Source organism: Streptomyces sp. NPDC002870, assembly GCF_042888505.1.
Classification (GTDB): domain Bacteria; phylum Actinomycetota; class Actinomycetes; order Streptomycetales; family Streptomycetaceae; genus Streptomyces.
The window spans coordinates 57,672-113,785 of sequence record NZ_JBIAPW010000018.1 but is presented as its reverse complement, the minus strand read 5'-3'; the positions used below and the strand labels follow the sequence as shown (position 1 = coordinate 113,785).

Below are 56,114 nucleotides of genomic sequence, written 5' to 3'. Positions count from 1 at the left end.
TTCTGGCTCAGCTTGGCGCGGCGTGGGAAGTTGACCGACAACGAGCAGCGGGCTCGTTCGCGGCGCTGGGCGGCCAGACGTCGGAGTGTCGGGCGTTCTGGCTGCGCCAGCGCAGGTAGCGGTGCAACTCCCGTGTCTGGACGGCGTGGTTGGGGTGATTCGAGTTGGCGAGGGTGAACTGCCGCAGTAGCCTCGGTCGGGTTCGCCCACGAGGCGTTGGCCGGCGTGAAGCACAGCTCGACCTTGTTCATCGCCGCCCGGCGGCGGATCTGCCAGTTCTTATGCGCGGAGACGTCCAGGATCACGTTGACCGGGGTGCCGTCCGGGCGGGCCGCGCGGTAGCCATCCGCGCCTGCGGCGTCATCCGGATGCTGTCCTGCGATGGCCGCCCGAGAGGTGTTTCCTGATGTAGGTGTTTGTCTACGGGAGCTTCGCGCGGGGGATCAGTGGGGGCTCGGTTCCTGCCGCGCGGGCTCATGTTGTGCGCTGGCGCTGGCGGTTCTGGGTGCGATGAACAGTGTGGCCGCGAGCGCGAGGACCAGCATCCCGGCGCAGACGTAGCTGGAGACTTCGAGCGCCTTGGCCATGGCCTCGCGTGCGGCGTCCGCGGCCGCTGCCATCTGTGGGGCGTTGGAGAGTTGGCGATTGGTCCGCCTCGGTCCAGAACGGGTGACCGGCCAGTCGGCACGACAGCTGGATAGCTGATCGCGGCAAAGGCCAGCGGCGGCGAGCTGGCCGAGGCGCCAGCGGCGGCGTTGCCGGCGGTGGATCTGATGGCCGCCCTGGAGTCGAGCGTACGAGCGGCGCGCGCCGAGCGTGACCGGGGATGACCAGCGCAGACGGCGGCTCAGCCATTGGCGCAAGCACTTGATCTTGGTCGTCTAGCACAGGTGATCGGCCTCGCTCCCGCCCTCCATCGCTGTCGAGGTCGATTACCTCACCGTCGAACACGCGAAAATCTATATTGGCCGGAGTAGACATTGGGCGGTGGCGTGGTTATGGTTTCCGTCGTAGCCCAGAGAGACCGCAGGGCCTGGCAGATACGAACTGCCGGGCAGCAGTACCCGCAGTTGCAGTTCGCAGGACGGTGCGGTGGTGGAGTTCCGAAGCCAGGGTTGTTGCAGGACGGCGACGGAACTGACGACCGGACCGGGTGGCCCGCAGTGATCAGGGGCCGCCGTGAGCAGGACCGCAGTTAATGCAGTGGCAGTACCCGCAAGTGCAGTTCGCAGTACCCAGCAGTGAAGTCAGTGAGCAGCACCTCGGTGAAGGCGTCGGCTGCGGACGCGCGCACCGGGAGGTTCGGCAGTGGGGTTCTAAGCCAGAGCAGACGCAGGATGGGCGACGGGGCTGGCTGCCGAAGAGTGGCGCTGTCGCAGGCCACTGAGCAGTTCGCATCACCAGCAGTACGCAGTAGAGCAGTACCAGCAGTACGCAGTCCCCCGCTTGGTAAGCAGTTGATCACCGAGGGAAGAACGGAGGAGCCAAGCGCCATCCCAGGATCGCCCGGGCGGAAGTCATGAGCCCGGGTACCGCAGGACATCGATAGTGAGGTGGTCTCCGGTCAAGCAACCGCGATCCCCGCACCCCCGACAGCATCTCGGTCGGGTCTGCGGACACAGAAGGCCGGCGCAGTACCAGGGCCGGCAGGTGGTGTAGCAGTTCCTTCGGGGCCCTGGTGCCAGTACGGCACCAGGGCCCCTCCACGCGTTCCACAGAGAGGTGCAATGACAGCAGACGACTCGTACAGCCGTCTCGACGACGACGACTACCCCGCCTACACCATGGGCCGGGCCGCCGCGATGCTCGGCACCACCCAAGGCTTCCTCCGCGCCATCGGCGAAGCCCGCCTCATCACCCCGCTCCGCTCCGAGGGCGGACACCGCCGCTACTCCCGCTACCAGCTGCGCATCGCGGCCCGTGCCCGGGAACTCGTCGACCAGGGCACCCCCATCGAGGCCGCCTGCCGTATCGTCATCCTCGAAGACCAGCTCGAAGAAGCCCAGCGCATCAACGCCGAACACCGCCGCACCACCGAATCAGCGAACCCAACGGCCGCGGCCTGAGACGGCGGAGACCTGCAACTCCCCCAGGAGCTTCGCGGCTGCCGCCCACGTACTGCCCGGGACGCAAAGCGTTCCGGGCAACTTCGTCTTCTACGGTCCCGGGGCCGAGAGTGACCAACGCACGGAGAGTCACTCTCAAAATGGTCGCTTGTGAGAGCCGTCGGTCCTGGTCAGCGATATGGCGGCTTGCCCAGGTCAGTTCTCGCATAACCACACTCACAACCACCAAGTTCTAGCGCCATCCGCTGCCCCGTTGGTCCCCGAGGCCTTACACGGACGCGGATGGCAGGTACGCGAGCTTCTCGGCAGCGTCCAGAAACCGATGGCGGGCTCAAGAGGTCAGCGCATCACCGCTGTTCAGGAGGTCAGCGTAGACCTCTGCCGGGGTGCGGTAGCCGTGGGTTTTGCGCGGACGGTGGTTGAGCTCGTGGGCGATCGTGTCCAGGTCGGCCTGGCTGAACGTGCGGAGGTCTGCGCCCTTGGGGAGGTACTGCCTCAGCAGCCGGTTGGTGTTCTCGTTGGTGCCGCGCTGCCACGGGCTGCCTGGTTTGCAGAGATAGATCGGCATACCGGTCTCGGTGGTGATGGCCTGGTGTTCGGCCATCTCGCGGCCTCGGTCCCAGGTAAGTGTCCGCCGCAGCTGGGGCGGGATACTCAAGAGACTGCGGGTGAGGTGCGGGGCGACTTGCGCGGCCTTGATGCCGTCTGGCAACGCGACGATGGCGGTGTAGCGGCTGGTGCGCTCGACGAGGGTGGCGACCGCCGAAGGGCGTGTTCCCATCACGAGGTCGCCTTCCCAGTGGCCGGGGACCTTGCGGTCCTCGACCTCGGCGGGGCGGGCACTGATGGACACCATGCCGCGGATGACGCCGCGCCCGGTGGGCCGGCGGGCGACCTTCGGGTGGCGCATGGGCCTCGCGGTCCGTAGCTGCTGGGTGAGGCTGCGGTCGATCGCCTGGCGGCGGCGCGGATCGTAGAGCGAGAGATAGATCGCTTCATGAGAGATCTGCATGGAGTCGTCGCCGGGGAACTGGCGTCGCAGCCAGCCCGCGATCTGCTCGGGCGACCAGCAGAGGGCGAGCTTTGCCTCCACCAACGCGCGCAGAGCGGGCCGTTGGGCGAGCTTGGCCTGCTTCGGCCGACACCCCCGCTCGTAGGCGGCTGCATCGGCGGATGCTGCGCGGTAGCGGTGCCTGCCGCCATTGCGGGCAATTTCGCGGGTGACGGTCGACGCCGATCTGCCCAGCCGCCGGGCCAACTGCCGGGCAGACTCACCGGCGGCGATGCCGCGGGATATCTCCTCGCGCTCGCTGCCGGTCAGATGCCGCTCTGACCTTTGCTGCGGTGCCAGGCGGACACCGCCACCCTGGTACAGGAACCGGCGGACATGGTGCATCGGTGCCCCGAGTGCCCGCCCCATCAAGCTGAACGACTGTCCTTCGCGCCAGCGTCTCCAGATCTCATCCTGCTGAGCCAGCGAAAACCCGTAGTCACGCACCTGTGCCTCCACGACCACATGATCATCCGTGGGTGGTGCGTTGATCACTTGAGGGTGCCAAGCCACGACGCATGAGTCGGCGCGTCACTGCTCATCGAGGGATGCCTGCCGGGCAAGGAACTCCTCGAACGCCGCCTTCTGCTTCGGATCCATGAAGCCTTGGCGGACATTGCGGGCCTTCTCCTGGAGCCACTGCGCCTCGTCGGGGTCCAGTAGCTCGGCGACCACCACGCCTTTGCGAGCAACCGCCGTGCGCCCTCCTACGCGACGACGAAAGAGCGTGAACGCGCCGAATTCCGCTGGGTGAGCCAGTTCCGGCTCCTCCGCCACAGCCCGGTTCTCTTCCCCAGCGCCACTCGTCGGGTAGGCGGTGGGGGCCCAATGCTCCCAGAGCGCCAGCGTGGTCGCGGGCACTAGCACCGCGCGTTCCGCCTCTTCACGCCCCTCCCACATGAACGTGACAGTGACGGGCTCGCCGACCGCCTCGGCCAACCCGAGCACCCTCTCCACCTCATCGTTGATCGGGTAACCCACCACTACATTGATCTGAATGCCCATGGCGCCTGAGGCTACTGGCCGCTTCCGACATGCCAGCCCAAAGCTCCTGCGCCTCGTCGACCACGGCGCACCAGGTGGACCGTCCGAAGCCGGTAATCTCACCGACTGAGCCCCTGTCCGAGGCAATGCTGCGACGGAGAGCAACCGCTCCGCTGAGTAGGCCCGGAGCGCGGTGCCGGGATTGCTCCCGGTCCGTTTCTCCGGGCCTCTCGCCGAACCCGCCGTGCGTCTCTCAACGCAACGGGCTCTCCACGGTTTCTGCCGTCAGACGGGGTTCGCAGGCTGCCATGGGTTGGAGATCGTGCTGGCCCGGTATCGGTAACGGCTGACCGTGACCGATGCGATGCGGAACAGCTCGACCCCGTCAGCCGCGATCGGAAGCCACCGCCCGTTGGGGGTGGTCAATCGGCGGCGGACGTCGCCCCAACTCCAGCGGTGACGTGCCCGCAGCATGCGGATAAGACGCCACCACACGAAGGCGTCGAGCCTGTCCATACCCGAGCGATCAACCGTCACGTCTTCGGCATGCTCTCCATGGCTCTTGTCGCATACCTGGGGAGCGTGGGGCTGGCCATGGTGCAGGCCTCCCAGACTCTGTCCCCCGGAGCCTGGGGCCACGAGCGCGCATGGTTTTACATCTCAGTGACAGCTGTCAGCATCATCGTCAGCACGAGCGTCATCAGCTTCTGCCTGTGGATTCAACGGCATTCAGCAACCGCCGCCGAACAGCAAGTGGCCGACATGTTCAGGCCCCGCTCCCCCGGGCCGCACACTGCCTGACCAAGACGGCACACAGGACGACGGCCCCGTGAAGACGCTCCCCGTACGCCTCGCCGGCATCTCCATCGACTAACGACCACCGTTCCCAGCCCCACTGTGCCTCCCCTACAAGAGCTCAACAACGTTGTGACTCGGGCAGACGAGGATCCTCCTACCGGACGTTCACACGCGCGGAGCTGGCGGGAAGCCGTCCGAGACGTCGGCAGGCCGTCCGAATGCCCAGATGCGGTCGAATTCGGTCTGAAAGTGTTGGTACCAGTGGCCGTCGCGGTCTGGCAGCACAGTGAACACGGCGTCTCCAGAAGCGGAGCTGTGGGAGTAGAGGTCGACGTGGATGCATCCGCTGGGCCGCTGCGGGTCCAGCAGCACGAGACCAAAGGCGGGGACAAACGGCAGAAAGCGTACGGCGATCCTTCCGTCTGTCCCCGGGGTCTCCATCAGCTCTCGAAGGAGGTCGATGGACGGGCGCAGCCGATTCTCGAATACGGTCGGCCTGTCGGAGATGGTGCTGCGACGAGCTGCCTCTGCGGGGGCAGAGGTGGTCGCGTCGATCAGCGCTACCTTGATAGTCGCTCCGGCGGCAGCGCGGCGCTGCAACTCGTCAACCAGGTTCCGCAAGGTCCGCGACAGCGTGACCCCGACGACTCTGATGTCCTGCGCGCCACGTACCTGTTCGATGAGATCAGGCTTGTCATGGGCCAGGAAGGCTTCCGCCGAGACTTCTCCTGCGATACGGGAGCGCACCTGCGCTGCCAGCTCTGATACCTGCCTGCGGCTGCCGAGCAGCCCGCCTGCGAGCAGGGCCAGCGTTGCGAGCGTGGCGGCGGCCAGCACCTTGCCGCTGGCTATATCGAGAGATCCGAGTACTGCCAAGGTCACGGAGAGCAGTGCCGTCGAGTAGATCTCCAGGTTCTCGCCCTGGGTGAGATCCTGGCGCACGCGCCGCAGGAAACGCATGCAGGCCATCGTGTGCGCCTGACGGAGAGCAGTCAATGTCCAGCAGGGGCTCGGATGCCCAAGGCCACACGGTAGCCGCCCGCGCGCCGACGCCGCTCAGTTCTCCTTCCCACGATCGGGACTGAGCCAATTTCAACGAGCCCCGTCAGTCAGGCCGTTGCCTTCTCAGGTTCCACAGACTCCGCGTTCGAGGCCTCGGGTGTGATGGCCGTGTAGTACACGGTGGCTCCCTGCTTGGCGCGTTCGACCTTGCCGCGGGCCACCAGCCGCTCGGTGGAGGTGCGCACGGCGTTGTCGCTGATCTTGCGGTCCGGGTGGGCCTTGGTGAGAGCCTTCGCGACCTCTGCGGCTGTGCGCGGCTCGGTCTGCCGGCTGAGGTGACCGTGGACGAGGTCGGTCAGGGCAGGCCCTTCCTCCCCGATGGTCGCCGCGGTCTTCCCCGCAACCTTCTTGCCGGCTGTCTTCGGAGCAGACTTCTTCCTGGTCGGCGTCGCCTTCCCAGCGGTCGTGTTCCCCGCTTTTTGGGTTCGCCGCGGTGAAGGGATCACAGGGGCCGGGGCCGCTCCGGTACCCAGGGTCGAGCGCATCCCCTGCAGCAGTTCATGGTCCTGCTGAAGTGTGGCCAGGGTCCTGCTGAAGTGTGGCCAGCTGTGTCTGCAGTGCTTCGATCTCTGCCGCGATGCGCTGCTGCTCTCCCTCGTTCTTCTCCAGGTCAGCGGCGACCTGTTCGGCGTATTGAATCCTGAGGCTGGTGTTCTCCGACTCGGGCACGACGGCTCCGCCTGATACGAGTGTTGGTGCCGGAGCCTACTCACCTGCGACGACGCGCGTATGCGTGTGGGCGGCCACGATCACCTGTGCTGCGCGCGGCCGCGCCGTCCTCGCTTGTGGGCAGAACTAGGGTGCCCCCGCTGCCTACGGCGGCCTGTCTCCGCCCTGCACAACGGCGCTCTAGGGGACGGGGTTGGCTTCAGCGCGGCAAGCGCCTCGTTGGTGACCTGTTCCAGCAGCCAGTGCACCGGCTTCAGCTGGAGTGAACCGGTGAAACTGCGCAGCGTTCAACCGACCTGCGCACCCCACCCGTTTGACAGCAGCATCACAGCAGATCAGAGCTGCATCACGGAGCAGGGACAACGCTCACAACTCACTCCCACTGGGCGATGCCGCGCTGGAAGAGGGCAAGTTCGTCGAGTACCACCAGGTCCTGTACGCGAATCAGCCTGAAGAGGCCGTCGACGGCTTCACGGACGAAGTCCTTCTCAAACTGGCGTCCCGTGTCGAAGTCTCTGCGCGGCGCTGACTTCGACACTGCGGTCAGGACGGCCGCTAGGGACGATGAAATATCAGGCGTCATCGACGACTCCGAGCGCGTCTTCCAGAACTCCATTGCCGGCGGTACGCCGAACGGTTCGACGGCGCCAGGTTCCTCGCGGATGCCGTCAGCATCCCGTGACAGCCCGCCGTCGCCGATTCCAACTGGCGTTTGCCGACGAACGCGGAAGGCGCTCATCGAACTCGGCTTGAACAGGGCAGTTCAAGGGCCGGGGGCGCAGAGGTGGGGCGGTCCGCTGGCGGACCGCCCGTTCGTCGTGCCGAGCGGGCCGGGCGGGACTGTCAGCCGGCGAGTGGCACCGGCCTGCGTGGCACGCGGTCGAACCGCTCCCACGCGTCCGTTGTTCCGCCAACGTGCGGCCTTATGAGCCCGCAGTTGCTCCGGTGGGCTTCAGCTGTTGTGCCTGCCGAAGATGCGGGTGCTGCATCCCAAGGACACCACGGCAAAGGCGATGACTACTGCCACTCCCAGCAGGACCGGCTGCGATGTGTAGTGGCCGTCGAACATGTCCCGCATCGCGTCGACCGCGTACCGCAGTGGGTTGGCGTTGGTGATGGCGTGCAGCCAGCCCGGTGCGAAGGTCAGCGGAAGGAGGATGCCGGACAGCAGCATCAGCGGCAGCGCCACCCCGTTGAGTACGGGTGCGAAGAGGTACTCGGTGGGGAGCTTGATCGCGAGCGTGTAGGACAGGGAGGCCAGGCTGATGCCGAGGATCAGCATCAGCGCGATGGCGGCCAGCACGCCGGGCAGTGGAGCACGCAGTCCGAACAGCAGGCCGAGCAGCACGATGGCGACGAGCTGGATGAGCAGGATGAGGAGGTCGCGCATGACGCGGCCGAGCAGGAGGGCGAGCCGGCTGGCCGGGGTGACTCGCAGGCGTTCCAGGTAGCCGGAGCGCATGTCGGGGATGAGGTTGAAGCCGGCGTAGCCGGTGGCGAAGAGTCCCAGCTGGACGAGCAGGCCAGGGATGTAGAACTGCCAGGCGTTGGACTGTCCGTCGGGCAGGGCCTTGACGAGTAGGGGGCCGAACAGGAGGAGGTAGACGCAGGGTTGGATCAGCCCGATGGCGATGCCGATCCTGTTGTGCAGTGCGGCGGATGCCTCGTCACGGAAGACGATCAACGCGTCCCGGAGGGTGTGCAAGGGTTCTCCTTCAGACGTGGGCGCGATCGGCGTCGCGGGGCCGGCTTCGGTCGGTGATGGTCATGAAGACGTCGTCGAGGGTCGGCTTGAGGACGCGCACGGTCTCGACGGGTATCTGCGCGGTGTCCAGTTCGCGCAGGAGTGTGGTGAGCATCTGGTCGGCCTGGCGGCACTTGACCGAGAGGGTGAGGGCGTCGGCTGTCACCTCGTGTACGCCCGGGCAGTGGGACAGGACTTGAGCGGCGCCGTCCGGTGTGCCGGTCACGTCGATCTGGATCGTGTCGTGCGCGATGGATGCCTTGAGCCGTTCGGGGCTGTCCTCGGCGATGATGCGGCCGCGGTCGATGATGAGCACGCGATCGCACAGGCTGTCGGCTTCATCCAGGTAATGGGTGCTGATGAACACCGTGGTGCCGTGCTCGTCGCGCAGCCGGCGGATGTGGTTCCAGACGACGCCCCGGCTGTGGGGGTCGAGGTTGGCGGTGGGTTCGTCCAGGAACAGCACCTGCGGCCGGTGCACCAGGCCCAGCGCCATGTCGACCCTGCGGCGTTGCCCTCCGGAGAGGGTGATGGCCTTACGGTCGGCCAGATCGGCTATTTCCAGTTGTTCCAGCACGGCGTTTGTGCGGGCACGGGCTTCGGATTTACCCATGCCGTACAGGCGGCCCTGCAGCGTGATGTCGTCGCGTACCGCAGAGGTGGGCTTGGCGCCGCCGGCCTGGGAGACGTACCCGATGTTGGTGCGCACTTTCCGGGCTTCCCGCAACAGGTCGCATCCGGCGATGTGGGCGGTGCCGTCGCTAGGCTTCAGCAGCGTCGTCAGCATCCGCATCGTGGTTGTCTTCCCCGCTCCGTTGGGTCCCAGGAAGCCGACGATCTCCCCGGCGGCTACGTCGAAGTCGACGCCCGCCACCGCGTGTACGGGTCCTTGCTTGGTGGTGAATGTCTTGGCCAGTCCCCTGGCCTGAATCATGGTCATAAACCGTCCTTGGTGGATGTCGGATGGGAGTAGGCGCGGGGCGCGGCAGCGACATGGGGCGGCGTCATGATGCGGGAGGCGTCGGGGCGCCAACCTCGCGCGCGGTGTCGTCGTCGCCGGCTTGGGGCGCGTCCTGGGGCGGTGAGGGCCAGGACAGAGTGCCGTCGTGCATCTCGTCCACGATGCGGCGGCACCATTCGCGTTCGGCTTCGGCCATCGCCGCTGCGTAGTCCGCTTCGATGACGAACAAACGGGGCACTTGCTTGACCAGCACCTCGGCCTGCGCCTGGCGGATCTGTCCGATCTGCTCTTCGAGCAAGGCGATCCGCTGCTCGAGTGCCTGCGTGGCGCGTTCGGGTCCCAGTGCGCCGAGATAGCTGACGGCAGCCAGGAAACTCGGATACTCCTTCACCGGAATGCGCACCAGTTCCTCCAGCCACAGCACGAACTCCTGGCGCCCCAGTTCGGTCTGCGTGTACACCGTGCGTTCCGGTCGGCGACCCGCACGTTCGGTGGTCTGAGCAGCGATCCAGCCCGCCCGGTTGAGCGCCTCGACGACGTCGTACAGCGAGCCTGTCCTGATCTTGAAGCTCGCATCCTTGTTGCGCTCCCGCAGCGTCACGGCCATCTCGTACGGATGCATGGGCTGTTCGATCAACAAGCCGAGCACCGCCAGCCCCAGCAGATTGGAAATCGGCCTCCTGCGCTTCGCCATCACACACCCCTGGCCGGGGTCTGGCTTGGGGGCGGGGGGCCTTGCTCATGTTACGGATCTTGAGGTCTTCGTGCGCGATGAAGTCGTGTGCGCGGACCAGACCGAGGGCGGTTTTATGCGCGTGGTCCAGGCGCCGGCGGCGCACCTTGCCGTGCAGCTTGGCGACCTGCTCCACGGCCCGCTGGTAGTTGGTGGTGCGGTCCTTCGCCCTGCGTCGCGGGAACCGGGGCAGTGATTCCTAATGCGGTTTGTCAAGCCGCGGGAGCGGTGGGAGGCACGACCTCGTAGGCCCGTCCGTCGCGTAGGAGGGCCCAGAGGACGTTGACGCGGCGACGGGCCAGGGCCAGGGCCAGGACGGCTTGGGTGTGGCGCTTTCCCTCGGCGCGCTTGCGGTCGTAAAACCGGCGCGACTCCTCGCACTTGCGGATGCTGAACAACGCGGAGATGTAGAAGACCCGTTGGAGTCTGCGGTTGTATCGCTGAGGGCGCCGGAGGTTGCCGCTGATCTTGCCGGAGTCGCGTGGGACCGGTGCGACGCCACCGAAGCCGGCGAGGCGGTCAGCAGTGCCGAAGACGGTCATGTCTCCGCCGGTGGCGGCCAGGAACTCGGCGCCGAGGATGATGCCCAGGCCCGGCATGCTGGTGATCACTTCGAAGTCGCGATGCTCGCGAAACTGGGCCTCGATGAGCTTGTCGACCTCAGCGACCTGCTGGTTGAGGGCCATCACCTCCCGCGCCAGCGTTTGCACCAGCTGAGCGGTCAGCCTCTCCCCCGGGCAGGCTGGTGTGCTGGCGCCTGGCCGCTTCGATGGCGGTCACAGCGAGCCGGTCAGCGCGGAGGATCCTGCGGTTGCGTAGCCAGGTTTCCAGCCGTTTGGCACCGATCCGGCGAAGGGCGGCCGGGGTCTGGTAGCCGGTCAGCAGGGTGAGGGGACCTGTGTTGGTGAGGTCTAGCACTCGCTCCAGGCCGGGGAAGATGCCGGTGAGTTGGGCGCGGAGCCGGTTGACGGTTCGGGTGCGGTCGGCGACCAGGTCCATGCGGCGGCCGGTGAGGATCTTGAGGTCGGTGACCGTCTCGTCGCCGGTCTGTAAGGGGTGCAGGTCACGGCGGATGCGGACCTGGTCGGCGATGACGGCGGCGTCCTTGGCATCGGTCTTGCCCTCGCCGCGGTAGCTCGAGACGCGTCGCCAACGACGAGCCTGAACTGTTCGAACTACCGGCAGAGCCTTTTGAACCACACCCGGCGCCTGGGCGGGTCAACCATACGAAGGGCTCACCGCATCCCGCAGAACAACGTCGGGAGCCTTTTCAGACCGGCCACCGATCGGGTATGGCCTGGAGGTCGGGCGTCGGTGCAGAACGGACAAGGCTCCTCGGCGGTTGAGCGAGATGTCTGACGTCTCAACTCTTCTGCCGGGGAGCCTCGTTGGTTACGTATCCTGCCGCATTGGACCTGCCGCACGCGCTCGTTGAGTGGGTGACGATGCTGATCGTCACCCGGGAGGGTGAGCGCCGGTGCAAGCTCCGGCCCTCGCAGCGTGCCTTGGTCACGCTGGTATACCTGCGCCAGCATTCCACGCTCGCCCAGATCGCGGCCGAGTTCGGCATCAGCGTCGGCACCGCCCATGCCTACGTCCGCTCCGTCGTGGCCCTCATCGCCCGCCAGACACCCGGCCTCACCGCCGCCCTTCGCAAAGCCGGGGCGGAGTACGTGCTGGTGGACGGAACCCTCGCGGAATGCGACCGGGTCGGCGACAGCCGCGCAGACTACTCGGGAAAGCACCGCCGTCACGGCGTGACCCTGCAGATCATCACCGACCCGCACGGCCAGCTGGTGTGGATCTCGAGAGTCCTGCCCGGCCGCATCCACGACCTGACCGCCGCCCGTATCCACCGGGTCGTCAACACCTGCATCCGGCTCGGCATCCCCGTCCTGGCCGACCTGGGCTACCTCGGCGCCGGCGGAACCTTCGCCGTCCCCGTCCGGCGACGCCCTGGCACCTCACTGTCAGAGCAGTCCTGAGATGGCCTTCACCCCCGCCTAAAACGGCGGAGCACTGGCCAAGATCAGAGGTAGAACCGGATCGGGATGCAATGTCCGGTGCGGGCGAGCCGGGTGAACCGCGCCGGGCTGATCGAGATGAGCCGCGCGCCCTCGATCGTGCCCACGGTCCTCACCCGTTCCCGCAGGGCGTCCGGGAACCCTTCCGCCCCGCGCAGCCGGTCGACCTCTTGCCGGTCGATCCGCGGCGGGCCGCCGCTCGCACCGGGAGTGGTGCGGATGTGCCCCAGCTGGACGGCGAGATCCAGCTCGCCCCGCTTCAGGTTCAGTTCCTGAGCGGCCCGGCCCAGTGTGAGACTGCTGCTGCCCACCGCCTGGCTGCCCGATGCCGAACTGCCCTGTGCCTGTGGTGCGTCCAGTGAGTGCAGTGCTTCCTTCACCGTCATGACGGTCTCCCCCGTGAGGTGTGAATACTCTCGGTGACGACCGTAGCCCGACTGAGGCACATCCCGCCCGGCCTGTGGACAACTCCACGGACCGGAACATGCTCAGCCGAATTCCCCCAGGTCAGTGGGCAGTTCCGTCCGGCTGCCTGGCTTCGACACCCAGATGCTCACCGACCCGGTTCACCATCAGGGTCATCTCGTACGCCACCTGACCGACGTCCGCCTCGGCCGCGCTGAGTACGCAGAGGCAGCTTCCCTCGCCGGCCGCCGTCACGAAGAGCAGCGCTTCGTCGAACTCGACCATGGTCTGCCGCGCCTTGCCCGCACGGAAATGACGTCCGGACCCACGCGCCAGGGAGTGCAGACCGGAGGAGACCGCGGCGAGATGTTCCGCGTCCTCCCGGGCCAGTCCCGTGCTCGCCCCGGTCACCAGACCGTCGTTGGACAGCACCAATGCGTGACGTATGTACTCGATCCTCTTCGTCAGGTCGTCCAGTAGCCAGTCGAGTCCCTTGTCCAACGCCATGGTTGGTCCTCCCCGCTCATGCGTTCCCCGTGGTCGCGCTTCGCCCGTAAGCCTTTCGTACAAGGGACGACACGGCAAGGTGCACTTAGCCGACCGAATCGAGAAGCCGGGCGGTGTGCATCCGGCTGGCATATTCGACCAGCCGTACGAGCACTTCTTTCCCGGAGTCGCGGTCACGCGCGTCGCACAACACCACAGGTGTCCCGCGATCGAGATCGAGGGCGCGTGAGACTTCGTGCGCACCGTAAGTGCGGGCTCCGGCAAAGCAGTTGACCGCGACGACGAACGGGATGCGGCGGTGTTCGAAGTAGTCGACGGCGGGAAAGCAGTCCACGAGACGCCGTGTGTCGGCGAGGACGACGGCCCCCAGGGCGCCCTGCGAAAGTTCGTCCCACAGGAACCAGAAGCGATCCTGTCCCGGGGTGCCGAAGAGATAGAGGGACAGGCCGGAGCGGATCGTGATGCGCCCGAAGTCCATGGCGACGGTCGTCGTGGTCTTCTGATCGACACCCCCGGTGTCGTCGACCGTACGGCCCACCTGGCTGAGGTGTTCCTCGGTGCGAAGGGGCCGTATTTCACTCACCGCTCCGACCAGGGTGGTCTTGCCGACGCCGAAGCCGCCGGCGACCAGTATTTTCAGCGCAAGGGCGGTGGACTCCCCACCGGTGCTGTGAGAACTCTCGGAGGCCATCGGTCACTTCTCTCGGATCAACAATTTCTCATGGCTGGCGCATGGCAGTACGGCCAGTACTTCGAGTACGCAGACAGCATGGCAAGGGCGGCCCTCCCCGGAGGGAAGGGATCACTTTTAGAGCGTTGTGACTGTTCCGAGCCCATTCAATGCCCATTTCTGCAGCCCTTTCAGCGGCCCTTCTCACAGTCCTTGCGCGGCCCTTGCGCGGCCCTTCTGCGGACATTCCTGCGGTCAATCCATGCTCCGGAGGAGCTCGACCGGCGAGGCCCGAGGGATATTCGCTGGCGGCCGCCGCCAGGTGTGCCGAGGATCGGGTCATGCCCTTCTTCCTTGCGACCGACCGTCTGACGCTTCGCCCTTTCAGCGAGGCCGACGTGGACCATCTGTTCGACCTCGACAACGATCCCGAGGTCATGCGTTTCATCAACGGAGGCCGGCCGACCACCCGCGAGGCGGTCGAAGCCGAGTCTCTGCCGCGGTTCCTCCGTCACTATCCGTGCATCGACAACCGCGCCTACTGGGCGGCCGAGGAGCGGACCACCGGCGAGTTTCTGGGCTGGTTCGAATTCCGGCCACTGGACGACCACAGTGCCGCCGTGGTCGAACTCGGCTACCGGCTGGGCAGAGCAGCCTGGGGGCACGGTTATGCGACAGAAGGCTCGATTGCCCTGATCCGCAAGGGGTTCACGGAGCTCGGTGTGCAGCGGGTGACCGCGAACACGATGACGGTCAACGCCCGTTCGCGGCATGTGATGGAGAAAGTGGGCCTGAGCTATGTCCGGACCTTCTTCGAAGAGTGGCCGGAGCCCATCGAGGGCTCCGAGTCGGGCGATGTCGAGTACGCCCTGACCAGGTCCGACTGGGAGCTCCGTGCAACGGCCTGAGGGGCGCGGCACGATGTGGTGTGCGCTTGCGCGCTAGAGAGCCCTCAGGCCATCGATCACCTCCCGGAGGATCTTCTCGTCGGGCAGCTGAGCGGGCGGTACGGGACGGCTGACCCGGACGTAGCCCGCTTCGAGGAGATCGCCGAGAAGGACCCGTACGACGCCGACCGGCAGATCGGCGTCGGCGGCGAGTTCCGCGACGGACTGAGTCTCGCAGCGGCACAGCGTGAGCAGTGCGCGGTGTTCGGGGCCGAGGAGTGACTCCTCGGCGGCGCCGGGTGTATCGGCGGCGATGTCGACGAGTGCGATCAGGTCGAACCGTACGTTGCTGGGGCCCGGCTTGGTCCGCCCGCCGGTCATCGCGTACGGGCGGACGAGCGGGCCGGCCTCGGCGTCGTACCACTGGCTGCCGACGATGTCGGCCCTACCTGATGCATCGGTCATGTCGGTCATGTTGGTCACGTGGCGATGATGCGCGGCGGAGTGCGCAAATGCTCGCCGACACGTTTGACGAGACGAGCCATCTCATAGGCGATCAGCCCGATGTCGGCGACGACGGAGGTGAGTACGGCGAGAGCGGACCCGTCGCCCGCGGCCGCCACGAAGAGGAAGCCGTCGTCCATCTCCACCATCGTCTGGCGTACGCCCCCGGCGTGGAAGTGGCGTCCCGCTCCCTTTGCGAGGCTGTGGAATCCGGAGGCGACGGCTGCCAGATGCTCGGCGTCCTCGCGGGTCAGCGCGGTCGAAGCACCCACCGGCAGGCCGTCGTTGGACAGCACGATCGCGTGGCGGACTTCGCCGGCGCGCAGGACGAGGTCGTCCAGCAGCCAGTCGAGGTCGCCCAAGGTGTTGGTGTGGTGGGCTGTGGCTGACTCGTACTCGGTCATGGTCTGTCTCCTTCGCTGCCGGGAGCGGCGGTGCCAGGGGCGGCGGTTCGAGGCGCGGGCGTGCGAGGCCCGGACGTTCGAGGCACGGAGGTGCGAGGTGCTTCCATGCCACGCGCAGCCGTGCCCGGAGCCTCGCCACCGCCCCTCGTCCAGCCATTGCGGTACGCCGTCATTCGGTCCCGTACCTGTTCGGGAGTGCGCTCCGGGGATTCCTCCGCGGCTGTTGTGCCGTCCTCCGGCTCCTGGGCAGCGGGCTCTTCGCGCAGCTGCGGGACGAGGTGAGCCTGCCTGATCCGGCGCGGGAGTTCGCCGTTCTCGGTCTGCGGCGACGGGGCGCCGCGCAGACGCAGGGCGGTGACTCCGGGCGGTGTTGGAATCTCGGCCTGCGCCGCGAGCACCGGTCGATGAGCCGGGGCGGCGACGGGTGGGCCGGTCCTGCGCGGCTCCGGTTCCGGCGGCGCGGGCGGTGCCTCATGACCGGGGTCCGGAGCGCCCCGGGAGCCCGCCGGGGCGGTCAGGGCGCTCTGCAGGAGTGAGGTCGGCAGCAGCACCACCGCGGTTGTGCCGCCGTACGGCGAGGTGCGCAGATGGACCTTGATGTCGCGGCGGAGGGAGAGGCGGCTGACGACGAACAGGCCGAGCCGGTCACTGTCGAACAGATCGAGGGCTTCGGACTCCTCCAGGCGGCGGTTGGCTTCTGCGAGGGTGTCCTTGCCCATGCCGAGGCCGCGGTCCTCGATCTCCAGGACGTAGCCATTGCCGACGGGTTCGCCGCTGACCCGCACCTTGGTGTGGGGCGGGGAGAACTGGGCGGCGTTCTCCACCAGTTCGGCCAGCAGATGGGTGACGTCGGCGACAGCGGCGCCGACGACGGCGGTCTCGGGGAACTGCCGTACCTCCACGCGCGCGTAGTCCTCGATTTCCGAGACGGCGGCCCGTACGACGCTGGTCAGCGGGACGGGCTTGCGCCAGGCGCGACCGGGGGCGGCGCCGGACAGGATGATCAGGCTCTCGGCGTGCCGCCGCATACGGGTGGTGAGGTGGTCGAGCCGGAACAGGTCGCCGAGTTCGTTCGGGTCGTCTGCGCGCCGCTCCATGGTGTCGAGGAGGGTGAGCTGGCGGTGGACCAGGACCTGGCTGCGGCGGGCGAGGTTGACGAAGACGCCGGAGATGCTGCCGGCGAGCTCGGCGCGTTCGATCGCGGCCTTCAACGCGGCCCGGTGGACGATGCCGAGCGCCTCGCCGACCTGGCCGATCTCGTCCTCGGCGGGCGGACCCGGCGGGGCTTCGGCCTGGATGTCGATCTCTTCGCCGGTACGCAGTCGGCGCATGGCGTGCGGCAGCCTGTGCCGGGCGATCTTGAGTGCGCCGTTGCGCAGGCTGATCAGTTCGACGACGAGGACGCGGCCGATGCGTACGGAGATGATCAACGAGGCGGTGACAGCGGCGAGTCCGAGGATCACGGCCGCTCCTGCCGGGGTGAGGATGCCGCCCGTGACGGGGTCCGCCCTGTCCGCGGCGCGGGCGCGGGCGTCCGTCTCGATGGCGCGTATGCCGTCCGCGACGGTGGCACGGGCCTTGTCCCACGCCGTGGCCGGGACGATCTGTGCCGCCCTGCGGCCTGCGGGGGCGGTGAGCACCTTGTCCTCGGCCGTCTGCAACTGCTGGTAGGAGCTCTGCCTGGCGAGGACTTGCCAGGCGGAGCTCTCGGGTCCGCGCAGGTCGGTGACGGTCGATTCGGTGAGGCTTCTGCGGGTCGAGACGGCTCCGGTGAACAGCCGCAGGCGTTCTTCCGCCATGGAGTTGCTGAGCTGGGCCGAAGTGAGGAGCGCGTCCTCCTGGGCGAGCATCTCGCCGGCCCGGGCGAACTCCAGCAGTACGCGGGCATCGGAGCCCGGTCCGGCGTCCTGGATGCCGGAGAGTGCGCTGGAGACTCCGAACGCGGCGGTGACGGTGGCGGTGTATTGCTCGTACGTGGGGATCCATTGGGCCTTGCCGCTGACGACGGCGGTTCGCAGGGTGCGCAGTCTCTCCGCGCGGGCGACGAACTGGTCGAGCCGCCCCGCCACACCGGCCGGGATGCCGCCGCCGGCGGCGACCGTCGTCCGGTCGTCGAGGCGCAGCTTGCTCACGGCGTCGTCGGTGCGCCGTGCCTCGTGCCGTACTGCGGCGGCGCGTTCGTCCGAGGGAGCCGCCACCTGACGTACTGCCGCGCGCCGTTCGTCCTGCAGGGCGGCGACGGCGGCGGCGACGGGTTCCCGGATCTGGGCGTCGACGCGCTGCAACTGGCTCAGCCGCGACACCTCTTGGGCGGTGCTGACCGTGGCGAACCCCCACAGCGCCAGCAGCGAGACGACCGGCACCATCAGCAGGGAGATGATCTTCGCTCGTACGGTTCTGGGGCGCGGCAGCCACCGCCCGCGTACGACAGCGGGGGGCGGGGATGTGTCCGCCGGCTCCTGTCCGGTGTGTTCGACTGCGGGCGGCCCGGCGTGCGCGCGTCGTCCGCGGGCTGCCGGCGCGGGCACGGGCGGCAGTGGGTGCGACTCCGTCGGGTCGGCGCCCGGGGTCCTGCGGGGTGTGCGCATGGCCTCCTCGTTCCGGTTACGGGGCTGGGGGGTGCGGCAGCCGGGCGGGTTAGGCAGTGGCGGAGGTCGTGGTGCTCGCGGTGCTCGCGGCGGGTGGTCCGGTGCTCGCCGGAAACTCTGCGGGAGCGGCCTTCGTCGGTCGCTCGGCCGAGGTGTAGGCGGCGCGTTCGCGTGCTGTGGGGGAGAGCGCGACGAACGCGGAGGTGACGAAGAGGTACGACCCGAGGCCGACGGCGAGGGGGAAGATGAATTGCATCGCCGTGGCCCCGGGCAGTCCGGCGCCGGAGGGCTCGACCCGCACGCTGACCGCGAGCATTCCGGTGTAGTGCATGCTGCTGACCGCCCCGCCCATGACGAGTGAGGCGACCGCGACCGCGACGGGCGACTTGATGTTGAGCGCCGCCCACAGGGCCGCGGTCGCGGCGACCACGGCGATGACGACGGAGAGCACGATGAGCAGCGGGTCGTAGCGCACCGTGCCGTGCAGCCGGAGGGCGGCCATGCCCAGGTAGTGCATGCTGGCCACGCCGAGCCCCGTGGTGAGCCCGCCGACCAGCAGCGACCTGGCGCGGTCGCGGCCGAAGCCGACGCAGAACAGTCCGGCGCCGACGACCAGCATCGCTACGAGCAGGCTGAGGATGGTCAGCGGCACGTTGTAGCGGATGTCGGTGCCGCGCACCGCGAAGCCGAGCATCGCGACGAAGTGCATCGTCCAGATGCCGGTGCCGATCGCCGATGCGGCGGTGATCAGCCAGTTGCGGCGGGAGGGGCCGCTCGCGTCGAGCGCGCGTACGGTGCAGCGCAGCCCGAGGGCGGCGCCGACGACGGCCATCGCGTACGACAGCACGGGAGTCAGCAAGCCGAAGGCGGCGTGGTCCAGGTGTCCCATGGGTCAGGGACGCTAGACCCGCGAGGGGCGCGCGCAAGGGGCGCGTTTCGAAAGCTGATGGAATATGAGAGAGAGATGTTTCAGAACGATCGTGCCGCGCTCGAACGTGCGCACCGTACTGTCGGGTGAGCCGCTGGGGGATCATGTCCTTATGGCCGACGACCACACACATGTGCAGGAGTTCTTCGGCGCCCGCGCCGCGGACTGGGACACGCGCTTCCCCGACGACGGCCCGGCCTATGCCGCCGCCGTCGCCGAGCTCGGGCTGCACCCCGGCGACGCGGTGCTCGACGCCGGCTGCGGCACCGGCCGCGCGCTGCCGCCGCTGCGGTCAGCCGTGGGACCGCAGGGCACGGTCATCGGGGCGGATCTGACACCCGCGATGCTGGTTGCGGCGCTGCGGGCCGGGAGAGGCGACAGCGGGCAACTGCTGCTCACCGATGTGGCCAGGCTGCCGCTGCGCGCCGAGTCGCTGGACGCCGTGTTCGCCGCCGGCCTGATCGCACACCTGCCCCAACCGGACGTGAACCTAAGGGAGTTGGCCCGGGTGGTGCGGCCGGGCGGAAGGCTGGCGCTCTTCCACCCCATCGGCCGCGCGGCCCTCGCCGCCCGCCAGGGCCGGCAGATCACCGACGATGATCTGCGGGCCGAGCCCAACCTCCGTCCCCTGCTGGCAGGTTCGGGCTGGCGGATGATTTCGTACGTCGACGAGGAAGCCCGCTTCCTCGCACTCGCGGTCCGTCAGGACTGAGCCGGCCAGACCCCCGGGACGCCGACACTGACGATGCAGGTCCAAGTCGGCGCAGCGATGACAGACTTGAAAGATCGGCGGCGGACGCGCCGCCCTGGGGAGAGGTGGTCCGGGTGTTCAACAGACTCCGCAGGCTCCGCAAGTTCCTCGCGTACCGTCCCGAGGCCCCTGAGGGGACGGCGGCCGGCCGGGTCCCGCCGCGACAGCACAACATATTCGAGGCCGCTGCCGTCTACGTGTCGGGGTGCGCGGAAGACGATCAGGAGCAGATGGACGAGGCGGTGACCTGGGTGTCCCCCGAGGCGCTCTCCTTCGGGGTCAGCGAGCTGGCCTGCCGCGCGGTCATCGCCCTCGCCCGCGAGCGGGACGAGTCGCCGCAGACGGTGGCGCGTAGTCTCCTCGGCCTGCCCGCCGCGTGACGTCGCTCAGAGACAGGTCGCGGCGGGTGAGCGCCTGGGCCGGCGTCAGTCCGGTGCGCTCGGCGTAGACGAGCCGTTCCCTGACCTCGCGGACGGTGCGCGGCCGATAGCCGGGGCCGCAGCCGCAGCAGTCCTGGCGAAAGCGCAGGCCCGCGCTCAGTACGGCGCAGAGCGCTCGCCAGCCCGCGGTGTCACGGCGACGCGGCACCGCGAGGGCCGAGCCCGCGTTCAGCAGGACGCCGCCGCATCGCGGGCAGAGGTCCGTGCGGACCCTCGCGTAGTCCGGCGCCTTCTTGAAGGAGGCCCGGCAGGGCAGGCAGACGAAGTGGTGACGGGCCGCGGGCATGGGGAGATGCTAGGACCCGGCGCTGAGCAGGCCCAGTCATTTTCGCCACGCAGGCTCTCGACTACCGGGTTACCCACTGGTTAAGGTGCGCCGACGAACGATCGGATGGGGGAGGGTGACGTGGCCGGGACGGACGACGCCGTCGATGACGACGCGCTTTATGTGCTGACCGCGGTGCTGCTGACGCCGGCGCAGTTCCCGAGCGTGCTCGGCGACGACTTCCCGGCCGCGTGCGCGGCACTGGGCCTCGAGCCGTACGCCGAGGGGTACGGGCTCGTGCTCGGCCAGGACTCCGAGGGCGCGCGGTGGACGGTCGTGGTCGACGATGTGTCGCTCGTCGCCGTCGCGATCGCGTCCTGGGACTGCGGGATGGAGTACGACCTGTCCCCCGGCGAGCGCACGGTGGTCGCCGCGCTCCCGGGCTGGCCGCTGGCCGTCGCGGTCGCGGCGCCGAACGTGCCCGCGCCCCACGATCCGGCGCCCGAGGAGGGCGACCGGCCGCCGCTGGCGCCGCCCGAGACCGACGAGTGGGGGCCCGCGCAGCGCCGGCTGGGGGCCGACGAGATCGCGCTCCAGTGGGCGGAGTGGCGCCAGCAGCTCGGCGACGACAACGTGCCTTCGACCTCGGACTCGCCCGACGACGAAGGGCAGGAGCTGCACGAGGACGAAGGGCAGGAGCTGCACGAGGGCGTACGGCGGGCGCTGAAGGAGGCCCGCGGCTATGTGGAGTCGCCCCCGCCGACCGGGCGGGTCCGCTCCAGCTTCGCACCCGGCGGGGCGCGGACGCTGCGCGCCGACGGACCTGGCTGGTCCCTGGTCGCCAGGACCGACGACATCGCTTTCGTGCTGCTGGACGAGGAGCCGTGCGAGGTGCTGCCGGTGGGCCGCGGGCCGGAACTGCCGGAACTGCTGGAGGCACTGGACAAGATGGCCGTGCGCCCCGCCTGAGCCCGGGCCTGGCTGTACTCCTTGGCGATCTCGATCAGTTGCTCATCGCCGGGGCTGCTGCATTGCGGTGGGTGGTGGTGCCGGTGAGCTGCGGAACGGGAGACGCGGCCGACCCCACCGCTTCCAGCGGCGGGGTCCGGTCACGCGCGTGCCGGGTCCCCGGCTACCGCACTGGCACGGAGGTGAACCGAGGACTCCGGGTCAGCGGCCGATCTCCTTGCGGGAGACATGGCGCAGCCGACGGCGCTGGCTGGGATCCAGCATCAGATACGCCGCCGCCGGCACTCCGAGCACCACCAGCAGCGCCCACCAGAATCCGATCAGCGGCATCAGGAGCAGGCCGACGGCCACTCCCCCTATGACGAGCTTTGTTCGTGTCGACATCTTCGACGCCTCCTTCGCGGCCTTGGCCGCTCCTGGCATGAGAACGTGCACGCACGTCTCACGGTTCCACTATGCGTCCGCGCGCAGCGGTTCGCCGACCGCGTGCAGATGGGTCAGCGCCTGCCGGTAGGAGTCGACGAGCCCGGTCTCGGTGTACACCACGCCGAGGGAGCGGCAGTGGGCGCGTACCAGCGGCTGGGCGAGCCTCAGGTGGGGGCGCGGCATGCTCGGGAAGAGGTGGTGCTCGATCTGGTAGTTGAGTCCGCCCAGGAACCAGTCCGTGACCAGGCCGCCGCGGATGTTGCGGGAGGTGAGCACCTGTCGGCGCAGATGGCCCCAGCGCTCGCCGCTCTCCTCGTCAGGCACCTCCATGCCCTTGTGGTTCGGCGCGAAGGCCATGCCCAGGTGGAGGCCGAGCAGCATCTGGTGAATGAGCGCGAAGACCACGGCGTGGCCGAGCGGCATGGTGGTCAGCAGCAGGGTGATGTAGGCGCCGACGTGTGCGAACAGCAGCAGGCCCTCGACGGCGCGCTCGCGCCCGGGCTGACGGGCGGCCGCCTCCTTGGAGAAGACGGACTGGAATCCGTAGACCTTGAGCGCAATGCCTTCGAGGGTGGTCAGCGGGAAGAACAGCCAGGCCTGGTGGCGGGTGAGCCAGCCGCGGAGCCCCGCGCGGCCCGTGGCCTGTTTCTGTGTGAAGACCAGGACTTCGGCGGCGACGTCCGGGTCCTTGTCCATGTGGTTGGGGTTGGCGTGGTGCCGGTTGTGCTTGTCGTTCCACCATTCCTGGCTCATGCCGAGGAGCACATTGGCGTGGATGAGCTGGATGACCCGGCTCCCCCGGCGGGTGCCGGTGATCTGCGCGTGTCCGGCGTCGTGGCCGAAGAAGGCGGTACGGGCGGACACCACGGCGAGCAGCGGTGCGAGCAGGAGCACCCACCAGGAGCCGCCGATGAGCGTCATGCCTGTGATCACGGCGGCGAGGCCGAGCAGGTTGAGGGTGATGCCGCGTACGTACCAGCCAGTGCGGCGCTGCAGGAGGCCCTGCTCCTTGACGGTCCGCAGGAGAGGCGCGAAGTCGCTCCCGGTGCTCCGCCGCGCTCCCTCGACAGGGGCAGGGGGCGCGAGGGTGGCGGTGGCCTGGGGCATAAGCGGACTCCGGTCTGTGGGGCCGTACGCAATTTGCTTCTGCGTTGACTCCAGCAAACGTAACTTCCCGTACCCCCTCGCGACCATGACGCCAGCACCCGGATTTCTGCGGAGGCCAGCCCCTGCCCAACGGTGGTACTGGCTACACCCCCGCCGCCGCCTCGCAGTGAGTTACGTCACGGCCATGCCCACGTCCGTCCGGCTGCGGTGTGGAGTACCCTCGGCGCTTCGGTCCGCAGTAGTCAAATTTGAGGAATGCGTCATCGCTGTGCACAGACCCCCCGCGGCAATGCTCTCCCCGGTCGCCGAACTCGCCCGCTGCTCCGCGGTCTTCGTTCCCGCGGACCCGGCCCGCACCGGTCGCGTCGCCTTCTGGCGTCCCGAGGGCGGCGAACTCCCGGCCGCGCCCGGAGCGCCCGGATCACGCTCGCACTCCGTCGAGCCACTCACCGTGGTCGGCGACGACGCCCGCCCGCAGGCCGTACGGGCGCTTCTGCTGCCTGTACGGGACGCGCTGCCGGTCCTCACCAGGGCGCGGGCCGACGCGGACGCCTCCCCCGCGGCCGCCTTCTGGGGCGCGGCGGCCGTCCTCGCCCTTCAACTCGCCGCACGCGGGCTGCTGTTGCCGGGGCTGACCGCCGCCGATCACGACGCCTGGCGGGTCGGGCCGCTCACCCCACAGGATCTGGAGCGGGTGCGCACGCTCGCGGCGTCGATGCCGCCGGCCGCGTACGCCGTGCCGCTGGACGAGGCGGCCGATCCCGTACTGCTGCCCGAGCCGGAGCGGCTGCTTCGGGCGTTCCTGGACGCGGTCGCGGACGGTCTGCCGCGCACCCCGGCCGCGCCGCTCGCCGCCGGCGGCCCCGCCTTCGCCGCGCCCGAGCCTCAGCACCTCCCCGACCAGCGCGCCTGGGCGGCGGACGTCGCCGCGGGTCACGACTCGGGCGTACGGCTCTCCCTGCGCGTCGAACTGCCGGGGCTCGCGGAGGCCGACGCGGAAGGCGAGGGCCCGGCCTTCCGTGCCGTCCTGCAGATGCACAGCGTCAGCGATCCGACCGTCCTCATGGACGCCGCCGACGTCTGGGCAGGACGATCGGGGACGGCGGCCTTCGGGCCGCGGGCCCGGATGGACGCCCTGCTGGCGCTGCGCCGCGCCGCCCGCGCATGGACGCCGCTCACCCCGCTGCTCCACGCCGCCGTGCCGGACGCCGTCGAGCTCGCCGACGAGGACGTCACCGAGCTGCTCGGCGAGGCGGCCAGGGCTCTGGCGACGACCGGCGTGCAGGTGCACTGGCCCAAGGAAATGGCGCGCAAAGTCACCGCGCGTGCCGTGATCGGCCCACCCGGGGAAGCGGAGACCGAAGCCGAGACCGACACCAAGACCCGGCCGAAGGACGATTCCGGGCTGCCCTCCTTCCTCTCCGCCGACGCTCTGCTGGCCTTCGACTGGTGCTTCGCGCTGGGCGATCAGCAGCTCACCCGCGCCGAGCTGGACCGCCTCGCCGAAGCCGGCAGACCCGTCGTGCGCCTGCGTGACCAGTGGGTGCTCATCGACCCCGAGGAGGCCAGGCGCGCCCGCGAGAGCCAGGACCGCAAGCTGACTCCGGTCGACGCGCTCGGCGCCGCGCTGACCGGCTCGACCGAGGTCGACGGCCGCCGCGTGGACGTACAGGCGTCCGGGTGGCTGGCCCGTCTGCGCGACCGGCTCGCCGACCCCGAGGGGGGCCGGCAGGAGATCGGCCAGCCGGCCGCGCTCGCCGCGACGCTGCGCGACTACCAGCTGCGCGGCCTCAACTGGCTGAACCGGATGACCTCGCTCGGCCTCGGCGGCTGTCTCGCCGACGACATGGGCCTGGGCAAGACGATCACGCTCATCGCGCTCCATCTGCACCGGCAGACCGAAGAGTCGGCAGCGGGCCCCACGCTCGTCGTCTGCCCGACGTCGCTGATGGGCAACTGGCAGCGCGAGATCGAGAGGTTCGCGCCGGGCACAGCGGTACGGCGCTTCCATGGCGCCTCGCGCGGTCTGGACTCGCTCGCGGACGGCGAGTTCGTACTCACGACGTACGGCACGATGCGCCTGGACGCCGAGGTCCTCGCCGAAGTGCCCTGGGGCATGGTCGTCGCCGACGAGGCGCAGCACGTCAAGAACCCGTACTCCGCCACCGCCAAGCAGCTGCGCACCATCGGCGCGAAGGCGCGCGTCGCGCTCAGCGGCACGCCCGTGGAGAACAACCTGTCCGAGCTGTGGGCGATCCTCGACTGGACGACACCCGGGCTGCTCGGCCGTCTCGGCACCTTCCGTACGCGCTACGCGCTGGCGGTGGAGGGCGGCAACGATCCCGCCGCCGCTCAGCGGCTGGCCGCGCTGGTACGGCCGTTCCTGCTCCGTCGGCGCAAGTCCGACCCGGGCATCGCCCCCGAGCTGCCGCCCAAGACCGAGACCGACCGGGCCGTGTCACTCACCAAGGAGCAGACAGGACTGTACGAAGCGGTGGTACGGGAGACCCTCGCCGCGATCTCGGAGGCCGACGGCATGGAGCGGCGCGGCCTGGTGGTGAAGCTGCTCACCGCGCTCAAGCAGATCTGCAATCACCCCGCGCAGTATTTGAAGGAGCACAGCCTGAAGGAGCACAGCCCGAAGGAGCAGGGCCTCAAGGCGCAGGGCAGGACGGTGGAGCGGCTCCGGATCGCCGGCCGCTCCGGGAAGCTGGAGCTGCTGGACGAGCTGCTCGACACGATCCTGGCGGAGGACGCGAGCGTGCTGGTCTTCACCCAGTACGTGCAGATGGCGCGGCTGCTGGAACTGCATCTGGCGGCCCGCGGGGTGCCTACCCAGTTCCTGCACGGTGGCACGCCGATCGCCGAGCGCGAGGCGATGGTGAACCGCTTCCAGGACGGTGAAGTGCCCGTCTTCCTGCTGTCGTTGAAGGCGGCGGGCACCGGGCTGAACCTCACCCGCGCCGAGCATGTCGTGCACTACGACCGCTGGTGGAACCCGGCGGTCGAGGCGCAGGCCACCGACCGCGCGTACCGCATCGGGCAGCACCGCCCCGTACAGGTCCACCGGCTGATCGCCGAGGGGACCATCGAGGACCGGATCGCGGACATGCTGGCGCGCAAACGGGAGCTGGCGGACGCGGTACTGGGCTCCGGCGAGGCGGCGCTGACGGAACTGACCGACGCCGAGCTGGCGGATCTGGTGGAGCTGCGAGGGAGCGGGCGATGAGCGGCGGGGACGAGATGGAGCGGACGTTCGCCGCGCTGCCGCCTACGCGCGGACGTGGCTTCGCGCAGACGTGGTGGGGCCAGGCCTGGCTCAAGGCGCTGGAGGACACGGCGCTCGACGGCGAGCAGCTGAAGCGGGGCCGCAGGCATGCGCGCGAGGGCGCTGTCGGTGCGGTGTCGGTGCGTCCCGGGCGGATCACCGCCGTCGTACGGGACCCGGACGGCACCGCGCAGCGCAGCGATGTGCTGCTGCAGGAGCTGACCGAGGCCGAATGGGATCGTTTCCTGGACATGGCGGTCGACCGTGCGGGGCACATCGCGGCGCTGCTGGACCGGGAGATGCCGCCGCACCTGGTGGAGGACGCGGCGGCTGCCGGGGTCGAACTCCTTCCGGGGATCGGCGACTTGGAGCCCGAGTGCACGTGCGAGGCGTGGGACCACTGCCCGCACACGGCGGCCCTGTGCTACCAAGTGGCACGGCTCCTGGACCAGGATCCGTTCGTGCTGCTGCTGATGCGCGGGCGCGCGGAGCGCAGGGTGCTGGACGAGTTGCAGATACGGAGCGTGGCGCGGGCGACCGCCGCGGCGGCGCCGGAGCCCGAGCGTGATCAGCCCGTGGGCGTGCGGGCCGACGAAGTGTTCGCGGCGCGGGACATCCTGCCGCCGCTGCCCGCTCCCCCGCCGGTGCCGGACGAGCCCGGTCTGCCTCCCGCCCTGGACACCGAGACCGCTCCGGCGGCGGGTGTCGACCCCGCGGCGCTCGAGTTCCTGGCCGCCGGCGCGGCCGCGCGGGCGCACCGGATGCTCGCGGAGGCGCTCTCGCCCGGGCATGGGCTTCAGCCTCGTGAGGCGGAGTTGAATCAGGACCAGGATGCGGTGCGGCTCGCGTCCGCGTCGCCCTCACCGGCGATCGCGAGCCGTCTGGCCGCGGGCACGGCCCGGACCCGCGCCGAGCTGGAAGTTGCCGTGCGCGCCTGGCAGTTCGGCGGTGTGGCCGCGCTCTCGGCGCTCGAGGAGGAGTGGACGCCGGAGCCCGAGGTCCTCGCCCGGGCGACGACAGCGCTCGCGGAGGCATGGGAGGAGGCGGACCGGCCGCAGTTGCGGGCGGCGGGCCCGGCCCGGTGGACGGTGGTGGGCGCGGAAGCGCAGCTACGCCTGGGGCGTGACGGCCGTTGGTGGCCGTACCGCAAGGAGCGGGGCCGCTGGGCGCCGACGGGGCCCGCCGACCACGATCCGGCGGCAGCGCTGGCGGGCGTGCTGGGCTGAACGGCAGAGACCGGTACGCCTGACCGGACCGGCGCGCTCGGCGGTGTCACCGGCGCGCCGGGCAAGACCGGCTGAACGGCCTTGCCGCGCACGCCTCCGCGGGCGTGGCGGGCGTGCCGTTCCTGCGCGAGGGCCTGGTCGTCGCGGCCACACGCCCGGGTACGGCGGTTCGTCGGCACCACTCTCCCGGTCACGTAACCCCCTCTCGGCCACGGCAGTTGGAGCTGGTGCGGCGGGGGATCCTCATGGCGGCCTCCCACCGTCATCCGCAGGAGGCCGAGGTCGTACCGACCCCGCCCCTGCTCCCCCACCAGGAGAGGCCCCCATGGACCGTAGACGACTGATTCAGGGTGCCGCCGCCGCGGCCACCGCCGGTGTGCTGCTGCCCACCGCCCGGGCACATGCGTCCGCCCGTGCGTATGCGTCCGCCCGGGCAGCGGACACCGACTATCCGTCGGCGTACTGGGCCCCGGCCTCGCCGTCCAACTACACGGTCTGCAGTCGTCCTTCGGAGTATCCGGTGCAGTACGTGATCATCCATGTGACGCAGGTGACCTTCGACGTCACGCTGGGGATCTTCCAGAACCCGGCGAAGAAGGTCTCCGCGCACTATGTGGTGCGTTCGTCGGACGGCGCTGTCGCGCAATGCGTACAGGAGCGCGACGTCGCCTGGCACGCGGGCAATTGGGATTACAACACGCGCAGCGTCGGCATCGAGCACGAGGGCTGGGTGGACCAGCCGGAGTACTTCACGCACGCGATGTACGAGCAGTCGGCGGCGCTCACCGCCTCGGTCTGCGACCGGTACGGCATCCCCAAGGACCGGGAGCACATCATCGGCCACAACGAGGTGCCCGGCGCCGACCACACCGACCCGGGGCCGCTGTGGGACTGGACTCGCTATATCCGCCTGGTCAACTTCGCCTGACGCGAGGACGCTTGTCGCCATTCGCCGATGGGGTCACGATGGGCTCAGGAGGCCGAGGTGAGCGACGCATGGGTGGCCCTTGAGTCCGGCGCGGATCCGACGGAGCGGATCGCCGTGCTGCGCAGGGCGTACGACGCGTATCTGACAGCGGGACGGGTCGAACGGCCGGTCCGTTCCGTGGTGGCCGACTCCTGGCGGCGTTCGGCGCGCGCCCATGTCAGCCCGGAGGGCACGGCGGGCGTCGAACTGGACGCCGACATGCTGGCCGCATACCGCGGGAGTCATCCACTGGCGCGGGTGATGCCGCTGGTGCGGGAGCTGATGGGTGCGTACGCCATGGACGGCGAACATCTGGTCGCGGTGTGCGACGCGCACGGCCGGCTGCTGTGGGTCGAAGGGCCTGACGCCACGCGGCGGAAGGCGGACCGGATGAACTTTGTGCCGGGTGCCCGCTGGGCCGAGGCGGTCGCCGGTACCAACGCGCCGGGTACGGCGATCACCGTGGACCGGCCCGTGCAGGTCTTCGCCGCCGAGCACTTCCTGCGGCCGGTGCAGGCCTGGACGTGCGCGGCGGCCCCGATCCACGATCCGGCCACCGGGCGGGTGCTCGGCGCGGTGGACATCACCGGCGGGGACCGGCTGGCGCATCCGCACAGCCTCGCGTTCGTGGGGGCGGTGGCACGGGCCGCCGAGTCGCAGCTGGCGCTGCTCGCCCCGCCGCCCGCCGCCGGCCGGGTGCAGTTGTCGGCGCTGGGCCGGGACGAGGCGCTGCTGGTGACGGGCGGCCACACGGTGCGCCTGAGCCGCCGGCACAGCGAGATCCTCGTGGTGCTGGGTCACCGCCCCGAGGGCGTCGGCGGCGACGAGCTGCTGATGGAGCTGTATGAGGACGAGTCCGTCACCCCGGTGACGCTGCGGGCGGAGCTGTCCCGGCTGCGCGGGCTGCTGGGCTCTGAGCTGCTGCGTTCGCGCCCGTACCGGCTCGCGGTGCCCGTCGACGCGGACTTCGACACGGTGGCGCGGCGGCTGGCGTCGGGGGCGGTGACCGGGGCGCTGAGCGCGTACGCCGGTCCGCTGCTGCCGGCCTCGCAGGCGCCCGCGGTGGCGCGGCTGCGCCGCCGTCTTGAGGACCAGCTGCGGGCGGCGCTGATCGCGCGCGGCGATCCGGGGCTGCTGGCTGACTGGGCGTACAGCCCGTGGGGCGAGGACGACCTCCCGGTGTGGCGGGCGCTGGCCGCCGTCCTTCCCGCACAGCAGCGTCCGTCCGCGCTCGCGCGCGTACACGAACTGGACGCCTGGCAGAGGTCGTGACGGCTGCGGCCGGCGCACGCCAGATCACATTCGAACACAGGTACGTATTCTTACCCGTTTTACCTCACCGGATGACCGCTCCCGTACTGCGAAAGGGGCCCGATCTCCTTACTGTCAAATGGGTGGAGCACCACAGGGGCATGGCCCGGCCGGGCCCGTGTCGGGTGCCCGCCCATCCGAAGCCGGAGGAGTCCCCATGCCGGAGCTGTTCATCGGCGGTAAGTGGACCGCCGCGGTCGACGGGCATGTTCGTGAGATCCGCTGCCCCGCGGACGCCACCCTTGTCGCGACCGTCGACGAGGCGGGGCCGAAGGACGCCGCTGCGGCGATCGCCGCGGCCCGCGACGCGTTCGATCGCGGACCGTGGCCCGGCACCGCGGCCGCTGAGCGCGGCCGGCTGCTGCTGCGCGTCGCCGACCTGCTGGAACGCGACAAGGACGCACTCGCCCGCGCCGAATCCCTGGACACGGGGAAGCGGCTGGTGGAGAGCGAGTACGACATGGACGACATCGCCAAGTGCTTCCGCTACTTCGGCAACCTGACGGCGTCCGGCGGCAGCGACCGGATCGTCGACACCGGTAATCCGGAGGCGGACAGCCGGGTGGTGCACGAGCCGGTCGGCGTGTGCGCGCTGATCACTCCATGGAACTATCCGCTGCTGCAGACCGCCTGGAAGGTCGCCCCGGCGCTCGGCGCGGGCAACACCTTCGTCCTCAAGCCCAGCGAGCTGACCCCGCACACCGCGATCATCCTGATGCGCCTGCTGACCGAGGCGGGGCTGCCGGACGGGGTGGCCAATCTGGTGCTGGGCGCGGGTCCCACGGCCGGCGCGCCGCTCACCTCGGACCCGCGGGTCGATCTGGTGTCGTTCACCGGCGGGCTCCTGACCGGGCGCCGCATCATGGCCGCCGCCGCGCCCACCGTGAAGAAGGTCGCCCTGGAGCTGGGCGGCAAGAACCCCAACATCGTCTTCGCCGACGCCGACTTCGACGCCGCGGTCGACTACGCGCTGATGGCGGTGTTCCTGCACTCCGGTCAGGTCTGTTCGGCCGGGGCGCGGCTGCTGGTCCAGAACGAGCTGCACGACAGGTTCGTCGACGCGGTGGTGGCGCAGGCGCAGGAGATCCGGCTCGGCGGCCCGTTCGACCAGAACGCCCGCACCGGTCCGCTGATCTCCGCCGCCCACCGCGAGAAGGTCGAGGCCTATGTCGCGGCAGGCATCGCCGAAGGCGCGGTGCTGCGCTGCGGCGGCTCGCGGCCCGACGACCCGGCGCTGCAGGACGGCTTCTACTACCCGCCGACCGTGCTCGACGAGTGCACACCGGGCATGTCGGTGGTGAGCGACGAGTCGTTCGGCCCCGTCCTCACCGTCGAGACGTTCCGCGACGAGAAGGAGGCGGTCGCGCTCGCCAACGACACCGTCTACGGGCTGGCCGGGGCGGTCTGGTCGCAGGACGTCGGCCGGGCGCACAGGGTCGCCTCCCAGCTGCGCGCCGGAACCGTATGGATCAACGACTTCCATCCGTACGTCCCGCAGGCGGAGTGGGGCGGAATGAAACAGTCCGGCTTCGGCCGCGAACTGGGCCCCGCGGGCCTCGCGGAGTACCAGGAGGCCAAACACATCTGGCGCAACCTCGACCCCCGCCCCCAGAGGTGGTTCGCATGAGCATGGACGCCGGCCCGGGGCCGGACCCCACCGGACCCCCTGGCCCCGCCGGCGCCGCCCGGACCCAGAGCCAGGACGACGACGATGCACTCGGCGTACTCGGCTACCGTCCGGAACTGAAACGGACCCTCGGCAACTTCCACACATTCGCCGCCGGGATCAGCTACATCTCGATCCTGACCGGCACCTTCCAACTGTTCTACTTCGGCGTCAGCTTCGGCGGCCCGGCCTACTGGTGGTCCTGGCCGATGGTCTTCGTCGGCCAGCTGATGGTGGCGCTGTGCTTCTGTGAGCTCGCCGCCCGCTACCCGGTTGCCGGGTCCGTCTACAACTGGTCCAAAACCATGGGCGGCCCCCACATCGGCTGGCTCGGCGGCTGGATGATGATGACGGCCACCATGGTCACGCTGTCGGCCGTGGCGCTCGCCTACCAGATCACGCTGCCGCAGATCGACGACTGGTTCCAGTTCGTGGGTGACGGGAGCGGCAAGACCGACGCGGCCGCCAACGCCGTTCTCCTCGGCACGGTGCTCATCCTCTTCTCCACCGTGGTCAACGCCTTCGGTGTCCAGCTCATGGCGCGCATCAACTCGGCGGGTGTGTTCATCGAGTTGATCGCCGCGGTCGCACTCATCGTCTTCCTGGCGGCACACATCACCCGCGGTCCCAGCACCGTCCTGACCGACACCTACGGGCTCGGCAGCGGCCAGACCCTCGGCTACTTCGGCGCGTTCCTGACGGCCTCGCTGGCCTCCGCGTACGTGATGTACGGCTTCGACACGGCATCGTCGCTCGGCGAGGAGTCGCACGACCCGAGCCGCAACGCGCCCCGCGCCATCCTGCGGGCCCTGATCGCGTCCTTCCTCATCGGCGGTCTGATCCTGCTCTTCGCCCTCATGGCAGTGCCGGACCTCGCCGCCAAGGAGCTGTCCACGGCCGGTCTGCAGTACGTGGTCCTGGAGACGCTCGGTCCGACGATCGGCGAGATCTTCCTGTGGTGCGTGGTCATCGCGATCACGGTCTGCGTACTGGCCGTGCACGCCGCCGGCATCCGGCTGATGTTCGCCATGGCCCGGGACAACAACCTGCCCGCGGGCTCGCTGCTCGCGCGGGTCAGCCCGCGCTTCAAGACGCCCGTGGTGCCCGCCGTGGTGATCGGCGTCGTGGGAGTCGTCATCCTCGTCATCAACATCAACCAGCCGCAGATCTTCTCGGTGATCACCAGCATCGCGATCATCATGATCTACGTGGCGTATCTGCTGGTCACCTTGCCCATGCTGATCCAGCGGCTGCGCGGCACATGGCAGCCGGCCGAGGGTAAGTTCTCGCTCGGCAGGTTCGGACTGCCCGTCAACATCGTCGCCGTACTGTGGGGCGCGGCCATGTCGCTCAACCTTGCCTGGCCGCGCGCCGAGGTCTACAACGCGACCGGTCCTCAGCATTGGTATCTGCGCTGGGGCGCGTTCCTGTTCGTCGGCGCAGTCGCCCTCGGCGGCTTCGCCTACTACTGGTTCGTGCAGCGGCACCGCACCGGCGTACTCGCCGAGCACCGCGCCGTCATCAAGGACGCGGCGCCGCCCGCCACCCCCTGACCTCCCTCGACCCTGGAGACGCGATGTCAGCACAGAGCCCCCTCCACGTCCACGAGTTCGACTACGTGGTGGTGGGCGGCGGCACGGCCGGCGCCGTCATCGCCGCGCGCCTGACGGAGAACGCGGACGTCAGCGTCTGCGTACTTGAGGCGGGGCCCTCGGACGTCGGTGACGACAGCATCCTCCGGCTCGACCGCTGGATGGCCCTGCTGGAGTCAGGCTACGACTGGGACTATCCCGTGGAGCCGCAGGATAACGGCAACAGCTTTCTGCGGCACGCCCGGGCCAGGGTGCTCGGCGGCTGCTCGTCGCACAACTCGTGCATCGCCTTCTGGGCGCCGGCCGAGGACCTCGACGAGTGGGGCGCGATGGGCTGTACGGGCTGGAGCGCCAAGGACTGTTTCCCGCTCTACCAGCGACTGGAGAACAATGACGCGCCCGGGGAGCATCATGGCCGCTCGGGCCCTGTCGTCATCCGCACCGTACCGCCCAACGACCCGTGCGGCAGGGCGCTGCTCGCCGCCTGCGAGGCGGCCGGCATCCCCAGGACGCCGTTCAACTCCGGCGCCACCGTGGTACGCGGCGCGAACTGGTTCCAGATCAACGCCCGTCCGGACGGCACCCGTTCGTCAGCCTCGGTGTCCTATCTGCACCCCGTTCTCGGCAAGCGGCCCAACCTGGAAGTACGCACCGAACTGCGCGCCAAGCGGCTGCTGTTCGACGGCGACGGGCGCTGCACAGGTGTCGAGTACCTGCAGCCCGACACCATTCACAGCGGCTCGGTCTCGGCGCGCCGCGAGGTGATCGTGTCCTGTGGAGCCATCGACTCGCCGAAGCTGCTGATGCTGTCCGGCATCGGACCTGCCGGGCATCTGCGGGAGTGCGGTGTCGATGTACGGGTCGACTCCCCCGGGGTCGGCTCCCGCCTACAGGACCACCCGGAGGGCGTGATCATGTGGGAGGCGAAGCAGCCCATGGTCACCTCGTCCTCGCAGTGGTGGGAGATCGGCATCTTCGTCGACACGGAACCGGGCCTGGACCGCCCCGACCTGATGTTCCACTACGGCTCGGTGCCGTTCGACATGAACACCTACCGGCGTGGCTACCCGACGTCCGACAACGCCTTCTGCCTCACCCCGAACGTCACCCGCGCCCGCTCGATGGGCACGGTGCGGCTGCGGACGCGTGACTTCCGGGACAAGCCGAAGGTCGACCCGCGGTACTTCACGCACGAGCACGACATGAGGGTGATGACGTACGGCCTGCGGCTCGCCCGCAGGATCGCCGCCCAGACCCCGATGGCGGAGTGGGCCGGCAAGGAGCTCGCCCCCGGGCAGGCGCTGCAGTCCGACGAAGAGCTGTTCTCGTACATCCGGGAGACCCACAACACCGTCTACCACCCGGCGGGCACGGTACGGATGGGTGCGGCGGACGACGCGGATGCGCCGCTCGATCCGCAGCTGCGGGTCAAGGGCGTCAGCGGACTGCGGGTGGCCGACGCGTCCGTGATGCCGTTCCTGACGACGGCCAACCCGTGCATCACGACGATGGTGATCGGCGAGAAGTGCGCAGACCTGATCAAGTCCGCGTGAATGATGGTCAATTGACCGGCCGTCGTGCAATACGACGTGCAGCGATGCACCGTGCAGCAACAGACCGTGCAACCTGGCTGCAACGTCCGGGCTCCTAGCCTCGCGGCGAGCGCCGTCCAAAGGCGGGCGGCACCCTCACCGGGAGGCCATGGAGATGACCCGATACGCAGCGCCGGGCAGCGACGGCGCACTCGTCTCGTACCAGTCCCGCTACGACCACTGGGTCGGCGGCGAGTACGTAGCGCCTGCCCGCGGCCAGTACTTCGAGAACCCGAGCCCGGTCAACGGCCGCCCCTTCACGGAGATCGCCCGCGGCACCGCCGAGGACGTCGAGCGCGCCCTGGACGCGGCGCACGCGGCGGCGCCCGGCTGGGGCCGCACCTCGGCCGGCGACCGCGCCACGATCCTGCTGCGGATCGCCGACCGGATGGAGGCGCATCTGGAGGAGCTGGCGGTCGCCGAGAGCTGGGAGAACGGCAAGCCGGTCCGCGAGACGCTGGCCGCCGACATCCCGCTGGCCATCGACCATTTCCGCTACTTCGCGGGCGCCCTGCGCGCCCAGGAGGGCTCGCTCAGCGAGGTCGACGACGACACCGTCGCCTACCACTTCCATGAGCCGCTCGGCGTCGTGGGCCAGATCATCCCCTGGAACTTCCCGATTCTGATGGCCACTTGGAAGCTGGCACCAGCACTGGCCGCAGGCAACGCGGTCGTCCTCAAGCCGGCCGAACAGACCCCGGCCTCCATCCACTTCTGGCTGAGCCTGGTCGCCGATCTGCTGCCGCCGGGAGTTGTCAACATCGTCAACGGTTTCGGCGTGGAGGCCGGCAAGCCGCTCGCGTCCAGCCCGCGCGTGGCGAAGATCGCGTTCACCGGGGAGACCACGACGGGGCGGCTGATCATGCAGTACGCCTCCGAGAACATCAAACCGGTCACCCTGGAACTCGGCGGCAAGTCGCCGAACATCTTCTTCGACGACGTCTGGGCGGCCGACGACGACCTGCGCGACAAGGCGCTCGAAGGCTTCACGATGTTCGCCCTCAACCAGGGCGAGGTGTGCACCTGCCCCTCACGCGCGCTGATCCAGCGCGGCCACTACAGCGAGTTCCTGGAGGCGGGCATCGCCCGCACGGAACAGATCGTGCCCGGCCACCCCCTGGACACCGACACGATGATCGGCGCGCAGGCCTCCAATGACCAGCTCCAGAAGATCCTTTCGTATCTGGACATCGGCCAGCAGGAGGGCGCGAAGATCCTGACGGGCGGTCAGCGAATCGAGTACGACGGCGAACTGTCGGGCGGCTACTACGTCCAGCCCACGATCTTCGAGGGCGACAACCGGATGCGGGTCTTCCAGGAGGAGATCTTCGGCCCGGTCGTCGCTGTCACGTCGTTCGCGGACTTCGACGACGCGATCAAGACGGCGAACGACACGCTGTACGGTCTCGGCGCGGGCGTGTGGACGCGGGACGTCAACACGGCGTACCGGGCGGGGCGCGCCATCCAGGCGGGGCGGATCTGGACGAACTGCTACCACGCGTATCCGGCGCATGCGGCGTTCGGCGGGTACAAGCAGTCCGGGATCGGCCGGGAGAACCACAAGATGATGCTGGAGCACTACCAGCAGACGAAGAATCTGCTGGTGAGCTATTCGCCGAAGAAGTTGGGGTTCTTCTAGACGCACGAGAAGGGCGTCTGACCTGGCCTCATGCCCGTCAGACGCCCTTCGTGTCAGTCACTCACGCTGCGGGGAGATTTACGTACTCCCTCTCGATATCTCCCACCGAGTGCTTCATCGCCGCTGCGGAGACGGGCCGCGAGCTGATGGTCAAGCGGCTTGAGGCGTCGTTTGCCCGCTCGTCGACGCAGTCGCTCTCCCCTGTGGCGACGCTTCGTGCCTCGATCCGTGCCTTTCTCGGGCTGATCGCCGAAGAGCCCGAATTCGCCAAAGCGTTCTTCCTTTCTGGTTCGCCGAGTCGATGCGCGCCTGGCACAACAGGATTCCCGGTCACCGCCGTGTCCCCCATGAGACCTACATGGCTGCGGCTGACGCTACACACGAAGCCGTCTGCCGCCTCCTGCGCCAGGGGCGCATCGGCGAGGTCCCCGCCCTGGAGGACGCCGTACTGCACATCTGCCTCGCCCTGCTGGGCGTGGCCAATCCGGCAGAGGACGCCGGAGGGTGAGCCGGGAGGCGCGTGAGCACCGGAGGCCGACCGCCGTGCGGGTCGCCTCAAGATGCCCGCCGCTGAGAAGCGCCACGCGGGGTCGTGTCAGCCCGTCAGTTCTCTTCGACGAGGCTGCCGACCGTCCACGGCAACAGCTCCTTCGCCAGGGCGATGCTGAACGGCCTGACCAACGAGCGGAGTTCCGCGCAACCCGCGGGCCCCAGGACGCCGCGGGGGCGGTGTCAGGCCGTGTACTGGTATGCCGGGTAGGTCAGGTACCCCGCGTCGCCGCCCTGGTAGTACGTGGCCTCGTCGACGGGAGCGAGCGGCACTCCGGTGCGCAGCCGCTCGACCAGGTCGGGGTTGGAGATGAAGGCGCGGCCGAAGCTGATGAGCTCGGCCCCCAGGTCGAGCCAGTGGTCGGCCTCGTCCCGGCCGGTGTGCTTCGGTCCCATCGGGAGCACCGGGTTCATGATCAGGGTGCCCTGCCATGCGCGGCGCAGGCCGGCCAACACCTCCTCCTCGGCGGTGGCTTCGAGGTGGATGTAGGCCAGTCCGAGGCGGGACAGTTCGGTCAGTAGCGCGGTGTAGAGCTCGGGGACGTCGGTCTCCTCGACTCCCCAGAAGGTTACGCCTGGGGACAGGCGGATTCCGGTCCTGGCCGCTCCGACGGCCTCGGCGGTTGCGGACACCGCCTCGACGGCGAAGCGGATCCGGTTGCTCACCGAGCCTCCATAGCGGTCGGTGCGCAGGTTGGCGTTGGACGAGAGGAACTGCGAGATGAGATAGCCGTTGGCGCCGTGCAGCTCCACGCCGTCGAAGCCTGCGTCGATGGCGCGGCGGGCGGCCTGGGCGTACGACTCGGCGTGCTCGGACACCTCGGCGGTGTCCAGAGCGCGCGGGATCGGCGCCGGCTGGAGCCCGGTCGGGGTGAACACCTTCCACCCTTCGGCCGCGACTGCCGAGGGACCGACCGGCTGCATACCGGTGGTGTCGGGGTGCGAAACCCGTCCGCCATGCATGATCTGGGCGAAGATCCGTCCTCCGTTGGCGTGCACCGCATCAGTGACCGGGCGCCACGAGGAGACCTGCTCGTCGGTGTGCAGTCCCGGCGTGCCGGGGTTGGACTGCCCGACGACGTTCGGCTGCACCCCCTCGCTCACGATCAGTCCGGCCGTAGCCCGCTGGGCGTAGTAGGTCGCCATCGACGGCGTCGCCAGACCGCCGGCGGCGGCACGGACCCTTGTCATCGGCGCCATCACCATCCGGTTGGGCAGCGTCATGTCCCCCAGCGGGTACGTGGTGAACAAGGTCGTCATGTCATGGCTCCTTCGTGATCGGCGCCGCACAACCGGGCGCGGCGGCTACGCTAGAACCTGACACCGACGTCAGGGGCAAGGGTTGTGCCTCAGCTCACACCACACAGAGGGAGACGGCGTGCGCATCGGGGAGCTGGCATCACGGGCCGGAGTCAGCGTCCGGTCCCTGCGCTACTACGAGGAGCAGGGGCTGCTCACCAGCACCCGCAGTGCCGGCGGGCAGCGGCACTACACGGACCACGAGGTCGAGCGGGTCGCGTTCATCCAGCGGCTGTTCGCCGCAGGACTGTCCAGCCGCACCATCGCCGAACTGCTGCCGTGCGTCGATTCTCCCAGCGAGGAGAACTCCGACGCCGCGCTGGAGCGGATGGCGCAGGAGCGCGACCGGCTGTCCGAGCGCATCGCCGACCTCGTACGCACCCGGGACGCCCTCTCCGGGCTGATGACCATGGCGCGGGCACATCGGGAGCGCCTGCGGTCGGCGGTCGCCGACTGATGTCCCCGGCACGGCAACGAAGTCCTGGCTGTCGAGCATGAGGTGAAGGGCGTTGGGCAGGTCGCACGCGGCGTGGGTGGGCATGAGTTCGTCGATTTGAGGGTGAGGCCGAGCCGGCAGTGGAAGGCGCGGGCGGCACCCATGTCGGCGACGACGAGGGATCCGCTGGTGTACTCCGCCACCGTCGAGGCGCGGAGGCACGGATGGCGTGCCGTGGGGCGCAAGGCTTGGCAGCAGATAAGCGACTGCTTAGTATCTAGCCCGGGGCGGGAACAGCCTGCCCGTGCCGCCCCTCCCCTCAGGAGTCCACCGTGATCTCACTGTTCTCCCTCTCCGGCAAAACCGCCCTCGTGACCGGCGGTTCCCGCGGCATCGGCCTGATGATCGCTCGGGGCCTGGTCGAAGCGGGAGCCAAGGTCTACGTCAGCTCCCGCAATGCGGAAGCCTGCGAGGAGGCCGTGCGCAGGCTTTCCGGTTCCGGCCTGGCGGTCGCGCTGCCCGCCGACCTGTCGCGCGAGGAGGAGTGCCACCGACTCGCGGCAGACATCGGCGAGCGGGAGGAGCGGCTGGACATCCTGGTGAACAACGCCGGCGCCACCTGGGGTGCGCCCCTGGACGAGTTCCCGGTCAGCGGCTGGGACAAGGTGATGGACCTCAACCTGCGCAGCCCCTTCCTGCTCACCCAAGCCCTCCTGCCGAAGCTGCGCGCCGGCGGGTCGACGGAGGACCCTGCGCGGATCATCAACGTCGGATCCATCGACGGCCTGCACGTCAGCCCGGTCTCGGCCTACTCCTACGCGGCCAGCAAGGCGGGCCTGCACCACCTGACCCGCGTGCTGGCCAAGGAGCTCGGGCCACAGGGCATCACGGTGAACGCCATCGCGCCCGGCCCCTTCGAGTCGAAGATGATGGCCGCGACCCTGGACGCCATGGGCGAGGCGATCGCGGAGGCGGCTCCGCTGCGCCGGATCGGGCGGCCGGACGACATGGCGGGCGTCGCCGTCTATCTGGCCAGCCGTGCGGGCGCCTTCGTCACCGGGGCCGTCATCCCCGTCGACGGCGGCCTCGGCACCACGGTCTGACCGGCCGGCGACAGCTCCACTCCCCCTCGTACGAGCAACCTGAACCCGCGAAGAAGAGGACCATGGCCTCCCTCCTGCTCTCCCGCCGAGACCTCGACTTCCTGCTGCACGAGTGGCTCGACGTTGAATCCCTGACCGCGCGCCCCCGCTTCGCCGACCACTCGCGCGAAACCTTCGACGCGGTACTGGACCTCAGCGAGACGATCGCCGCCCGGCACTTCGCCCCGCACAACAAGAAGAACGACACCCAGGAGCCGCGCTTCGACGGCGAGCGGGTGCACATCATCCCCGAAGTCGAAGAGGCCCTGAAGGTCTTCGCCGGCGCCGGGCTGATCGGTGGCGGCATGGATCACGAGGTGGGCGGCATGCAGTTGCCCAGCGTGGTGGCCAACGCCTGCTTCGCCTGGTTCCAGGCAGCCAACGTGGGAACGGCCGCCTACCCCCTCCTCACCATCGGCAACGCAAACCTGCTGCTGGCCCACGGCACCCCCGGGCAGATCGACACCTATGTCCGCCCGATGGTCGAGGGCCGCTTCTCCGGGACCATGTGCCTGTCGGAGCCACAGGCGGGCTCCTCACTGGCTGATGTGCGCACCCGCGCGGAACAGGCCGACGACGGCACCTACCGTCTGTTCGGTAACAAGATGTGGATCTCGGGTGGCGACCACGAACTGACGGAGAACATCGTCCACCTGGTCCTGGCCAGGATCCCCGGCGGCCCGCCCGGGGTAAAGGGACTCTCGCTCTTCATCGTCCCCAAGGTTTTGGTGGGGGCCGACGGGACGCTCGGCGAGCGCAACGACGTCGCCCTGGCCGGCCTCAATCACAAGATGGGGTATCGAGGGACGACCAACACGCTGCTGAACTTCGGTGAGGGCGCCTTCCGGCCCGGCGGGGCCCCCGGTGCGGTCGGCTTCCTGGTCGGGGAGCCCCACCGCGGACTGTCCTACATGTTCCACATGATGAACGAGGCCCGCATCGGTGTCGGACTCGGTGCCACAGCGCTCGGTTACACCGGCTACCTGCACGCCCTGGACTACGCGCGCACCCGGCCCCAGGGGCGCCCCCTCATGGCCAGGGACGCCACCACCCCCCAGATCCCGATCATCGGGCATGCCGATGTCCGGCGCATGCTCCTCGCCCAGAAGTCGTACGTCGAAGGCGCGCTTGCTCTCACCCTGTACTGCGGGCGGCTGCTGGACGACGAGCGCACCGCCCCGACGGCCGACGAGCGGGCCAGGGCCGGGCTTCTGCTGGACATGCTCACCCCGATGGCCAAGAGCTGGCCCTCCCAGTGGTGCCTGGAGGCCAACAACCTTGCCATCCAGGTCCACGGCGGCTACGGCTACACCCGCGAGTACAACGTCGAGCAGTTCTACCGGGACAACCGCCTCAACCCCATCCACGAGGGGACGCACGGCGTCCACGGCCTCGACCTGCTGGGCCGAAAGGCCGTCATGGACGGCGGCGCGGGGCTCCGCCTGCTCATCGAGACCGTCTCCATGACGACCGCCCGCGCGGCGGCCGCGGAGGACCAGGTCGCCGGCTTCGGACGGCAGCTGGACGCCTCCGTCGCCCGCGTCGCCGCCGTGACGCGGCGCCTGTGGCAGGCCGGGGACGCCGAGAGCGCCCTCGCCAACGCCTCGGTCTATCTGGAGGCCGTGGGGCACGTCGTGGTTGCCTGGATGTGGCTGGAGCAGATGCTGGCCGCCGCCGGACGCAGCGGCGCCTTCTACGAGGGCAAGCGCCGGGCGGGTCAGTACTTCTTCCGGTACGAACTGCCCAGGGCGGAGGCGCAGTTCGCGCTGCTGGAAAGCCTCGACCGCACCACCCTCGATATGCCCGCGGACTGCTTCTGAGCTTGTCCTACCTTCCAAGCGTGGGTCTGAGCCGGTCATTCGTAAGATCGGCGGACCCAGGGGCTCTGGGTATGGCTACATCGACGTGCGCCCTACACGGACACGGTATTTGATGGGTCCTGATAAATCGTCGGGTACGCGTGCGGCCGCGGCTCGCGGGTCGTCAGCAGCAGCCGCCTTCCGCCGCGCCGGCGACGGCTTCGAGACGGCAGAAGCAGGACGCGTTGATCGGTACGTCCGCCATGGCGGAAGCGAGCTTCAGTTGCTGGGCCACGATCTGCGCTTCCGCGTTCTTGCCCAGGCGCAGGAGACACTCGTGCAATCCGTGCAGTGCCCATACGTTGCCGGGGTGTTGCGAAGGACGCGGCAGCGTGTCGTCGAGGCCCAGGTCGGCCCGGTAGACGGCCTCCGCCTCTTCCACACGTCCCTGTTCGAGAAGCAGGGCGCCGTACGCGTGCCGTGTGGGCTGCATCCATCCCCACGGCTCGTCGTAGGGAAGGTTGTCGTCGAGTGTGATCGACCGCTCCAGTGCGGCGAAGGCGGCGTCGTGGTTCCCCCTGCGGTACTCCAGTTCGCCGTCGAGCATCTCCGACGCGATCGCGAGGATGTCGACGCAGGTGTTGTTGAACAGCATGCGTGACTCGGGTACGCGGGAGACGGCCTGACGGAACAGTTCGCGTTCGGTCTCCGCCTCGGGAATCCGGCCGGTCGCCGAGAAGGCGACGCCGCGGGCGTAGTGGAGCATCGCCGTGGTCGCGCAGTACAGCTCGGGGTCGGCGGGCAGCGGCAGTTCCAGGATGTCGGTCCAGCGGCCGAAGCGGATGAGCACGTGTACCCGCATGGCGAGGAAACCCTCCAGCCAGTCGGCCATGGGCGGACTCTGCACCCTCAGCAGTTCCTCGGGGATGGAGGCTTCGAGCTGTGCGGCGGTCTCCAGGGCGGTCGCTGACTGACCGAGGAACATCGCACCGTAGATCTTGAAGTGGTAGTTGTGCGATCGGTACAGGGTGTAGAAGTTCATCGCGCCGGCCCGCGCGTAGTACTTCTCGTCGGCGGCGATCGCGGTGGTGTTGTCCGACACCACACGCCGGTAGTCCCCGCAGAGCACCTCCAGGTGTGTGGGCATGTGCTGCAGGTGCCCGGCATCCGGCACGAGGCCGCGGAGCCGGTCCGCGACGGGCAGGGCGGCCTCGGGGGTCGGGGACATCTCCATGAGGTGGATGTACATGTGCAGAAGGCCGGGGTGCGTCTTCCCGGGCCCGGTGCCGATCGCCCGATCGAGGACCGCCTTGGCCTCCAACGTGCGGGAGCCTTCCGCCGGCAGCCCGGTCGGCAGGTCCCACAGCTGCCATGGCGTGAGGTTCATCTGTGCGTCGGCATGGAGTGTGGCGACATCGAGGTCGTCGGGAGCGAGTTCGTACACGGCGCGCATCCTGTCGGCGTAGGGCTTGTTCCACACCGAGCAGTCCTCGACCGCTTCCGCCTGCGGATACCGGTACCGCAACGCCTGGATCAGGGCCTGCTCGACGGGAGTGGCGCCGGCCGCCTTCTCGTGGGCGCGTTCGACGGCCGCGTGGGTGCGTTCGACGGTTCGGGCCAGGTCCTCGCCGTCGAAGAACTCCCAGGGCTTGTTGTAGTTCGGACCGAGGGCGTAGGCGATGCCCCAGTAGGCCATCGCGCAGTCCGGATCCGCCGCTGCGGCGGCTTCGAAGCAGGAGACGGCCTCCTCGTGGTGGAAGCCGTACGACCAGAGCAGCCCGCGGTCGAACCACATCTGGGCGGACGGGGAGGACGTCGTCACGGGGCGGGTGTGGGTGCCGAGGTCGTAGTAGTCCATCCGTCTCTCCTGAAGGTACGGTCCGGTCAGCCGGGTGGCGCGTACGAGCCGTTCGGCCCGGCCGGACATGTGGACGCGCCGCGACCGGCACGCACTGTCCCAACGTGGTGAGGGTCTCCGGGGACACCTGTGGCCGATGGTAGAACCGATCTCGCCCGGCCGGGAAACGCACGCGTGCGTGCGGGTTCCGCGGGTATGTGCCGCGGGGCGGTCCGGCGTCAGCCCGCCTGCTCAGGCAGGTGGCACCCAGGGTGGCGATGCCCGTCAGTCGATGCCCGCCCGCGCGCCCCGGCCACAGGGTAGGGCGACGAAGTTGGCTCACCGACGAAATGGAGAGCTGCCGGGTGACGGAATGCTGTGATGGGCTGGTGGGCGCATCTACCGCTTGACGCGGCCGCGGATGGCGAGGGCAGCGAGGCTGAGCAGCACGGGTTCGGTGAGACGGAGGCCATCTCGGTGTGGGTGCCGGCGGTGGTGAGGTCTTGGCCGGAGGAGCGGAAGACGACCGAGTTCACCGGTCCCCGCGACCATCGAGGACGCCTCCGTGCTCGACGCACTGCTCCCCGTCCTGCGCAACCGCCCTTGAGACGACGCGGCGGTCAGGAATGACCGAGGTCCGGCGTCAAGCGCGAGCTGCGTGCCTTGGTGCTGAGCGGCTGACCGCGTTGACACAGCTCACCTCGACCCTGCGGCCGAGTCCGACACCGGGACATCCACTCATAGGGCGCCGGGGACCCTCCGTCCCCGGCGCCATGGCCTCCTGGCCTCGGGGCCCGGGGCCCGAGCCCCGTCCTGGGAGCGGCCATCCCGGCCAGGGTCCTGTCAAGCAGCCGTGGACCAGCCGTTCTCGGCGATGGCGACCCGTTCCATCACGCAGCGGTTGGGGTAGGCGCCAGACGACCACATCGCGTCACGGTGCGTACTCGAAGGCGCCCATGTCACAGGCCAGGCCCTGCGGACGCGGGATGCCTCGCTGGTCAGCGGCGGGGCATCCGTCGTCGGCCGCGTCGACGGCCGGGCTGCCCGGCAGCAGTGCCACGGTGTCCGTGGGCCCGCCGTGGTCACCGAGGGGAGCGAGGCCGGGAGACCGGCGTGGAAGGTCACCCTCGGCGGTGAGGTGGCAACTGTTGCCGCTGTCGAGGTTGTTGCCCAGCGAGTCGATGGTGGCGAAGACGTTCTTACAGTCGCTGGTGGTGGTGCCGATGGTGTTGCCGGCAATGATGGTGTTCTGCAGCGAGAGGTGACCCAGCGGCAGGTTGACGGTGTCGGTGACCGGCCGAGGCAGGCTGTCCAGGTAGGCGGGGGCGATGTTGATCCCACCGCCGCCGTCGGTGGCGGTGTTGCCGGCGATCGTGGAGTTGCGGATGTCCACCCGGCCGGTGCCGCGTATGTCGATGCCGCCGCCGTAGCCCGCGAGGCTGCCCGGACGATCCCAGTCGTCGGTCACGCGGTTGTCCGCGATCGTTGAGTTGACCACGGTGCCGGTGTCGTCGAAGCGGATACCTCCGGCCTCGCCCGCCGTGTTCCGGCTGACGGTGCTGTCGGTCAGCGTCAGGTGGGAGTCGGGGATGTTGAAGATGCCGCCTCCGTAGCCGGCGCGGTTCCCCGTTACCGTTACCCGGCGCAGCGTCATGTTCTTGCTGTTGGCGATGCCGCCTCCGCCAGGGTCGGTGAAGGGCACTTCCCGCTGCTTGGCGTCTCCTCCCGTGATGGTGAGGTCGGACAGCGAGGTGTCGGCGCCCATGCGGAAGACCCGGTCGATGCCGCCTGCGTCGATGACGGTCCCCCGCGCCCCGGCGCCCTGGATGGTGGTCGGCTCGAGGATGTTCAGGTCGCCTTTGGTCGGGTCGGCGGTGCGCCCGTTCAGCAGGTCGGGGTTGGGGGGAATGGTCAGCCGGTAGTGGCCGGCGGGTAACTCGATCGTGCTGCCGGGCCGGGCGTTCGCGGCCATGACCGCCGCGCGCAGGGTGCAGGTTCCTGTGGCGGTGCGACAGAGGCCGTCCGAGGGGTCTGCGTCCACTGCGTCGGCCGTGGAGTCGACCGTGAGATGCGCGGCCGCCGGCAGTGCCTGGGCAGGGGCCGGGGCGACGACGGCCACTGCTGAGGCCAGCGACAAGGCGGTGAGTACGGGAAAGGCGGTCCGAATTCTCAAGTGACTCTCCGGAGTTCGGCCGGCCGGGGCCGGTGCGACTGATGGGGTCTTGACGTCTTGGCTGCGGTGGCATGCGGAAGTGCCGTGTGCGGGAACGCCGCGTGGTCCTCCGTGCCTCACCGCCCGGCGACGTGGGGGCGGTCGTCACGGTCGGCCGGGAGCGCCGTCGGTGTGAAGGTCACGGGCAGAGTGGCCAATCCTCGGATGACGCTGGGACGCCGGCGCACGGCCTCCTCGTCCACGGCGAGGGCCAGAGCGGGCAGGCGGCGCAGAAGCGTACCGATCGCGATCTGGCCCTCGAGGCGGGCGAGCGCCGCGCCCAGGCAATAGTGGAGGCCGTGCCCGAGGGCGAGGTGCGGGTTGTGTGCGCGGGCGATGTCCAGGACGTCCGGCCGGTCGAACCGCCCCGGGTCCCGGTTGGCCGCGCCGGTGGAGAGCACCACCGTCTCACCGGCGGCGACGGCGGTGCCCGCCAGGTCCAGATCCTCGCGGGCGTAGCGTACGACGCCGAGCATGACCGGCCCGTCGTAGCGGAGGAACTCCTCGACCGCGGACGGCAGCAGGGCCGGTTCCCGGCGAAGTCGGTCCAGTTGGCCGGGATGGAGGAGGAGCAGCAGGGTGCCGGTGCCGATGAGGCTGACGGTGGTCTCGTGGCCTGCGACGAGCAGCAGGACCGCGGCGCCGACCAGTTCCGCGTCCGACAGCCGGTTCTCCTCGCCGGCGGCGGCGAGTGCGGTGAGCAGGTCGTCGGCGGGTTCGGCGCGTTTGCGCGCCACGAGACCGGCGAGGTACCCGCCGAGGTCGGCCCGGGCCTGCTCGGCTGCGGCGGCCGCTGCCGGGGCCACCGGCGGGCTGAGCATGTCGGCTGACCATCGCCCGAACTGCCCGCGGTCCTCGAAGGGTACGCCGAGCAGTTCACATATGACCGCGACCGGGAGCGGGAGGGCGAAGTCGGCGACCAGGTCGGCCCGGCCGAGTGGGGCCACTTCGTCGATGAGAGCGTCGGCGATCTGCTGCACCCGCGGCCGTAACGCCGCCACTCGCCGAGGGGTGAAGGCGCGCGAGACCAGTTGGCGGAGCCGCGTATGGTCGGGCGGGTCCGTGGTGAGCATGCTCGGCGGCCGCCGCCCGTCTCCGCCTGGTCGGGCGGATAGTGACGCGGCGCTGCCGGGAGTGCGTGGGTCGCTGCTCAGTGAGGGGTGCGCAATGGCGGCCATCACGTCGTCGTAGCGCGTGACCATCCAGGCGTGCCCGCCGCCTCGCAGCTCGACACGCTGCACCGGTCCAGCTCGGCGCAGCCGGTCCAACCAGGGGTAGGGATCCCGCCGTTGTTCGATGTCGGCAGGGAGCTGATGGATGATGAGATCGCTCACGGCGCTTCTCCCGTAGGGCGGGTGAACACTGCGGAGGGGATCGGACTCTCAACTCTGTAGTGAGCGTTCCATACGGAGATACGGATGTCCATGGAGCGTCGGGAGCAGGGTGGTTGGGATTCACCGCCCGCCAGGTCCACGCCCCGGCCCCGGTGGAATCGCTGCGCCGTTGTGGCCAGGTCCTTGATCCACGGTCCGGGCACGTGCTGCAGGGACTGTCGGCATCCCTGCCGGGACGGCCGGGAGCGCCCGGACCTCCACAGGATCCGTGTTCGTTCGGCGGGCGGGAGGCGGAGGGAGAGTCGCGGTACGCACCAGGACGCAGCGATCCGGCAGCATGGATGTCCGCAACGCGAAAACGGCGGGCCCCGGGACTCGGCCGGAGGGGTCGCGGCTACGGGCAATGCGGTTCGGGAAGTACTCCGCGGACCGGCACTTTCCTCGGCGCGGCACTTGACCTCGCCGCCGGAACGCCCCCAGGTCTCCGTCATACCGGACGTAACGGACAGTTACCAGGTGGTAGCACCTTGTTGAACTACATTTGTTCCCGTACGGCGCTTGAAGCCTCCCCTCCGACCCAGGAAGATCAGGCACTCCAGCGCCCCTGGAAGGACGCGACTGATCCCTGGCATCACCGAACCACGGTGCTGCGTCCGGCCCGGCCAATCGCAATCCGATGGGCTCAGAGCCGGTTTCTGCCTGCCTCGCTTCCTCCGGGCCTGCCGCACTCCCCTTTCATGAGGACCTGATGACACAACACATACCGGAGGGGGTGTTCTGGTGCCTTGTCGCGGTCTCGCTAGCCGGACTGTTGCTGCTGGTACGCCAGTACCGGATCACCGTCACCCTGCGCCGTCGACTGACGATCCACGAAGCCGGCCTGCTTGCCCGTGAGGAGGAGGTCCGGCACCTCGCCGAAGTCCGGCTCCCTGGTCTGGCCGAGGCGTCCCGCCGGCCCGCGCCGGTGCCCGGACCGCTCGACACGGATCTCGCGGGCACGGCGTACGGGAAGGACCTGCAGAAGATCATCGAGCAGTTCACCGGTGCTGCCGAGGCCGCACAGTCCCGGGCGGACACGTCGGCGAAGGCAACGCTGAGGGCGGCGATGCGCGCCCTGCAGGCCCTGGCGAACGAGCAACAGCTCTCGATCTCGGACATGCAGGACCGGCACGACGACCCCCATGTGCTCCAGGACCTCCTCGAGATCGACCACGCCAACGCGCAGTTCGGCCGCAGAGCACAGGCCGTCGCCGTGCTCTGCGGCTCATGGCCCGGACGGCAGCGGTCCGCGTCATCCCTGCTCGACGTCGTACGCGGTGCGACGTCGAGGATCCGGGACTACCGGCGCGTCAACGTGCACTCCCGGGTCGACATGGACGTGGTCAGCCGAGCCGTCGAGCCGGTCGTCCTCGCGGTTGCCGAGCTGCTGGACAACGCGGCGCGGCACTCTCAGCCCAACACCACTGTCGAGGTCGGCATCCAGCCTGCCCACAACGGCGTCAGCATCGTCGTCGACGACGCCGGCGTCGGCATGGAGGCGCTAGAGACCGAGGAGGCCGCGCGGCGCTTGTCCGGCCAGGAACACATCGACATCAACCGGCTCAGCGACCCGCCGCAGTTCGGATTCGCCCTCATCGGCGTACTCGCCGCCCGGTACGGATTCACGGCCTCGGTCGATTCGCAGTCCCCGTACGGCGGTGTGCGGGCCGTGCTCTTCCTCCCCCACGCGCTCATCAACCGCGTGCGTTTCGCGGGCCCGCCGATCCCTCTGCAGGGGGCAAGCACGCCGGGCGCCTCGACGCCGGTCTCCCTTGGCGCACCCGAGGCCCCTGCCGTCAGGGACGCAGCAGCACAACCGGGTTCCGTCACGCCCCCTGACCTGCCCCTGCCGGCCGCCGAATCGCCGACCTTCCCCGAAGCGGAGGCAGCGCAGTCGTCCACCGTGGGCGGCCTGCCCAAGCGCCGCCGACGCACGGCGCAGCACGAAGCAGCCGTCGACCCCGCGACACCGGCCCCCTCCGATCCCTCGCTGGTCCGCCCCGCGGCCGAGACCGCCTCCCGCATGAGCGCGTTCGCCCGAGGCACCCGCTCCGGCCGCGACGCCCACCCCGACAGCGAAGGGACCTCCCAGGAATGACCGACCACATGACCAATGAACTCGGATGGATGCTCGACGAGGTCCTGAAGGTCCCGGAAGCCCGCCACGCGATCCTGCTCTCCGCGGACGGCATGCTCCGCGCCCGCTCTCAGGGCATCAAGCGTGACGAGGCCGAACGGCAGGCGGCGGCATTGTCCGGACTGCAGTCCATCAGTCGCAGTACCGCCGAGTTCTGCGCGCAGGAGACCTCGCCGTGGCAGCAGACACTGGTCGAATTCGTCGACGGGTACGTCTTCCTGGTGGCCGCCGGCGCGGGCGCCTATCTGGCGGTCTCCGCCGGCCAGGACGTCGACATGGAAGCCGTCACCTACAGCATGCACAAGCTGGTCGACCGGCTGGGCAAGGAGCTGACCAGTCCGCCGCGGCAGAACTCCGCACCCGGCATGGCTGACGACTCAGGTACGGCATGACCCCGCCACGCCCCCGGCGTGACAGAGGACTCGTGCGGCCCTACGTCGTCACACAGGGCCGCGCTCATCCGACGCGCAACACACTGGACATCGTGACGCTGGTGACGGCTGTGAACAACCGTCCCCTGCACGGGCTGAGCCCGGAGAAGCGCGGCGTCATGGAACTGTGCCGAGGAGGAGCGCTGTCGGTCGCCGAAGTGGCCGGCCACCTCACTCTGGCGATGAGCGTCACCAAAGTCCTGCTCAGCGACCTCATCGACAGCGGTCATGTCGTCGCCCGGCCTCCCGTCCCCAAAGCGCAACTGCCCGACGCCCGACTCCTGCAGGAGGTCCTGGATGGGCTCCGCTCCCGTTTCTGAACCGGTCTACGTCGCGGACACGGTCACCACCGCGGTCAAGATCCTCGTCGTCGGCCACTTCGCCGTCGGCAAGACCACCTTTGTCGGAACACTCTCCGAGATCCGGCCGCTGCGCACCGAAGAGACGATGACGCAGGCAAGCGAACTCGTCGACGACCTTGAGGGGACCCCCGACAAGACCACGACGACTGTGGCCATGGACTTCGGACGCCTCACACTCAGTGAGTCCCTGGTGCTGTACCTCTTCGGCGCCCCCGGTCAGAAGCGCTTCACCCAGCTGTGGCAGGACATGCTGTGCGGAGCGCTCGGCGCACTGGTGCTGACGGACACCCGAAGGCTCGACCAGTCCTTCGACGTCATGGGTCTGCTGGAAGAGCACGGTATGCCGTACGCGGTCGCCGTCAACCAGTTCGACGGCGCGCCGCCCTTCCCCGAGGCAGAGATCCGCGAGGCTCTCGACCTGCTCCCGGAAACCCCTCTGGTCACCTGCGACGCGCGGGAACCCACGTCCTCCGCCAAAGCGCTGATCTCCCTCATCGAGTATCTCCAGACCCGCACCCCTCAGGAGCAAGAATGACAACACCCCTGCCCGTGGGTGACGCGGTACCTCCTCCCGGCTGCCCTGCGCATGCCGGCGACGGTGCGGCTGAGCGCCTGTACGGCCCGCAGTTCGCCGCCGACCCATTGGCGTCGTACACCCGCCTGCGCGCCCGTGGCTCCGTCGCGACTGTGGAAATGGCACCCGGCGTACACGCCTCTCTGGTCACCGGCTACGAGACCGCTCTGGAGGTGCTGCGCAGTCCGGAGCGCTTCTCCAAGGACCCACGCCGGTGGCGGGCCCTCGCCGACGGGACGGTGCCGGCGGACAGCCCGGTCGTGCCGATGATGATGTACCGGCCGAACGCCCTGTGGGCCGACGGGGACGAGCACAGAAGGCTGCGAGGCGCCATCACCGACAGCCTCGGCCGTCTGGACCCAGGCGCGCTCAAGGGCTACGTGGAGCACAGCGCCGACACCCTCATCGACCGGATCGGGCCCAAGGGACGGGCGGATCTGCTGGGCGAGTACGGTGCCGTCCTGCCCCTGCTGGTCTTCAACCAGCTCTTCGGCTGCCCGCCCGACATCGGGGACAAGCTGGTCGAGGGGATGTCCGGGATCTTCGACGCCGACACCGACTCCGAGAAGGCGAACGCGGTGCTGACCGAAGGCGTCGCCGAGCTGGTCGCACTCAAGAGGGACCAACCGGGGCAGGACGTGACGTCCTGGATGATGGCCCACCCTGCCGGGCTCACCGACGAGGAGATGATGCATCAGCTGGTCCTCCTCATGGGTGCAGGCACCGAGCCCCAGCAGAACCTGATCTGCAACGGGCTGCGGCTGCTGCTGACCGACGACCGGTTCGCGGGTGATCTCGCAGGCGGCAGCATGCCCGTCGAGGACACCATCGACGAGGTGCTGTGGACCGACCCGCCGATAGCGAACTACGCCGTCCACTATCCGCGCCACGACCTGGAGCTCGACGGAACCCTCCTGCGCGAGGGCGAGCCGATTGTGATCAGCCTGGCGGCCGCGAACACCGACCCCGGACTCGCCGGCGACCGCCGGACGGGCAACCGCGCGCACCTCGCGTGGAGCGCGGGCCCGCACACCTGTCCCGCGAAAGGCCCCGCCCGGTCGATCGCCGCGGTCGCCCTGGAGAAGCTCCTCGACCGGCTCCCTGACATTGAGCTGGAGGTGCCTGTCGAGGAGTTGGAGTGGCGGCAGGGCCCCTTCCACCGGGCTCTGGCCGCCCTGCCCGTCCGCTTCCCGTCGATCAGCCCTGTCGGCCGGCCTTCTGCAGAAAGCGATTGGATCACGAATCCGGGCCTGTCGGCATCGGCCCCTCCGGCACCGACGTCCACGGCGAGGGAACCCGGATCCGCGAACGTGGCCCGACAGCGCTGGTGGAGCTTCCTGGCGAGGTGGTGGCAACGGCGATAAGCCATGTGAGGACGTCGCACACCCCCACGACGTCGCCGTCCGCGGCATACGCCCGACTGCGGACCGGTCCGTGGACGGATCAGACACCGCGGCCGGCACGTCAGTGACGTCAACGACTCGGCGTCGGGTCATGGCCGGACCCGCCTGCGGGTTCGGCCATGACCGGATGGGGCGACGAGTGAGGACAAAGGACCGGCTCGACACTCCATCCCGTTGATCACAAACCCGCAGGCGAGCACTGTCGGCAACCCACGTCGGAAGTCAACGCCGGTGGAAGGCACGGCCGATGGATTGCGACACATGCTCATCGGCCGTGCCCGGCTCTCGACCGCCGGCCATGCCTCCGGCCAGGGCCCCGGCCACAGAATCACGCCTGCCGCAAGCCGGCCTCGACGGCGACAACCGACGACGACCAGGCGAGCGGCGCCAAGGCGTCCCGCCCCGAGACCGCCCTCCATGCAGACAAGGCCTACGGCATCCCTGAGTTGCGCAGATGGCTGCGGGGGCGACATCGGCGTCCGTGCCGCCCTCGAGGGCGGCGAGCCCAGACAAGATTCGGGCTGTCGCAGGCAGGCCGGCGACCGGACGATCCCCTGCCTTCCCTGCAACCGCAGGGCGCTGACCGGCATTCCTCGGCCTCGCCGCCGCCCCACGCTGGCAGTCCCCGCCAGATGTGAGCCCCGCGAGGCAGCCTCTCGGTACCGCGGGCCGGTGACGGGGCCTTTCAAGCCGTCGCGCCACCGTTCCCTCGTCAGTTGTGTAGACAGCATCGCCTCTGAATGGAACGCTCACTACAGAGCAACGTAGTTGGCGCCGCTGCCCCGCGCGCCGGGCAGCTCGGCGCCACCGTCCAGAGGACGGCGCCTGTCGACATCGGCGCGTACGAACAGACGCGGTGGAACCCCGGAGCCGCCCGCGACGGCGCGGCGGCTCCGGACGTGGACCGCCGTGCCTTCCTTCGCCGAAGCAGACGGAACCCAACAGAAGGAGACCGATGAGATTCCGTGACGTACGCCGTACGGTTGCCCGCGCCGCGACCGTAGGCGCTGCACTGCTGCTGTCGTTCAGTGCGCCCCAACCGGCCTCCCCCGACTCCGGGCGAGACCCGCTGGTCGTTCGCACCGCGCACGGCACGGTCCAGGGCAAGACCGGTCCCGACGGCGGCCGGGTGTTCCAGGGCATCCCCTTCGCCGCCGCGCCGACGGGGGAGTTACGCTGGCACGCGCCCCGGCCGTCCGCATCATGGTCCGGCGTGCGGGACGCCACCGCACCGGCCAGTCCCTGCCCCCAACTGCCCCTGACGCTGCTCCCGGACGGCGGGCCGGTCCTGCCGGGTGACTCCAATCGCACCGGCAGCACCTCGGAGGACTGCCTGTACCTCAATGTGTGGACCCCGCCCGGCGCCGACGGCAGAAAGCTGCCGGTGCTGGTGTGGCTGCACGGCGGCGGCAACGCCTACGGCGCCGGCAGCGACTACAACGGTGCGGCGCTGGCAGCCCGGGGCGTGGTCGTCGTCACCGTCAACTACCGTCTCGGGGCACTGGGGTTCCTCGCCCACCCCGCGCTGTCGGCCGAGAGCACCGACCACGCGTCCGGCGATTACGGCCTGATGGACCAGCAGGCCGCGCTGCGCTGGGTACGGCGCAACATCGGTGCCTTCGGCGGCGACCGCACCAGGGTCACCCTGGGCGGTCAGTCCGCCGGGTCCGTCGACACCTGTCTCCACATCGCCTCGCCGACCGCGCAAGGCCTGTTCCACCGGGCCGTCCAGCAGAGCGGCAGCTGCCTGTCCGACGGCGCTCTCGACCCGCTCACCCTGGCCGAGGCCGAGAGGAGGGGGCAGAGCTTCGCGGCCTCGGTCGGCTGCAGCGACCCGTCGAACGTCGCGGCCTGTCTGCGCGCCGTACCCACCGGGGAGCTGATTCGCGGCGCCCCTGCGGCGGCGTCCCTGTGGACACCGAACACCGGACCGGCCGTCCTTCCGGTCCCACCGCGCAGGGCATGGGCTGAGGGACGGGTGAACGCGGTCCCGACGCTGAGCGGCAGCACCCATGACGAGTACCGGTACTTCACGGCGCTCAACGTGGACCTGCTCGGCGGTGGGCCCCTCACACCGCAGACCTATGCCGCCCTGATCAAGCTGCAGCACCCTGCTCGGGCAGCCGCCGTTCTCGGCACCTACCCGGCGTCCGCCTACGCCTCGCCGAACCTGGCCTACTCCGCTGTCGGCACCGACCAGCGCTTCGCCTGCCCGGCGCGTGCCGACGGCCGCCTGTACAGCGGCAGGGTGCCCGTCTACGCCTATGAGTTCAACGATCCCCAGGCGCCTGCGTTCATCCCGGCGCCGTACACCCCGCAGGGCGCGTTCCACGCCGGGGAGCTGGCCTATCTGTTCCCGATGAAAGCCCTGCCGCTCACCACCCCGGCACAGCGCCGGCTGTCCGCCACGATGACCGGCTACTGGGCCCGATTCGCCGCCACCGGCAACCCCAACGGGCCCGGCACCCCCGTCTGGCCGCGATACAGCGCCGACCGTGACAGCATCCAGGTTCTGGCTCCGGACCGGACCGCTCCTACCAACGGTTTCGCGGCCGACCACCGCTGCGCGTTCTGGCAACCCGCCGACACTTCCTGACGACTGCCCCGGCGCTCCGCGGAGCAGGCCCACCACCGCCGCACGGCAGCGCTTCAGGACACATCCGGGGCGCGTCCCGCCGAGCGGGAACTCCCCACGGGAACGCCGTGGTGGGCCGCCAGGGCAAGCAACGCGACGCGCAGCGGCTCGATCTCCAGGGAAGTGGCGGGCTCGAACCAACGGGCCACGGCGGTTCCGCTCACCGTTCTGAGGGTGAAGCGGGCGAGTTCGTCCGACACCTCGGGGCGACCGCCCAGGTCGAAGACGACGCTCAGGGAATCCTGGGCCCACGCCAACAGCGCGTCGCGGTAGTGGCGCAGCTCGGCCAAGGCGGCCGTGCTGGCGTCCTGCCGCAACATGCCGACCGCGAGCAGCAGCTTCAGACTGTGCGGGTGGCGTTGGAAGCTCTCCCCGACCGATCCGAGGAAGGTGTCCAGCCTGTGCCCTGCATCCGCACCGGGTACGTCGACCGGAGGCAGGGCCGCCAGCAAGGCGGTTCTTGCGCGTTCGAGCACCGCCACGTAGATGCCGTCCTTGCTTCCGAAGTGCCAGTAGAGGGAACTGGCGGGGAGTCCGCAGGCGGCCGAGATCATCGATATGGACGTGGCGGCGTAACCGTGCTGGGACATCAGCTCAGTTGCGGTGTCGAGAATCGCGTCGTGGGACCGCATGCCGCGCTCACGGGCCGATGCCTCTGTCATGCGCCCGACTCTAGATCAGCCGACCGGCCAAGCACAGCGGTTCAGAGGAATCATCCCAGGTCAGAACACCTGACAGTGCCTTGACCGGGGCCGGCGCGAGAACCGGCACCTCGGTGACGATGATGAGGCGGGCGACGACCCCGGTGCGCTCCTGGAAGGCCCGGCAGTGCGGATGCCCGCCCCCAGGGAGAACAGCATGGCCCCCATGGTGTCGTGGAGTTCCAACGCGAGGCGGCGTCCTTCCTCCTGCACGGCGACCTCGGCCGCATGGCGGGCCCGCTCCGCGACGACGACGGCGGCGGCCGCGGCCTGACTCGCCGCCTGCTCCAGGGCCTGGGCCGTCCGGTCGCTGAACGGCGCGGTCTCCCGGTTGGCGCCGTAGAGGAAACCGAACAGTCGGCCTTCGTGTATCACGGGCACGGCGATCATCGCGCCCAGCCCCTCCGTCTCGGCCTGTGCCTTGAAGTGATGCGTGATGGTGTCGGAGCTGCGGTAGTCACTCACCCACAGGGGCCGGCGCCGGAGCATGACCTGCCCGCCCAGCCCGCATCCGGAGGAACCTGGCCCGCGACCGGACCGGCAAGACGCACCCGGCCACGGGCCGGCCCGCTGCCGCCGACCGCCACGCCGCGCCGCTGAGAGGGGAGTCGATGGTGAAACGAGCTGGTGCGGGCGGAAGGCGACCATCAGCGGCAGAGGGCCTGTGTGAGTTCGCGATGCCACTGGATTCCAGGATCCGGGCCATTTCCGGACCGCCTCATCCACCCCGGAGCATCGGCACCATCGTTCTTCCAGACGCACCAGCGAAGGTCCTGACCTGGGAGCTCGAGTGCTAGGCGGAGGTGTCGTCCGCGCCCGCGAGCGTGCGCAACTCGAGTGCGGAGTGCATGGCTGGGTCCGGCCTGTCCCTCCCCATTACCGATCCGAGCCATCCCAGGAGGAGGCTCAGGGGAGCAGAGACGATGGTCGGGTACTGCAACGGGAACAGGCTGAAGTCCATGTCCGGGAACAGCGCGGTCGGACCTCCCGAAACCGCCGGGGACAGCACGGCCAGGACCA

At 69.5% G+C, this 56,114-nt stretch carries 49 protein-coding genes and 5 pseudogenes (2 of these 54 cut by a window edge); 25 read left to right on the top strand and 29 right to left on the bottom strand.

Going from position 1 to position 56,114, the window contains the following annotated elements; translation table 11 throughout:
- A pseudogene (locus tag ACFYWY_RS22505) lies at positions 1-338 on the bottom strand (hypothetical protein); its annotated part reaches 34 nt to the left of the window's first position; the annotation flags it as partial.
- Between the two features lie 363 nt (positions 339-701).
- On the opposite strand from ACFYWY_RS22505, the pseudogene ACFYWY_RS22500 reads away from it, so the two are divergent.
- Both ACFYWY_RS22500 and ACFYWY_RS22495 read left to right on the top strand, forming a co-directional pair.
- Positions 702-818: pseudogene (locus ACFYWY_RS22500) on the top strand (Ku protein); the annotation flags it as partial.
- Positions 819-1,727: 909 nt separating this feature from the next.
- Positions 1,728-2,066, top strand: a complete 339-nt coding sequence (locus tag ACFYWY_RS22495; protein ID WP_389189477.1) for a MerR family transcriptional regulator — start codon at positions 1,728-1,730, stop codon at positions 2,064-2,066.
- Positions 2,067-2,397: 331 nt separating this feature from the next.
- Here ACFYWY_RS22495 and ACFYWY_RS22490 read toward each other — a convergent pair whose 3' ends face one another.
- The 12 genes and pseudogenes from ACFYWY_RS22490 to ACFYWY_RS22435 all read right to left on the bottom strand — a co-directional run.
- A complete protein-coding gene (locus ACFYWY_RS22490) occupies positions 2,398-3,576 on the bottom strand; it encodes an IS30 family transposase (RefSeq protein WP_389189474.1) in 1,179 nt (392 codons plus the stop codon).
- A gap of 72 nt (positions 3,577-3,648) precedes the next feature.
- Positions 3,649-4,122, bottom strand: a complete 474-nt coding sequence (locus ACFYWY_RS22485) for a hypothetical protein (protein WP_389189471.1) — start codon at positions 4,120-4,122, stop codon at positions 3,649-3,651.
- A gap of 264 nt (positions 4,123-4,386) precedes the next feature.
- Positions 4,387-4,617, bottom strand: coding sequence for a hypothetical protein (locus tag ACFYWY_RS22480; RefSeq protein WP_389189468.1), 231 nt, complete (start codon positions 4,615-4,617; stop codon positions 4,387-4,389).
- A gap of 447 nt (positions 4,618-5,064) precedes the next feature.
- Complete coding sequence (locus ACFYWY_RS22475; protein ID WP_389189465.1) at positions 5,065-5,859, bottom strand: hypothetical protein; 795 nt, start codon at positions 5,857-5,859, stop codon at positions 5,065-5,067.
- 149 nt (positions 5,860-6,008) lie between these two features.
- Positions 6,009-6,407, bottom strand: coding sequence for a BlaI/MecI/CopY family transcriptional regulator (locus ACFYWY_RS22470; protein ID WP_389189462.1), 399 nt, complete (start codon positions 6,405-6,407; stop codon positions 6,009-6,011).
- Between the two features lie 52 nt (positions 6,408-6,459).
- Positions 6,460-6,630 carry a hypothetical protein gene (locus ACFYWY_RS22465; RefSeq protein ID WP_389189459.1) on the bottom strand — a complete coding sequence of 57 codons (171 nt, stop codon included), beginning with the start codon at positions 6,628-6,630 and terminating at the stop codon, positions 6,460-6,462.
- A 373-nt stretch (positions 6,631-7,003) separates the two neighbouring features.
- Positions 7,004-7,369 carry a hypothetical protein gene (locus tag ACFYWY_RS22460; protein WP_389189456.1) on the bottom strand — a complete coding sequence of 122 codons (366 nt, stop codon included), beginning with the start codon at positions 7,367-7,369 and terminating at the stop codon, positions 7,004-7,006.
- A 213-nt stretch (positions 7,370-7,582) separates the two neighbouring features.
- A complete protein-coding gene (locus ACFYWY_RS22455) occupies positions 7,583-8,335 on the bottom strand; it encodes an ABC transporter permease (RefSeq protein WP_389189453.1) in 753 nt (250 codons plus the stop codon).
- A gap of 10 nt (positions 8,336-8,345) precedes the next feature.
- Positions 8,346-9,314, bottom strand: a complete 969-nt coding sequence (locus ACFYWY_RS22450; protein ID WP_389189451.1) for an ATP-binding cassette domain-containing protein — start codon at positions 9,312-9,314, stop codon at positions 8,346-8,348.
- Positions 9,315-9,378: 64 nt separating this feature from the next.
- Positions 9,379-10,029, bottom strand: a complete 651-nt coding sequence (locus ACFYWY_RS22445) for a PadR family transcriptional regulator (protein WP_389189448.1) — start codon at positions 10,027-10,029, stop codon at positions 9,379-9,381.
- Positions 10,030-10,129: 100 nt separating this feature from the next.
- Positions 10,130-10,204: pseudogene (locus tag ACFYWY_RS22440) on the bottom strand (hypothetical protein); the annotation flags it as partial.
- Positions 10,205-10,280: 76 nt separating this feature from the next.
- Positions 10,281-11,217: pseudogene (locus ACFYWY_RS22435) on the bottom strand (IS110 family transposase); the annotation flags it as partial.
- Between the two features lie 239 nt (positions 11,218-11,456).
- Between ACFYWY_RS22435 and ACFYWY_RS22430 the strand changes: the two are divergent.
- Positions 11,457-12,041: pseudogene (locus ACFYWY_RS22430) on the top strand (transposase family protein); the annotation flags it as partial.
- Between the two features lie 56 nt (positions 12,042-12,097).
- On the opposite strand, the gene ACFYWY_RS22425 reads toward ACFYWY_RS22430, so the two are convergent.
- From ACFYWY_RS22425 to ACFYWY_RS22415, 3 genes are all read right to left on the bottom strand, one after another.
- Positions 12,098-12,478, bottom strand: coding sequence for a DUF6397 family protein (locus ACFYWY_RS22425; RefSeq protein WP_389189445.1), 381 nt, complete (start codon positions 12,476-12,478; stop codon positions 12,098-12,100).
- A gap of 121 nt (positions 12,479-12,599) precedes the next feature.
- The gene (locus tag ACFYWY_RS22420; protein WP_389189442.1) at positions 12,600-13,004 is read right to left on the bottom strand and encodes a roadblock/LC7 domain-containing protein; all 405 of its coding nucleotides are present in this window, start codon (positions 13,002-13,004) and stop codon (positions 12,600-12,602) included.
- An 85-nt stretch (positions 13,005-13,089) separates the two neighbouring features.
- Positions 13,090-13,695, bottom strand: a complete 606-nt coding sequence (locus ACFYWY_RS22415) for an ATP/GTP-binding protein (protein WP_389189439.1) — start codon at positions 13,693-13,695, stop codon at positions 13,090-13,092.
- A gap of 320 nt (positions 13,696-14,015) precedes the next feature.
- On the opposite strand from ACFYWY_RS22415, the gene ACFYWY_RS22410 reads away from it, so the two are divergent.
- A complete protein-coding gene (locus ACFYWY_RS22410; protein WP_389189436.1) occupies positions 14,016-14,582 on the top strand; it encodes a GNAT family N-acetyltransferase in 567 nt (188 codons plus the stop codon).
- A gap of 33 nt (positions 14,583-14,615) precedes the next feature.
- Here the strand turns inward: ACFYWY_RS22410 and ACFYWY_RS22405 are convergent, their stop codons facing one another.
- Genes ACFYWY_RS22405 through ACFYWY_RS22390 form a run of 4 tightly spaced genes read right to left on the bottom strand, consistent with a single transcriptional unit; the run spans position 14,616 to position 18,946 of the window.
- A complete protein-coding gene (locus ACFYWY_RS22405) occupies positions 14,616-15,026 on the bottom strand; it encodes a DUF742 domain-containing protein (protein ID WP_389189553.1) in 411 nt (136 codons plus the stop codon).
- 14 nt (positions 15,027-15,040) lie between these two features.
- Entirely contained in the window at positions 15,041-15,469 is a 429-nt protein-coding gene (locus tag ACFYWY_RS22400; RefSeq protein ID WP_389189433.1) for a roadblock/LC7 domain-containing protein, read from the bottom strand.
- On the bottom strand, positions 15,466-18,057 hold the full coding sequence (locus tag ACFYWY_RS22395) for a nitrate- and nitrite sensing domain-containing protein (protein ID WP_389189430.1): 2,592 nt from the start codon (positions 18,055-18,057) through the stop codon (positions 15,466-15,468). Before ACFYWY_RS22395 ends, ACFYWY_RS22400 begins: the two co-directional genes overlap by 4 nt.
- Positions 18,058-18,106: 49 nt before the next feature.
- On the bottom strand, positions 18,107-18,946 hold the full coding sequence (locus ACFYWY_RS22390) for an MHYT domain-containing protein (RefSeq protein ID WP_389189427.1): 840 nt from the start codon (positions 18,944-18,946) through the stop codon (positions 18,107-18,109).
- 151 nt (positions 18,947-19,097) lie between these two features.
- Here ACFYWY_RS22390 and ACFYWY_RS22385 point away from each other — a divergent pair, with 151 nt between their 5' ends.
- The 3 genes from ACFYWY_RS22385 to ACFYWY_RS22375 all read left to right on the top strand — a co-directional run bounded on the left by ACFYWY_RS22385 (position 19,098) and on the right by ACFYWY_RS22375 (position 21,410).
- Positions 19,098-19,697 (top strand): class I SAM-dependent methyltransferase, encoded by a 600-nt coding sequence (locus tag ACFYWY_RS22385; RefSeq protein WP_389189424.1) that lies wholly within the window; start codon positions 19,098-19,100, stop codon positions 19,695-19,697.
- 113 nt (positions 19,698-19,810) lie between these two features.
- Entirely contained in the window at positions 19,811-20,116 is a 306-nt protein-coding gene (locus ACFYWY_RS22380) for a hypothetical protein (RefSeq protein ID WP_389189421.1), read from the top strand.
- A gap of 466 nt (positions 20,117-20,582) precedes the next feature.
- A complete protein-coding gene (locus ACFYWY_RS22375; protein WP_389189418.1) occupies positions 20,583-21,410 on the top strand; it encodes a hypothetical protein in 828 nt (275 codons plus the stop codon).
- Between the two features lie 201 nt (positions 21,411-21,611).
- On the opposite strand, the gene ACFYWY_RS22370 is transcribed toward ACFYWY_RS22375, so the two are convergent.
- Positions 21,612-21,794, bottom strand: coding sequence for a hypothetical protein (locus ACFYWY_RS22370; protein ID WP_389189415.1), 183 nt, complete (start codon positions 21,792-21,794; stop codon positions 21,612-21,614).
- Positions 21,795-21,863: 69 nt separating this feature from the next.
- Positions 21,864-22,943 carry a fatty acid desaturase family protein gene (locus ACFYWY_RS22365; protein ID WP_389189412.1) on the bottom strand — a complete coding sequence of 360 codons (1,080 nt, stop codon included), beginning with the start codon at positions 22,941-22,943 and terminating at the stop codon, positions 21,864-21,866.
- A gap of 268 nt (positions 22,944-23,211) precedes the next feature.
- Between ACFYWY_RS22365 and ACFYWY_RS22360 the strand changes: the two genes are divergently transcribed.
- The 9 genes from ACFYWY_RS22360 (at position 23,212) to ACFYWY_RS22320 (ending at position 36,712) form a co-directional block, all read left to right on the top strand.
- Entirely contained in the window at positions 23,212-26,172 is a 2,961-nt protein-coding gene (locus ACFYWY_RS22360) for a DEAD/DEAH box helicase (protein ID WP_389189409.1), read from the top strand.
- Complete coding sequence (locus ACFYWY_RS22355) at positions 26,169-27,437, top strand: SWF or SNF family helicase (RefSeq protein WP_389189406.1); 1,269 nt, start codon at positions 26,169-26,171, stop codon at positions 27,435-27,437. Before ACFYWY_RS22360 ends, ACFYWY_RS22355 begins: the two co-directional genes overlap by 4 nt.
- Before the next feature lie 325 nt (positions 27,438-27,762).
- Positions 27,763-28,365, top strand: coding sequence for an N-acetylmuramoyl-L-alanine amidase (locus tag ACFYWY_RS22350; protein ID WP_389189403.1), 603 nt, complete (start codon positions 27,763-27,765; stop codon positions 28,363-28,365).
- Positions 28,366-28,422: 57 nt separating this feature from the next.
- Positions 28,423-29,676: a GAF domain-containing protein gene (locus ACFYWY_RS22345; RefSeq protein ID WP_389189400.1), complete on the top strand. Its 1,254-nt coding sequence runs from the start codon at positions 28,423-28,425 to the stop codon at positions 29,674-29,676.
- A gap of 196 nt (positions 29,677-29,872) precedes the next feature.
- Positions 29,873-31,342, top strand: a complete 1,470-nt coding sequence (locus ACFYWY_RS22340; RefSeq protein ID WP_389189397.1) for an aldehyde dehydrogenase family protein — start codon at positions 29,873-29,875, stop codon at positions 31,340-31,342.
- The gene (locus ACFYWY_RS22335; RefSeq protein WP_389189394.1) at positions 31,339-32,934 is read left to right on the top strand and encodes an APC family permease; all 1,596 of its coding nucleotides are present in this window, start codon (positions 31,339-31,341) and stop codon (positions 32,932-32,934) included. The genes ACFYWY_RS22340 and ACFYWY_RS22335 overlap by 4 nt, the downstream gene beginning before the upstream one ends.
- A 23-nt stretch (positions 32,935-32,957) precedes the next feature.
- Positions 32,958-34,526, top strand: coding sequence for a GMC family oxidoreductase (locus ACFYWY_RS22330; protein ID WP_389189391.1), 1,569 nt, complete (start codon positions 32,958-32,960; stop codon positions 34,524-34,526).
- 154 nt (positions 34,527-34,680) lie between these two features.
- The gene (locus ACFYWY_RS22325) at positions 34,681-36,204 is read left to right on the top strand and encodes an aldehyde dehydrogenase family protein (RefSeq protein ID WP_389189388.1); all 1,524 of its coding nucleotides are present in this window, start codon (positions 34,681-34,683) and stop codon (positions 36,202-36,204) included.
- A 358-nt stretch (positions 36,205-36,562) separates the two neighbouring features.
- Positions 36,563-36,712 carry a hypothetical protein gene (locus ACFYWY_RS22320; RefSeq protein ID WP_389189386.1) on the top strand — a complete coding sequence of 50 codons (150 nt, stop codon included), beginning with the start codon at positions 36,563-36,565 and terminating at the stop codon, positions 36,710-36,712.
- 224 nt (positions 36,713-36,936) lie between these two features.
- Here ACFYWY_RS22320 and ACFYWY_RS22315 read toward each other — a convergent pair whose 3' ends face one another.
- Complete coding sequence (locus ACFYWY_RS22315; RefSeq protein ID WP_389189383.1) at positions 36,937-38,013, bottom strand: alkene reductase; 1,077 nt, start codon at positions 38,011-38,013, stop codon at positions 36,937-36,939.
- 118 nt (positions 38,014-38,131) lie between these two features.
- Between ACFYWY_RS22315 and ACFYWY_RS22310 the strand changes: the two genes are divergently transcribed.
- From ACFYWY_RS22310 to ACFYWY_RS22300, 3 genes are all read left to right on the top strand, one after another.
- The gene (locus tag ACFYWY_RS22310) at positions 38,132-38,509 is read left to right on the top strand and encodes a MerR family transcriptional regulator (RefSeq protein WP_389189380.1); all 378 of its coding nucleotides are present in this window, start codon (positions 38,132-38,134) and stop codon (positions 38,507-38,509) included.
- A gap of 311 nt (positions 38,510-38,820) precedes the next feature.
- Positions 38,821-39,591 (top strand): SDR family oxidoreductase, encoded by a 771-nt coding sequence (locus tag ACFYWY_RS22305; protein WP_389189377.1) that lies wholly within the window; start codon positions 38,821-38,823, stop codon positions 39,589-39,591.
- A 62-nt stretch (positions 39,592-39,653) separates the two neighbouring features.
- A complete protein-coding gene (locus ACFYWY_RS22300; RefSeq protein ID WP_389189374.1) occupies positions 39,654-41,450 on the top strand; it encodes an acyl-CoA dehydrogenase in 1,797 nt (598 codons plus the stop codon).
- Positions 41,451-41,613: 163 nt separating this feature from the next.
- Here the strand turns inward: ACFYWY_RS22300 and ACFYWY_RS22295 are convergent, their stop codons facing one another.
- From ACFYWY_RS22295 to ACFYWY_RS22285, 3 genes are all read right to left on the bottom strand, one after another.
- Entirely contained in the window at positions 41,614-43,287 is a 1,674-nt protein-coding gene (locus ACFYWY_RS22295; protein ID WP_389189371.1) for a hypothetical protein, read from the bottom strand.
- A 910-nt stretch (positions 43,288-44,197) separates the two neighbouring features.
- A complete protein-coding gene (locus ACFYWY_RS22290; protein WP_389189368.1) occupies positions 44,198-45,439 on the bottom strand; it encodes a choice-of-anchor Q domain-containing protein in 1,242 nt (413 codons plus the stop codon).
- Between the two features lie 116 nt (positions 45,440-45,555).
- On the bottom strand, positions 45,556-46,812 hold the full coding sequence (locus ACFYWY_RS22285) for a cytochrome P450 (protein WP_389189365.1): 1,257 nt from the start codon (positions 46,810-46,812) through the stop codon (positions 45,556-45,558).
- A gap of 748 nt (positions 46,813-47,560) precedes the next feature.
- On the opposite strand from ACFYWY_RS22285, the gene ACFYWY_RS22280 reads away from it, so the two are divergent.
- The 6 genes from ACFYWY_RS22280 (at position 47,561) to ACFYWY_RS22255 (ending at position 54,354) form a co-directional block, all read left to right on the top strand.
- Positions 47,561-48,949 carry an ATP-binding protein gene (locus ACFYWY_RS22280; protein ID WP_389189363.1) on the top strand — a complete coding sequence of 463 codons (1,389 nt, stop codon included), beginning with the start codon at positions 47,561-47,563 and terminating at the stop codon, positions 48,947-48,949.
- Complete coding sequence (locus tag ACFYWY_RS22275; RefSeq protein WP_389189360.1) at positions 48,946-49,380, top strand: roadblock/LC7 domain-containing protein; 435 nt, start codon at positions 48,946-48,948, stop codon at positions 49,378-49,380. Before ACFYWY_RS22280 ends, ACFYWY_RS22275 begins: the two co-directional genes overlap by 4 nt.
- Positions 49,377-49,739, top strand: coding sequence for a DUF742 domain-containing protein (locus ACFYWY_RS22270; RefSeq protein WP_389189357.1), 363 nt, complete (start codon positions 49,377-49,379; stop codon positions 49,737-49,739). Before ACFYWY_RS22275 ends, ACFYWY_RS22270 begins: the two co-directional genes overlap by 4 nt.
- Positions 49,717-50,316 carry an ATP/GTP-binding protein gene (locus tag ACFYWY_RS22265; protein WP_389189354.1) on the top strand — a complete coding sequence of 200 codons (600 nt, stop codon included), beginning with the start codon at positions 49,717-49,719 and terminating at the stop codon, positions 50,314-50,316. Before ACFYWY_RS22270 ends, ACFYWY_RS22265 begins: the two co-directional genes overlap by 23 nt.
- Positions 50,313-51,719: a cytochrome P450 gene (locus ACFYWY_RS22260; RefSeq protein ID WP_389189351.1), complete on the top strand. Its 1,407-nt coding sequence runs from the start codon at positions 50,313-50,315 to the stop codon at positions 51,717-51,719. The genes ACFYWY_RS22265 and ACFYWY_RS22260 overlap by 4 nt, the downstream gene beginning before the upstream one ends.
- Before the next feature lie 994 nt (positions 51,720-52,713).
- Positions 52,714-54,354, top strand: a complete 1,641-nt coding sequence (locus ACFYWY_RS22255; RefSeq protein WP_389189348.1) for a carboxylesterase/lipase family protein — start codon at positions 52,714-52,716, stop codon at positions 54,352-54,354.
- Between the two features lie 53 nt (positions 54,355-54,407).
- On the opposite strand, the gene ACFYWY_RS22250 is transcribed toward ACFYWY_RS22255, so the two are convergent.
- The 3 genes from ACFYWY_RS22250 to ACFYWY_RS22240 all read right to left on the bottom strand — a co-directional run.
- Positions 54,408-55,055, bottom strand: a complete 648-nt coding sequence (locus ACFYWY_RS22250; RefSeq protein WP_389189345.1) for a TetR/AcrR family transcriptional regulator — start codon at positions 55,053-55,055, stop codon at positions 54,408-54,410.
- A gap of 60 nt (positions 55,056-55,115) precedes the next feature.
- Complete coding sequence (locus ACFYWY_RS22245; protein WP_389189550.1) at positions 55,116-55,742, bottom strand: GAF domain-containing protein; 627 nt, start codon at positions 55,740-55,742, stop codon at positions 55,116-55,118.
- Between the two features lie 145 nt (positions 55,743-55,887).
- Positions 55,888-56,114 carry the final stretch of a cation acetate symporter gene (locus tag ACFYWY_RS22240; protein WP_389189342.1) on the bottom strand. It continues 1,372 nt past the right edge of the window, so the window shows 227 of its 1,599 coding nt (coding positions 1,373-1,599); its start codon lies beyond the right edge, outside the window — the gene reads right to left on this strand; the stop codon is at positions 55,888-55,890.

What these genes read in the sequence shown, in the direction of transcription:
- ACFYWY_RS22245 (WP_389189550.1), bottom strand. Translation starts at nt 55,742, where the DNA reads ATGGTCGCCTTCCGCCCGCACCAGCTCGTTTCACCATCGACTCCCCTC.
- ACFYWY_RS22260 (WP_389189351.1), top strand. Translation starts at nt 50,313, where the DNA reads ATGACAACACCCCTGCCCGTGGGTGACGCGGTACCTCCTCCCGGCTGC.
- ACFYWY_RS22395 (WP_389189430.1), bottom strand. Translation starts at nt 18,057, where the DNA reads ATGCGCACACCCCGCAGGACCCCGGGCGCCGACCCGACGGAGTCGCAC.
- ACFYWY_RS22270 (WP_389189357.1), top strand. Translation starts at nt 49,377, where the DNA reads ATGACCCCGCCACGCCCCCGGCGTGACAGAGGACTCGTGCGGCCCTAC.
- ACFYWY_RS22265 (WP_389189354.1), top strand. Translation starts at nt 49,717, where the DNA reads ATGGGCTCCGCTCCCGTTTCTGAACCGGTCTACGTCGCGGACACGGTC.
- ACFYWY_RS22485 (WP_389189471.1), bottom strand. Translation starts at nt 4,122, where the DNA reads ATGGGCATTCAGATCAATGTAGTGGTGGGTTACCCGATCAACGATGAG.
- ACFYWY_RS22335 (WP_389189394.1), top strand. Translation starts at nt 31,339, where the DNA reads ATGAGCATGGACGCCGGCCCGGGGCCGGACCCCACCGGACCCCCTGGC.
- ACFYWY_RS22475 (WP_389189465.1), bottom strand. Translation starts at nt 5,859, where the DNA reads ATGCGTTTCCTGCGGCGCGTGCGCCAGGATCTCACCCAGGGCGAGAAC.
- ACFYWY_RS22445 (WP_389189448.1), bottom strand. Translation starts at nt 10,029, where the DNA reads ATGGCGAAGCGCAGGAGGCCGATTTCCAATCTGCTGGGGCTGGCGGTG.
- ACFYWY_RS22350 (WP_389189403.1), top strand. Translation starts at nt 27,763, where the DNA reads ATGGACCGTAGACGACTGATTCAGGGTGCCGCCGCCGCGGCCACCGCC.
- ACFYWY_RS22315 (WP_389189383.1), bottom strand. Translation starts at nt 38,013, where the DNA reads ATGACGACCTTGTTCACCACGTACCCGCTGGGGGACATGACGCTGCCC.
- ACFYWY_RS22420 (WP_389189442.1), bottom strand. Translation starts at nt 13,004, where the DNA reads ATGGCGTTGGACAAGGGACTCGACTGGCTACTGGACGACCTGACGAAG.
- ACFYWY_RS22275 (WP_389189360.1), top strand. Translation starts at nt 48,946, where the DNA reads ATGACCGACCACATGACCAATGAACTCGGATGGATGCTCGACGAGGTC.
- ACFYWY_RS22425 (WP_389189445.1), bottom strand. Translation starts at nt 12,478, where the DNA reads ATGACGGTGAAGGAAGCACTGCACTCACTGGACGCACCACAGGCACAG.
- ACFYWY_RS22460 (WP_389189456.1), bottom strand. Translation starts at nt 7,369, where the DNA reads ATGAGCGCCTTCCGCGTTCGTCGGCAAACGCCAGTTGGAATCGGCGAC.
- ACFYWY_RS22295 (WP_389189371.1), bottom strand. Translation starts at nt 43,287, where the DNA reads ATGGACTACTACGACCTCGGCACCCACACCCGCCCCGTGACGACGTCC.
- ACFYWY_RS22330 (WP_389189391.1), top strand. Translation starts at nt 32,958, where the DNA reads ATGTCAGCACAGAGCCCCCTCCACGTCCACGAGTTCGACTACGTGGTG.
- ACFYWY_RS22450 (WP_389189451.1), bottom strand. Translation starts at nt 9,314, where the DNA reads ATGACCATGATTCAGGCCAGGGGACTGGCCAAGACATTCACCACCAAG.
- ACFYWY_RS22480 (WP_389189468.1), bottom strand. Translation starts at nt 4,617, where the DNA reads ATGGACAGGCTCGACGCCTTCGTGTGGTGGCGTCTTATCCGCATGCTG.
- ACFYWY_RS22370 (WP_389189415.1), bottom strand. Translation starts at nt 21,794, where the DNA reads ATGTCGACACGAACAAAGCTCGTCATAGGGGGAGTGGCCGTCGGCCTG.
- ACFYWY_RS22495 (WP_389189477.1), top strand. Translation starts at nt 1,728, where the DNA reads ATGACAGCAGACGACTCGTACAGCCGTCTCGACGACGACGACTACCCC.
- ACFYWY_RS22340 (WP_389189397.1), top strand. Translation starts at nt 29,873, where the DNA reads ATGCCGGAGCTGTTCATCGGCGGTAAGTGGACCGCCGCGGTCGACGGG.
- ACFYWY_RS22320 (WP_389189386.1), top strand. Translation starts at nt 36,563, where the DNA reads ATGGCTGCGGCTGACGCTACACACGAAGCCGTCTGCCGCCTCCTGCGC.
- ACFYWY_RS22390 (WP_389189427.1), bottom strand. Translation starts at nt 18,946, where the DNA reads ATGGGACACCTGGACCACGCCGCCTTCGGCTTGCTGACTCCCGTGCTG.
- ACFYWY_RS22365 (WP_389189412.1), bottom strand. Translation starts at nt 22,943, where the DNA reads ATGCCCCAGGCCACCGCCACCCTCGCGCCCCCTGCCCCTGTCGAGGGA.
- ACFYWY_RS22385 (WP_389189424.1), top strand. Translation starts at nt 19,098, where the DNA reads ATGGCCGACGACCACACACATGTGCAGGAGTTCTTCGGCGCCCGCGCC.
- ACFYWY_RS22415 (WP_389189439.1), bottom strand. Translation starts at nt 13,695, where the DNA reads ATGGCCTCCGAGAGTTCTCACAGCACCGGTGGGGAGTCCACCGCCCTT.
- ACFYWY_RS22355 (WP_389189406.1), top strand. Translation starts at nt 26,169, where the DNA reads ATGAGCGGCGGGGACGAGATGGAGCGGACGTTCGCCGCGCTGCCGCCT.
- ACFYWY_RS22400 (WP_389189433.1), bottom strand. Translation starts at nt 15,469, where the DNA reads ATGACCGAGTACGAGTCAGCCACAGCCCACCACACCAACACCTTGGGC.
- ACFYWY_RS22325 (WP_389189388.1), top strand. Translation starts at nt 34,681, where the DNA reads ATGACCCGATACGCAGCGCCGGGCAGCGACGGCGCACTCGTCTCGTAC.
- ACFYWY_RS22280 (WP_389189363.1), top strand. Translation starts at nt 47,561, where the DNA reads ATGACACAACACATACCGGAGGGGGTGTTCTGGTGCCTTGTCGCGGTC.
- ACFYWY_RS22405 (WP_389189553.1), bottom strand. Translation starts at nt 15,026, where the DNA reads ATGACCGATGCATCAGGTAGGGCCGACATCGTCGGCAGCCAGTGGTAC.
- ACFYWY_RS22250 (WP_389189345.1), bottom strand. Translation starts at nt 55,055, where the DNA reads ATGACAGAGGCATCGGCCCGTGAGCGCGGCATGCGGTCCCACGACGCG.
- ACFYWY_RS22300 (WP_389189374.1), top strand. Translation starts at nt 39,654, where the DNA reads ATGGCCTCCCTCCTGCTCTCCCGCCGAGACCTCGACTTCCTGCTGCAC.
- ACFYWY_RS22255 (WP_389189348.1), top strand. Translation starts at nt 52,714, where the DNA reads ATGAGATTCCGTGACGTACGCCGTACGGTTGCCCGCGCCGCGACCGTA.
- ACFYWY_RS22410 (WP_389189436.1), top strand. Translation starts at nt 14,016, where the DNA reads ATGCCCTTCTTCCTTGCGACCGACCGTCTGACGCTTCGCCCTTTCAGC.